Genomic DNA, 42,423 nt, shown 5'->3' on the forward strand with positions numbered 1-42,423 from the left:
CTCCGCGACAATCAGAGTTCAAAAAACTCTTGCGCGCGACAATTAACGCGGCAATCATCACCTCGCCGCGACACCGACTCGCCATCCTGATTGTCGTGCGCTTCCCACCCAGATTGTCGCGCTATACGGCAGGGGCGTAGAGTGACATGGGCGTCGTAAAGCTACAGTTCGCACCGCGCACTGCGGCCGTCGAGCCTGATACTCCCGATGTCCTCGCACACGCGATCGCGAAGCTGAGGCAATGTGGGGGCGATGCCATCAACGTTCTGCGCTTGACGGATGAGCTGCCCGAAGTCGTGTTGCCGTTCCTAGCGTGGGCGGCTTCATGACGGCAGGATGATCTTCCCCCGAAAAAATGGACAGGGTTAAGCTGCTTTTAGCTCCATCTCGATCGGGCTGATATAGCCGATGGCGGAGTGACGACGCTTTCGATTGTAGAAGCCCTCGATGTAAGCAAAGATATCACGTCTGGCTTCCTCACGTGTTTCATAATGCTGCTGATGGACGAGTTCTGTTTTGAGCGTGTGGAAGAAACTCTCCATCGGTGCGTTATCGTAACAATCGGCCTTGCGGCTCATCGAGGCCCGAAAACCGGCGGACTGCATCATCTTGCGATACTCCGCCGAAGCATATTGAACGCCACGATCTGAATGGTGGATCAAGCCGGCGCCAGGCCGCTGTGTCGCAATGGCCATCGCTAGGGCCGCCATCGGCAGTTCGGCGCGGAAATGATCTGCCATCGCCCAGCCGACGATTTTGCGGCTGTAGAGATCCATCAGCGTGGCCAGATAGAGCCAACCCTGCTCGGTCTCGACGTAAGTGATGTCGGCGAGCCAGATCTGGTTCGGAGCAGTGGCGATGAAGTTGCGCTCGAGAAGATTCGGGGCGATCGGGAAATCGTGACGGCTGTCGGTGGTCCGCACCCGTCGTGGCTTCGCCATGATGGCCCTGATGCCATGGCGGCGCATCAATCGCTCGATGCGACCGCGGCTGGCCCCGCGGCCATGAGCCCTCAACTCGGCATGGACGCGCGGGCTGCCATAGCGGCCATTGGTGTCGCGGTGAACCCGCCTGATGTCGTCGACGAGTTCACGATTGGCTGCGGATCGCTGGCTCTCCGGGCGCGAGCGCCAGGCATAATAGCCGGCCGGCGAGACACCGAGCACACCGCACATGATCATCACCGGATAGTCGGCGCGGCGATCTTCGATGAAGCGGAATCTCATTTCGGAACTCCAGCAAAGATCGCAATGGACTTTTTTAAAATATCACGCTCCATGCGCAGCCGCTCGTTCTCCCGCTGCAAACGCGCGATCTCCGCCGCGTGGTCCGCCGACGGCAGCGTCGCCTGCGTTGTGGGGCGCCGCGTCGCCGCCGTCGGCTCCAGCCGGGCCCCTCGCTGCTCCACCCGACCGCCGCAGCACGGAATCGCGCAGGCCAAGCTCCCTGGCAACAGATCCGATCGAGCGCCCGCTCGACACTACGAGATCAACCGCTTGCCGCTTGTAGTCATCCGTAAACGACCGACGTTGACGTCCTTCCATCCGACACCTCCTGGCTCTTCGAGCCTACTACAGGTGTCCATCAATTCGGAGGAGGTTCAGGACATTCCGGCTCGCGCCATTCGGGTCGTGATGAAATGCTGCGGCGAGCCGATGCTTGAGAGGGCGCTTGGCCTTCAGAGGTTGCGGCAGCTGAAGCGGAGATATGGGGAGATCAGCGCACAGTTCGCGGCGCTCTGATCGTTTCTGCATGCCCACCAATCCCGGTAGGCGATTGCTTGGCGGCGCCTTGCTAGAATCCACTACCGGGATTTGCGGCACGTGATAGGGACAGCGCCTTCCATGCTTGCTCCATTCCAGGTGGAATGCGCCGAGTCACGTTCGTCGCCAACCGTCCCGGAAGTGCGGATGCGGCAGGCAGCGCCCCCTATCCAAGACCCCCTGGTCGATATGGGCGCCGAGTCGCATCCGCGCTGCTTTCCACAGACATCGATTTATCAATGGGCGTAGTCTTCAACCCCTTACCGACCGAGGGTCGCGAGGTGGTTCAGTCTGTGTAAGGAATGTCACCTTACAAAACGCCCCTAAAATCAGTGGCTTAAAGCGGATTTGGCGTTGACAGAAACGGCGCGGTTGTGCATTGTATAGTTGCGCAGTCGATAGATTGCGCGGGGCCTAAGAACCCCATTAAAGGCGCCCACAGCGCCGAGCTTCGAACGGCGCTTTTTTGTGTCCGGCTTTCCGTTCGACGTTCCGCTATGGCGGGAGGGCCGCGCTAAGGCTGGAAACACCACGAATAAGCGCGCCTGTGCTCTACAGGTTCTTAGCCTCCCGCCGCCAGCGGAGGCTTCCATCAGTCTCTGCGGGGTTTCACTAAGAAGCCTGTAGGGGAACTAAAATGGAAGTCATTCGCAACGTCTCGAACTCGAAGATCGCCGAGACTGATCGCCCAAGCGCCTGGCGACGACCAGTCCTGGTAGTTGTGCCACGGGCTTTCCGGACGATACTTTCCGCCGTCAGCTTCAGGCGCTTGAGGCTGGCCATGTTGAAGTTAGCGGCGCGTGGTAGGGGACAGCGCTTTTTCTCTAAGCGGGCGCCGCGTCACGTTGCCGCTAACTTCTACCATAGGTCCAAATGGACGGTGATCATCAGCGTGACAAACCTTCGCCCGCAGAGCTGAGACGTTCGGAGCGGATACTACGCGCCGATCAGATCGCGCCTCGGGGCCCCACTAAGGCCGACGCGGGCCGCCTATTGTGGTTGCTCCAAGGACGCGTTCGACACGTGGATTGACCTTGCCCCCATATGTGGAACGGCCCGCGTGGCAAGAGCTTTTTCAGTCGATTTCACATATTCGGTGCGGTCATATGTCCGGCCTTTGCGCGCGGCACATGGCCGCTGGCCTCGATGAGATCCGCGGAACGAGGGGCTAAATCAAGTTTACGCGTTTGAGCGCATTGGGGGCAGTAGCTTCACTCGTTTCGGGATGTCGTCCCATGGGTTCATCGGCTGTTGTTGCACCTTGCCCTCTGCCGGCCTGCGCCGGTCAGATCGCTTTGGCGGTCACTGCGTCCATCAGACGGCGGCGGCAGTCAGCGGGTCGGGACGTCGGTACGTCCCGCCCTTGTTCAGAAGCGCCCAGATGATCCGCGCCGTCTTGTTGGCCTGCGCGACCGCGGCAACCTTGAAGGGCCGTCTGGCGAGAAGCGCCTTCAGCCACGGCCGCGCCCGAGCGTCGTTTCGGACAACCCGCAAGACGGCCGTCGCCCCGACAACGAGCAGAGAGCGGAGTTCCGGATTTCCCATCTTCGATATTCCTCCCAGTCGCTCTTTGCCTCCGCTTGAATGAGGCCGCGGCGTCAATCCGAGCCAGGCGGCAAAGTGGCGAGCCGACTTGAACCCGCCGGGATCCGGCACGAGCGCCTTGATGGTCGCCGCCGTGATGGCGCCGACGCCAGGTATCGTGGTCAACCGACGCATGTCCTCGTCGTGCTTGGTCTCCACAACAATCGCGCGCTCGAGCCTCTCGATTTGGTCGGCTGAAGCTTCAATCTGGTCGACAATAGCCCTCAGCGCGAAGCGCGCTGCTGCGGGCAGGCGAGCATCTGTCTCATCCCGTACGATTGCGATCAGCGCCTCAACCTTTGCAAGGCCAGCGGTGGCGATGATGCCCAATTCAGCCAGATGCGCGCGCAACGCGTTGACCGCCTGCGTTCGCTGCCGCACTAGAAGAGCGCGGGTCTTCAGCACCATCGCGGCAGCCTGTTGCTCGGCCGTCTTGATCGGGACCAAGCGCATGGTCTTGCGGGTCACCGCTTCGCTGATGGCCTCCGCGTCCGCCGCATCCGTTTTGCCTCGCTTGACGAAGGGTTTAACATAAGCCGGGGGAATGAGCCGCACCTCATGACCGAGAGCTGCGATCTCGCGCGCCCAATAGTGGGCGCTACCGCAGGCTTCCATCCCCACCAGGCATGGTGGCACTTTCTCGAAGAAGCGCAGAACCTCGCTGCGCCGCAATTTCCTGTTGAACACGGGCGAGCCCTCCGCATCCGCGCCGTGAACCTGGAAAACGTGCTTGGCCAAATCTAACCCGATGGTGCTAACCTGTTTCACGGAACGGTCCCTCCTTTGTGGCGTTCGAACAACGACCACGTTCTAGCACTTTGATGCAGTTGGAGCGGGCCGTTCCACCACATCAAGTTTTATCCAGTCCTGAGTTCGCCCCGGCTGTTGGATTTAGCCGAATGGGCGGTGGTAGCGACGGGAGCTGGTGCGGAGCCATCGGCATAGCGCAGCGCCAGATCCCGTCGCGGGTTGCAGGTGAAGGCAAACTCCGATGGTGTTTTCCATCCGAGTTGCGAGTGAGGTCGCGTATCGTTGTAGTCGGCCCGCCAATGTCCGAGTTCGACGCGGGCCTGGGCCAGCGACGTGAACAGCGTCTCGTTCAACAATTCGTCTCGGAGACGGCCATTGATGGGGAAGACGGCCCCGCTCCCTCGGCGCCGCGATATACTGGCGATGTACGGACCCGCTAACAGGAGCTATTCCCTATGAAAGTCGCGACAATTGGATTGGACATTTCGAAGCACGTGTTTCACATCCATGCAGTTGACAGCCAAGGCCAAGTGACCAGTCGCCAGCGCCTCCGGCGAGGCGAGATCATGTCGTTCTTCTCCTCGCTCGCACCTTGCTTGGTCGGCATCGAGGCTTGCGCGACCGCTCTCACTGGGCGCGGGAGATTCGGCAGTTTGGACACGATGTAAGATTGATTCCGCCGGCCTATGTCAAACCCTACGTACGAAGAGGAGCCAAGAATGACGCTGCTGACGCGGCCGCGATCTGCGAAGCCGTCACCCGTCCAAATATGCGGTTCGTTCCAATCAAGAGCGTCGAGAACCAAGGGTTCTTGATGCTTCATCGTGCAAGAGGCTTGCTGGTCCGCCAGCGAACCATGACAGCCTGCGCCATTCGGGCTCACTTTGCTGAGTTCGGAATCATCCTCGGGCAAGGCCGGCAACGGGTGGATGGTCTGGTGGACTTGTTGGATGACGAGGGGTTGACGCTGCCGTCCCATGCCCGCATCGCACTGGCCGTTCTTATGAACCAACTGAAGGAATTGGACCGGCAGGTCGAGGCCATCGAGCGCGAGCTAGCTCAGATCCAGCGAGTAAATCCGATGGCGAAGTTGCTGTCCTCGATTCCCGGGATCGGTCCCATAACGGCCACGGCTCTCGCCGCGACCGTACCGGACGCGACCATGTTCCGCTCCGGGCGGGAGTTCGCGGCCTGGCTTGGCCTGACGCCTAAGCAGAATTCCACTGGCGGGAAGGATCGGCTCGGCCGGATTACGAAACAGGGCGATTCCTATCTCAGGCACTTGCTTGTCATCGGAGCACGTAACGTCGTTCGGTACCCAAAGGCACGCTCCCGGGTTGGAGGCGGCTGGATCGAAGCCCTGCTTGAACGGCGTCGGCCCATGGTCGTCGCCGTCGCCGTTGCCAACAAGTTGGCCCGGATCGTCTGGGCGATGATGACGACCGGAGAATTCTATCGGTCAAAGCTCGCGGCCTGACTTTCCGCGTATGTTGGCCACCTTATGGTGTGTAGGGCAAATGACAGCATGATGGACACCGGCGGAGCTGGGGATCGAGCAAGCCCGAAGAGCTTTAAGCGCAACAAGCGCGACCCGTTGATGAGGCCTCGATCCGCGATCTCCATCAGGGCCAGCGGCCATGGCATCGGTCGCACTAACAGGCCGTATACATGAACGCACCCGACCGATATCCAAAATGCTGTAAAAACCTCTTGCACCCGCGGGGCCGTCTATACATGAAGCTTTCGATGAAGGCATTCTGCGTCGGCTTGCCGGGCGCGATGTAATGCCAGGCGACGCGGCTCTGATCGGCCCATGTCAGGATGGCGTTGCTGGTCAATTCGGTGCCGTTGTCGCTGACCACCATTTTGGGCTTGCCGCGCTCGATGATCAGCCGGTCCAGCTCCCGCGCCACCCGGGAGCCCGACAGCGAGGTGTCGGCCACCAACGCCAGGCATTCGCGCGTGCACTCGTCGACCACGGTCAGGATGCGGAAGCGGCGGCCATCGGTGAGCTGGTCCGAGACGAAGTCGAGCGACCAGCGGTCATTCGGCACTATCGGCACCACCATCGGCGCCCTGGTCCCGAGCGCCCGCTTGCGGCCACCACGGCGACGGACCGCGAGCCTCTCTTCCCGGTAGAGCCGGAACAGTTTCTTGTGGTTGACCAGATAGCCCTCCCGCCTGAGCAGAACATGCAGGCGCCGATAGCCGAAGCGACGGCGCACCTCGGCAATCGCTCTCATGCGTTGGCGTAGGGCCGCGTCATCCGCCCGGGTCGTCCGATATCTGATGGTCATGCGGCAACAGCCGATGGCTTTACACGCCCGCCGTTCGCTCATCTCGTGGGCCTCCATGAGATGGGCGACAGCTTTCCGCTTCCCCGCGGGCGTCACCACTTCTTTCCCAGGAGATCCTTTAACGCAGCATTGTCCAGCATGGCGTCGGCCAAAAGCCGCTTCAGACGCGTGTTCTCATCCTCCAGCGTCCTCAGCCGCTTGGCCTCCGATACCTCCATCCCGCCAAACTTGGCTTTCCATTTGTAGATGCTGGCATCGCTGACGCCGTGCTTCCGGCACAGATCGGCAACCGACACGCCAGCTTCGTGCTCCTTCAAAATCCCGATGATCTGCTTCTGTATTCGGTCTGCTTCTGTCAATCCCTTAAGAGCGCGTGCCGCGGGTACCTTGCTTCTGTTCGTGGTCGGCAAAGCCGCCACACGATGGGATTCGGTTGAATGGTCGGTTCAAGCTCTTCGGCGTAGTCACCCGACCTGGAGGGCGGACGCCACGACAGATCATACGAACTCGACCATCCCCACGCCCCGCGACGGGCGTCTCTCGGGATGACGATGGCGTCCTTACGCCACCGCCGTCCATCGGAATTCGGTTCCATCAACCCACATTCGGTGAAGGACGACAGCCATCTTTCTGGCCAGCGCGACCTTCGCACGCTTGCTTCCTTGCCGGTGGGCAACACGCACCGCCCAGGCCTTCATCGGAGACCATCGGGTTGATGGCCTGAGAACGACGTTGGCAGCTTCGAACAGGGCTGTGCGCGTCTCTCCATCTCCGACTTTTGTGATCCGTCCCACCCGATCAACCTCGCCAGATTGGTATCGCCGGGGCGTCAACCCGAGATAGGCGCCGACAGATTGGGAATGCAGGAATCGCCTGGGATCGTCCACAGTGGAGCGGAAGGTCAACGCAGAGACCGGGCCGATCCCTGGCATCGTCATCAAGAGCCGACAAGCCGGGTCACTGCGCACGGCCTTCAGAACCAGACGATGCAGTCGGGCGTACTCCCGCATCAGCGCTTCGCGTCCGGCAAGCAGTGGATTCATGATCGCCTCCAGCAAGGCGTCATCGCCGACCAACTCACGAACTCGCGTCGCGAACAGAGTCCGCGAGACGATTCCGACTTTGAGACCGAGCGGACGCAGAAGTCCGCGGATGACTTGCTCTGTGGCAGCGATGGAGCGGACGATATGCTTGCGAGCCGCGGCCAGCGTCCGCGCCCTTTGGCTGCCGATGCTCTTGACGTGAACAGGCTTGAACCATCCCGTTCTCACCACCTGCGCGATCCCACGGGCGTCATTCCGATCGGTCTTCACCGGCATGGCCGAAAGCGCCGCCTTAACTTGGCGGGCTTCCAAACTGACGGCCGGCAGCCCCAGTTCGATTAGATTTGCGGTCAGCCATTCTGACGTCGGTCCTGCCTCAAGGCCCACCCGTTCAACTTGACCAGCCCATGGTTCGAGGTACTGCACAATCGATGGCGCGTCCGCCAACGTCGTTCCCTCCCGGATAAGCTTTCCGGTCTCGTCCACCGCACATACCGCAACGGAATTCAGCGAAACATCGAGGCCGACGTAGATCATGACGCTTCTCCTTCGGATAGAGTTGGTCCATGATCGTCAGTCAAAACGTGCCGCGCAGCAAATAGGTCAGGCGATCGGGACCGAATACCCCATCTCTTCCGTAAAGCGGCTGCGCTTCATGCTCTGGTCCTCATATGGCCAGAGCGAACTTCAATCTGGATTAAGTCCAGGGGGCAAGGTCAAGATTAACGTGCGGGCCGGTGAGACACCCAGGTAACGAGATCGTCGACTTGAATGCGCCCACCCCGCGCGTTAGCGACGCTACGAGGCGGCCACCAACTCCGGTAGTTGAGACGACCGCGTCAGGTTTGCAAAGATCATCCGGACCAACGATCATAGAGGCGATGCCGGAGAAAGGCTTTATGGCTGGCGTTCAATACTTCGTCACGCGCTACAGGGGCCAATGGGCGGTTTCGCTCAAGGATGTGTACTCCGGCCCCTATGCCACTGAGCAAGAGGCCATCGGTGTCGCAGTGAAGAACGCCCACGAGCAGGGGCAGGCAGGAAACGACGCGCAGGTTCTGGTCCAAAGCCACGACAATAGATTCAGAAGCGAGTGGGTATATGGGCGCGACTCGTACCCACCAGGTTAAACCGGGCCAACGGAATGCACATTTTCGAGCGGCACATCACAGCCCTACGGTCGCAAGCGCTTGAGGTGCTTGCAGCCAATCAGGCCCGCGCGGCCGATCAGTCTTTGAGCCTGGCAGATCGCCAAGTCGCGACATCTTATGCAGAGGAGGCTCAGGCAGTGTTGGGCATACTCGATAGTGTGAAGCCCAATCTTAGGCCGAAGGACGCGCGGCGGATCGCTGCACGCATACGCGATCTTCTAGAGGGTGAGGGGTGAGTGCCACCCGACCCTCTCGGGGCTAAAGGTCACAGGCTTTGTTTGTGATATGGCTGGCCACCGAGTTGGCGGCGCGAGACGCTCGTTTCCCTCCCCGGGAAATCCCAGTGGCAAGACCACGGTTTAACCAATAGCAGCGGCAAGGTGCGAGACGGATGCAGACAGGATACATCTCCCGATGAGCCGTTGTCCTTCGCCTGCAGATTCCGATCGGCTATGCGTTGGGGTACGCCAGCTATTCCAGCACGTCTCCGATCCCGGCGTTTACCTCGTGGCTACCGAACCTCTTGATCGTCGCTCTGTATTCCACCTTGGAGGTTCGATGGCGCTCCCGGTGGATTCAATGAACGCTCGCCAGGCCGTCGGCCCGATCGTGCGATCAGGCGTCGTTCGCCTCGACCATCACAAGCGAGGCTTCATGGAGCTCGATCAGGTGGCTGCGCTATTGAGACCCTCAACCCACTATCGGTATATAGATAATTTTGCTACTTTTGCTAGAACTCTTGGTTGTCTTTTTAAACGCTTGGCCCCCCGTGATCGAGCGCATAGAGCCATCCATCTTATGGGGTGATGACGATATCGTTGCAGATTTAGACACTGGATCGGAGCTGCCCTTCATCTAACGAACGATAAGGTGCTATCTATGAAAGTGCCGGACCTGTTGCACACGCCGGCGCCCGGGGCAGACCAATTCTCTTTCCGCATAGAGCAGTGTGGTCGTGGAGACGCGACTTGCATACTCCTTCATGGCTTCGGCGAAGGTGGCTATGTATGGTACGACTTTGCACCTCGCTTGCCGAAAAAATACCGTGCCATAATCATCGATTTCAGGGGGCACGGAGATTCCGATGAAGATCCAACAGGAAATTATGGCGTTGGCCCCTATTCCACAGACGTTCTCGATCTTATTCAGAAATACAAACTTGGTAATGTTTCTCTTGTAGGGCATTCCCTTGGTGCGGCCGTGGCGCTTCAAGTTGCTGCAGCCGTCCCTCACCTTGTAACAGACTTGGTTCTTGTAGATTTCTCTTTGAGCACCGAACCGGACGTTTGCGAAAATATTCTCTCGCAGTTCCACGAGCAATGCGATGGCTACAACTCGCTCGCCGAGTACGCCGCCTGGATATCGGCCAAGCGACCGCTGACTCATCCACGAATGCTTCGTCACATCGTAGACAACGCTCTGCGCGAGACCGCCGATGGAAGATTTGTACTCAAAGTCGATCAGAGGATTCAGCAACTAATAAGCACAGGATCGGCGCGAACGGATGATGTTCGGGCTATTTTTTCTAAGATCTTATGCCGAACATTATTGATAAGAGGCCGAGGATCTGCGGTCCTTTGCAAAAAAGAAGCACTAGATATCATACGCTTGTTGAAAAATGGCCAGCTGTGCGAAGTTTCTCGTGCCGGCCACGCGGTGATGGTCGAAGATCCAGACGAATTTGCCGATGCGGTCAACCGGTTTCTTCTCGGACCGCGCTCCTCACGCAGTGAGTTGTGACCGGTTGGGAGTTGTTGGCCCCGAGATCCCTGCCCGTAGAGCCCCGCGGTCACGCCGTCGAGTCTGCCTGCCGCCCTTCACGCGGGAGGCCTATCCGATGTCAGGATGCTGGAGATAGCTTGCGATGATCAGGCGCTGAATCTCCGAGGTTCCTTCGTAGATGCGCAGCGATCGGATCTGCCGATAGAGACGTTCGGGCACGGCATCCTTCACGATTCCCGCGGCGCCGAAGATCTGTACTGCATCATCGATGATCCGCTGTGCATGTTCAGTCGCAAACAGTTTCGCGATGCTGGAGTGCTTTCCAAAGCCACGGATCTGCTGGTCAATTTCCCACGCCGCCTGGGCGATGAGCAATGCGTTGGCGGTCAGCGCCACCTCGCTGTCGGCGAGCTTCGATTTAGTCAATTGCATGTCCCAGACCGTGCCGGTCGAGAGGCGTCTAGAGCGAGCCCATTTTAGCGCTGCGCTCCGCGCCCGGCGGGCGAAACCGGTCGCGGCAGCGCCAACCGTCATCCGATACTGCTCAAGGATTTCGCCCGCGATTTGGAAGCCGAGTCCCGGCTTTCCGATCATTTGGGCCGCCGGCACGATGCACTCGTCAAAGCTCAGGCTGCCAAAGGAGCGCCGCGCCATCGCCTCAATCGTCTCCGCGACACGCATCCCAGGCGATTGAGCGCGCACGAAAAACAAGCTGAGCCCCAGTGGCCCCGACTGGTCAGCCGTTCGGGCCAGGACAATCGCGAAATCGGCAATGTCGGCGTTGGAAATCCAGGTTTTCGTCCCGTTCAGGGCATAGGACTCGCAACGACGTTCGGCACGCAGCGAAACGTTGGCAATGTCCGAGCCGACGTCGGGTTCGGATAAGGCCAGACACCCGATCGACCGCCCTGCCAGTATGTCCGGGAGCAGAGTCGCGCGCTGTTCCGTAGAACCGTACCGGACCAGCGGCGCAGCGGCCAGGGCCTGAATCGAGAAGGCGAAATCGCACAAATCATGGATGAACGAGAAGCCCTCGCGAATCAAGCAGATACTGCGGAAATCAGGGGCCGCATCGGCGCCGCCGACGGCCGCGTACCAGCCGGTTCGCCCGAACAGGGCCGTTAGATGACGGCCCATCTCGGCGGGCGAGCGACCTTCGATCTCGCCAAGTTCTGGCGAGATCTCGTCAGCCCAGCTTTCAATTCGCCTCGCGAGTTGCCGATGCCGTTCCTCGTAGAGCGGCAGTCTAAGAACCGAGGTGTCGAATATTTTCACGGCGGCCCCTTCGACCCGGTGTTGCAAAACTCTCCCGAAGGCAAAGCGGTGGCCTCGTGGCGGCACCGCCCGCCAGGATCCGGTCATCCGCTGGCACCGGCTCGCCGAACGGTCAGAGCGTCAAAGCACAATGATCGCCGATCGCATCATCGTCGATCATGACAGAGTGGGGCGATTCCAGCGTCCCACCTTCCATGAAATAGGAAAACGCAGCATAGCCATTCCAAATGCGGCGCCATTCGGCGGCGACTGCAGCGGTGCCGTATCGCCGCTCCGTTTCGTCGAGATGCGCCTGGATGATCGTCACCGCTTGCCGTGAATGTCCGGCGGAGAGGTTGTCGATGGAGAGGTGCACATCCTCGTAAATGTGGTCGAAGCCCCAGTGCTTCAGCTTTTGGATCTCATGCAGCCGCACCTCGCCGAGGCCAAACATTTCGACGCCCAGATTGTAGCCGAGAATCTCAGGGTGAAAGCGGTTCGGAAATAGGCCGAGTGACAGCTGGTTCAATGGAAAAGTATAGAAGTTGTCGGGGATTTCGTCCTGATCGATGAACGCTTCGTCACGGATATGCGGCAGGTCGATCTCCAGGCTCCTCAGGACCCCATAGATCAGCGTGATGTGGTTCTTCTGAATATCACCCAAGCCCATCTCATCGGCATAGATGCTGAACAAAGTCGCATCTGCGGCTCGCTCGAAGCGGCCCGTGCCGCTGCTTCGAAATGCCCAGCAGCCATCGATCAGGTTGCCCAGCGCAAAGTATTTCTGACCGAACACAACTTCGTCACGAGGCGGAATGTCGTTGAGTGGCGCATAGGGTTCGACGAGCTTGTGCCAATAGATCGACTCGACCCGAGCTTCCAGGGCCTCGGGGGAATACTCGAAAAAGCGAGCGTCTGTATATCGCCCCGTGGCCTCGTTGTTGAAAAGGACCTCCGCCCGAGCCAACCCCACGCGTGCGCGCTCCAGCGCAACCGATAATGTGTTCGCGAAATTTTCTATATTGACCAGCCGGTAGAACAGCGTCCTGTCATCGAGATCTGGGGCAGATTCGAACACAGTGTCGCGGGGTGGGCGATTCCGGATGCTGGCGAGCCACAATCGCGTGACCGATTCGTCATGCCCTTCCGGTACCAGGATTATCGGCTCGTCGATCGTTTGAGCCGCTCGCTGGAACCACGATTTGAGGACGCACGCTTCCTGTTCGGAAAATATGCCGAACATCGGCCCGCCGAATTTGATGGCGTCGACGAAGCGGCAACTTCCTTTCGCATCGGCTCGCAGATAGCTGGAGCGCTTGAAATCCCGCAGGAAGACGGCGAGATCCAAACTGGTTTCAGCAAAACTCTCGGAGAGCAGCTTTCCGCCGATCCGGACGCGCCCATGCTGTTTCCCGGCAAACGGCGCGTGGCGCCGGATGATCTCGGCGACCTGCAGATCAAGGGAGCGGTCCGTCGATTGCCCGGCCAGTTCCGCCAGCATCGTCACCTGTCGCCTTTCGAGGCCGACAAAGACACGCATCGCATCGACGAGGCGGCGGGACAAGGCTTCACCCGCCGGGTCATCTTGCAGCCCGTCGACATAGGTGTCGAGGGCCTCCCATGCCGTTTCGGGTGACACGAAGGGGGCTAGCCCCGCCACGCGGTCATCGATCCCCAGGGCGTGGTAGGCAGCGTGGATTCCGACCAACTCGGGGAGGTAGGTCGCCGGGTAGCGAGACAGCGACAGCAAGAAAGCGGCCTGCAGTGACGTCATCGGCTCCGTCGCGGCCGCGCGGAAGAAGCCCGCATCGGAGATCGACGGCAGGAAAATGCCGGCCTCTTCGAGGGACCGACGGCGCAAAGCGACACATGACCGGGCTGGGCAGCCCTCGCCAAGAAGCAGCCATCTTTGGCCGAACAGGATGTTGACGATGGCGGCAGGCTGGGTCGCGGGTTGCGACACGGTGTCGAGCCAGCAATCGCCGAGTAACGACAGCGCAGCCCGCCCACGAAGAAGAGAGTGTTTCGCAGCCGTTCCTAAGGCGACCACGCCGTCGAGCGCCGCCGTGGTGGCGATACGGTGCTCTTCGAGCCAGTGCCACAGCCGTTCCCGATCTACGCGGCCGCCGCGGAGGACGGGCGCCTGCGCCATTGCTTCCAGCGCTCCATCGTCCCACTCCGCGACACTCAGCGTGGCATCCAGAATCTGCTTGGCGACCAGTAGCATCGCCTCACTTTCGCAATCTTTCAACAGGAGTGCGGCGATCTCGGCCGGCTCCGCGGCCAATGCGGCATCGGCCAACGGTCGAGCCGCCGGATCGAAATGGAACAGACCGATCATGCCACCAAGGAAGCGATGTATGGCGGCGCCTTGAACATCATTCAAGGCCGCATCCGATTTGGATGATATACCGGTTGATGGTAGGCCTTTCATTTCACAACCTCGCTATGGTGACTCCTATAACACCAACCGGCGGATCGACGCGGCATGGAAAACCAGAAATTGTATCTTCACGGCTGTCACTATTTCCTCGGGGAAGAAGAGCGGCGTGTGACGGAGATTCCCGGTCTGGCCACGTGGCTCGCGCGAAACCAAATGATCGACGACCCGGGTTTGTGGGGCTGGGATCGTTTTCGCGTTACGGCCAGGCCGACGGTCGAGCTGCTGGCCGAAACGGCGCGCCGGAGCTTGGCGGATTTTGGCGCCCGTCAGCCATCGGTCGATGCAGTCATCCTGTGCGCAACGCACTTTCCGACCGATGTCGACCGACATGCCGATTTCATCGGCCGGCTGCTCGAGACTCTGGGCCTGCACCAAGCCATACCGTACGGCGTTACCCTGAATCGCTGCGCGACCCTCACATCCGCTGTTGGCCTGGCCGAGACGCTGGTCCGCAGCGGGCGGCACCAGGCGATCCTGGTGGCGGCCGGAGATACAATCGGCGCGCATGATGAAAGGCTGCGCCCTTTCGCGGTGTTCAGCGATGGAGCGGCAAGCTGCATCGTCAGCGCCGGACAAAGTGGCGAATTCCAACTGCTTGGCACAGCCGCGGCGGTTGATGCCCGAATGATGAGGCCAAACGCCGAAATCTCGGCCGACCTGACGCGGCGGGCGAATGCCGAACTGTTCGCGCTGGCGGAGGTTGGCCTCCGCGACATCAAGCGCCTCGCGCACAACAATCTGTGGAAGCCGATCGTGATCATGAAGGAGCAGCAGGCTGGCTTCCGCCGCGACCAGCTCCATCTCGACAATATTCCACGTATCGGCCACGTCTTCTCCTGCGATCCACTGATCAATATGATCGACTTGGCGGCAAGCGGTTCGGTGGCGTCGGGCGAGCTGCTGGCACTGGGATCGAGCGTATCCGGTGCCCGCTTCGGTGCATTGCTGCGCAAGAGTTGAATTTGGGCCTGGGCCGGCTGAAACGGCGGGGTGACGGGCCATCTCACACGGCCAGACAGAATTTTTCGGTTCGAGCCAGCGCGGGATTGCCGCGCCGGATATGGAGTATGCCATCCTTTGGCAACATGACCACGGCGCCGACGGTCTTCTCGCGGCATATATTGCCGGTGTCGGGCACGCAGATCGGCTCCTGGCATAAAAGGGCCATGTAGTCCTCCGGGCCTCCGTGACTGCCCGGACGATCAAGCTGCGCGACACACGCTTCCAGCCGGCGCACCGAGGAATTGCGCGAGAATGGGTTCATCTGGTCCATTGCGACAAAGTCTTCCGACAGGAAATGATTGGTGTGCACAAGAGTGGTACCGGCTCGGACGGAAAGCTTCCCGTCGCAGAGTTCGACGGTAACGCTGCGGTGTGCATCGCATAGCAGGAGCGAACGCGAACTGGCGAGCCGCACCCTCGACAACCAATCCAGGCATGAATCGATATCGCTGCTGCTGTCGAGCAAATGGCGGATAGCAAGATAGGGTGGGATGCCGGGGCGCCATGTACCGCCGAGCACAAGGTTGAGCCCGATCGCCAAACCCTCGCTGTTGAGGCCGAGATACCCGAGCAGTCCCGTGAAACTCAGCAGCAAGACCCGCCGCGGACTCGACCGATGAGCAATCCGGAGAATGACTATCTGGTCGTCCAGATTGCCATTGAGGTCGATCGTCTGGGCAAGCACGGGGCCGTCTTCGCCACGCCGGCACAGTGTCGTGCAGTCGCCTGCCGTATGAAACCGCGAATAGCCCATCACCTCGCGGCGTATCTGCAGCAACATCGCTTCGTCCGGCGCGATCTCGGCGCCTTCGGCCAAGCCCTCGATTTCTTCGGCAAGCGACGGCATCGCCGCGGCGATCTCGCGGCGATAGGCCGCAATCTCCGGCTCCAGTGTCGTGAGGCTGATCTGCCGCGGCAAGACGCGATTGAGCCGCGCCAGATCGTCATCGAGAAAGGTGCGGATCTGCTGCCGGAGCGCCACTCCATGGGCGCGTCCGAGCTCGCGCGGCAGGCCCTCGAGGCACAGCGGCTTCACTGCCCCGCACCAACCAGTTCGCTGGCTGCCCTGGTCAGTTTCGCTTCTTTGAGCAGGCCGGACCGAACGATCGGCCATTCGTGGCGCAGGATGCTGTAATAGATCGCATCGCGGCGACGCCCGTCCGGCATGTAGTTGAAGCTCCGCAGCACCCGCTCCTCGGTCGCACCGATATTCTGCAAGCCCTTGCGCGCCTGGAGATTGAGCACGTCAGTCTTGAACTCGACGCGTTCGCAGTCCAGCCGTTCGAAGGCGTACTGCAGCAGCAGAAATTTCGCCCAACGATTGAGCCGCTTCCCTCGATAGGCGCGGCCGAGCCACGACCAGCCAATTTCGAGGCGCCGGTCGGCCTCAGCCAAATTGCCGTAGGCCATGCTGCCGGCCATCGAGCCCGTCGCCTTGTCGATGACGGCAAAGACGACCCGGCGGGTGGCAGCGGTGTCTTCGACCGCTTGCTGGATGAAGCGGTCAAGATCTACGTCCGCATCGATCCGCTGCACGAAATAACGCCAGATATCGGCATCGAAAGCGATTTCGGCGAGCGACGCACGATCGGTGAAAGCGATTGGCCGCAGCCGCGCATAATCGTTTTCAAGCCGCACCTCGGCGAGGTCCTTCCAAGCCATGTCAAGCCTCCTGGCGGCCGGCAGTTGCGAACAGGGTGACAACATCGCGCGGGGTCCTGAGGCTGGCGATGTCCTTGTCGGTAAAGCTGAAAACGGGGATGCCCGTCTCCTCGCAGAGCGACGTCATGAGCAGCACCAGATTGAGCGACGTCAGCCCGTATCCATCGGAAAGATTTGCATCGAGGGCGATCCGATCGACGTCGACATCAAGTAGTTCTGCGAGATTTCTTTTGACGGTGGACTGAAGATTGCTCATATCAAGCCCCTTGACGCTTGGGTGATTTCATTCGCAAATCGAGCCAGAATGGCCCTGCGCTTTGGTTTGTATTGCGAGGTCAGCAGCCCGTTTTCGATGCTAAACGGCTCGTCCACGATGAGGAACGTGCCGATCCGCTCATCCGGCCGGCTCGTGTCGTTGAGATCGGCAATATGACGCTTGATGACGTCGCGCGCCGCCTCGCCGTGCGGCGCGCAAAGGATCGCCGAAAGGCGATCCTCTCCTGAACCGAGAACGATGCAGTTCTCGACCTCGGGACAGGTCCGAAGCTTTTCCTCGATCGGCCGGACCAGGACGTTGCGCCCATTGGTGAGCACGACGATATCGTCGGCTCGGCCCAGAATGTAGAGAAACCCGTCCTCGTCGAAGCGGCCGAGATCGCCGGTGCGCACCGAGCCGTCCGGCTGGAAGATGCGCTCCGAGTCACCAGGCGCGCAGAACAGGTAGCTCGTATTCACCGGGAAAGCGCTGTGCACGACGACAATGCCCTCTTCATCGATCGAGACACGTTTGCCGTCGATCGGTTTGCCGACGCTGCCGCGTCGATGGGCACCTGGCGCATTCTTGGTGACGATGCAGGTCTCGTTCATGCCATAGCCTTCAAAGATCGGCGTGCCGCAATCCTCGAAGAAGCGCAACATGTCCGGGCTGGCCGGCGCAGAGCCGGTCCAGAGATAACGGATCCGAGATCCCATGGCCTCGACTGCGGCGCGGCGGAGCGCCGCCGGATCGTCGCTCTCGACCCGCGCTGCGATCGCTTTGCGCAGCGTCTCGAAGAAGGCGGGAACACCCATCACGACCGTCGGCGCCTCGCGCGACAGCGCGTAGTACGCCAATTCGTAAGTCGACAGCACGACATCATGCCCGTAGACGAGCGCGGAATAGACCCAATAGCGCTGCTGCAGCAGCGACAGCGGCAAGAAAACAAAAATCTTGTCTTCAGACGAATGATTGAACAGCGCCTGTGTCGCAGTAATCGAGCTGTCGATGCTGCCGACCGTGGCCGCCAAGCCCTTAGGCTCACCAGTGCTCCCAGACGTGAATTTGATCGTCGTCACGTCACTAGGCGCAAAGGCGACGGGAGGGAGGTCGAGATCCTCCGGCAGCGCTTCCAGCGTGGCAAGCAGGTTGTCCATCGGCAGAATGCAAGATGCGTCCGACGCTTCATCGCTGAAGACGATGCGCAGCGCGTATCGCTCGGCGAGTGCGGCCGCCGCCGGGAATTTCCCCGCCTCGAAAGCGGCGGTGACTGCCTTAAGCTTCAGCGCGGCCAAGTCGAGCAGCAGCCATTCGAGCCGGTTCCTGGCCACGATGCCGATCCGATCCCCGGCGGAAATACCAAGGCGCTGGAGATAGACAGCCATCTTCCGAGCAAGCCGGTCGAGTTCGGATAGCGACAGTACGGTTCGCCCGCCCGGGCCATAGATGGCGATCGACTTTGCGGCCGAGGGCCGACCATTCGCGACCCGGTTGATGATCTGTTCCATGTCACGAGGTCTTCACGTGCGATTGCGCTTGGTCGAGGTGGCTTGCCATCTTACGCGGCGTGTCGAGGCGCGGCAGTTTGGCGATCGGCACGGAGATACCGAATTCCTTGCGTATGCGGGCGAGGAGCCGGACACCCGACAGCGACGTGCCGCCCAGTTGGTAGAATCCACTGACTGGATCAATCGCGTCACAACGCAATATATCGGACCAGATCTGGATGATCTTCGCTTCGAGTTCGGTTGGCGGGGCCGGAGCGGCTTCAGTGGCCGTGTCCGGCGCGTCCGGCATCGCAGTCTGGGCAAGGAAGGCTCGGTCGACCTTGCCGTTTCCGGTCAACGCCAAGCGCTCTAGCCAAACAAATTGGCGCGGCACCATGTACTCGGGCAGTGCCGCTTCGAGCGCTGCAGTCAAAGTGCATTCGGCTACCGTGGTCCCGTCGCCGGTTTCGACGAGACAGGCGACGAGGCGCGGACCGTCTCGCGTGCTGCGGCCAACCACGGCGGCGGCGGCGATACCCGGCTGATTGATCAGCACGGCTTCGATCTCCGCCGGGTCGATGCGATAGCCATTGAGCTTGATCTGGAAATCGACCCGGCCAAGGATTTCGATGTTTCCGTCCGGACGATAGCGGGCGCTGTCGCCCGTACGATAGAGCCGTTCGCGCAGCGGCTCGTGGTCAAAGAAGGCGGCGGCGGTCAGGGCCGGATTACCCAAATAGCCGTTAGCGAGCCCCTCGCCGGCGGCATGGAGTTCGCCCGGCACCCAGTCGGGACATTCGCGGCGCTGCGCATCGAGGATATAGGCACGGTTATTGGCGTTCGGCTTGCCGTACGGTATCGGTCCGTCGATCGAGCCGGGGTGGTCGATCGGGTAAAGAATGTTCCATACCGTCGTCTCCGTCGGGCCGCCCAGGCTGACTATCCGAACATCTGGCTGGAGTGCCGCGATCCGCCCCGGCAGCGTCGCCGGAATGCGGTCTCCGCTCATGAGCGCGAAGCGCAGCGTCTGTGGCAGCGCCCGGCCGGACGCAACGGCCTCATCTACCAGCAAACCAACGATCGCCGGCACCGAATTCCACACTGTGACGCCGGCCCGCGCGGCCAGGTCGAGCCAATGTCCCGGATCCGCCGCGCGCGCCGCGTCGGGGATGACCAGCGCAGCACCGACCGAGAGCGCACCGAATATGTCGAAAACGGACAGGTCGAAGCTGCAGCTGCTGACCGCGAAGAAGCGGTCCTTGGCACAAATCTCGAAGCGCTTTGTCGTATCGGCGACCAGATTGATCAGGTTGCGCCGAGTGACCATCACGCCCTTCGGCACGCCGGTCGAGCCGGAGGTATAAAGAACATAGGCAAGATCGCCTTGTGCCGAATCGACCGGAGCGAGATCCTCGGGCCGCGTATCCGCTTCCGTGTGCTGAGCTCGCTCCTGGAAGGCGCCATCGACGGTCAAGCTCACCGTGCCCTCGCAGACTTGCATCGCGGTATCCTGCACCAGCGAGCACCGTATTGGCCCGTTCGACAGCAGAGCCTCGAGCCGCGCCGCTGGAAGCCCCGCCTCAATCGGCACATAGGCGGCGCCGGCGAGGCCTACACCGAGGATCGCGACGATCTGCTCCCACCCTTTGTGCATCACGACGCCGACCAGGTCGTCGCGGCCGATGCGGTTGCCTTTGAGCCAGCGCGCTACCGCGCATGCACCGGCACGCAATTCGCCATAGCTCAGGCGCCTCGTGCCGCAATCGATCGCCAGGGCGTCTGGTGCTGCGGCGGCATGCTGCAGAAAGCGGTCATAGGGCTGCCCGGGAGGAATTGCGACGGCCGTGTCGTTGGCTGCCCGGCGTTGAGCGAACTGGTCCTGCGGCAGGAGCCCCTGATCGATGCGGCACCACGCCGCGTCACCGGCGGCGAGCGCGACGAGAAGCCGCTCATAGCCCTCGGTCAGAGCGGTGACCAGCCCTGCCGGAAACAGCGCGTCCACCGAATCCATCTGGATAACGAGAGCGCCGTCACTCTCCAGTGCGAAGGCATTGAGCCAAACTTGCGGTGTCTGGCTTACCGAATAGACTTCGCGCCCCCAGGCGGCGATCGCCGAACCGTCCGGCACAGCTCCGAGTGTGCTATTGAAGGTGAACGGCATAGGCACTGCCTGACCGGTGCAGGCACGCTGGCCGATTTCCCGCATGACGTCGAGACCGGAGAATTGACGATGATCCAGTCCCTCGCGCAGGCGGGTCTGGATTGCGACGGCGCGCTCTGCGAAATCGGCTCGGACATCGATCTCGATCGGCAGCAGCATGCAATCGGTGAAATTGCCGATGACGCGGTCGATATCGGGATGGATCGGTAGGCGGTTCGCCAGGGTGATGTTGAGCGTAAAGCGCTCGCCGGCGCCCCAAAGCGACAAGACCTCTGCATAGGCGGCAACAAGCACGGCATTCGGTGTCAGCGTGCGGCGGACCGCCTGCGCCTTGAGCGCGGACCAGCGCTCCGGCTCGATACGGAATCCATGACGAACCGAGACCGGCGCGCTTATTGCCGCCGGGTTGCCGCACAACGGCAGCTGCGGATGGGGCGGAATCTTTTCCAGCTGGCTTAGCCAGTAATTGCGCGCACGCATATATTCCGGTGCGGCGTGCGACGCCGCGAGCGCGCGAACGTAGTCGAAAAACGATACTTGCAAGGCGTCACGCAAGCCCGGCCGGTCCGTCGCGACATAGGCCCGGCGCCAATCCTCGAAGAACAGGAATGCGCTGCTGCCATCAATGACGAGCCCGTCATGACTGACATGAAGGATCATATTGGCTTCGCCCAGGATTGTCAGCCGTACTTCGATGAGCGGCGAGCGGTTGGCCGGCAACACCTGCTGGGCCATTTCAGCCCGCGTACGATCCCGCATTGCTTGCTGGTCGGCACCCTTCAGGCCGCGCAGATCCGCCACAGCGATCCGCACCGGCTGACACTCGGCGGCACTATCTTCGACCTGCGCCGCATCGTCGGCGAAGCGGGTGCGCAGCATGCCGTGCCGCTCGACGACCTCGGCCAGGGCCGCTTCGAGCCGAGCGGCATCAAACACGCCTTCAATCTCGCGGTAGACATGGGAGGACACGCCACCCATCGAGAAGTGATCCTGGCGACCATAGTAATAGCTTGCCTGCATCGGTGTCAGAGCGATGCACCCGCCGTCGTCCCTCGCCACGGCCCGCAAATGCTCGATCAGCTCGGATTTGGCGCTGCGGATCAGTCCAATCAGCGCCGGGTCAATCGCTGATCGAGGCCCCTCGAGGCGCAGGTTCGAGCCGTTGCGCAACAAGACGAGGCCGCGCTCAGCGACAACTCTCAGAATGCTCTCGGCACTCATATTACGATTCCTTCTTGCTGACAGGCGGCGCGCCGCGCGATCGCCAGAGCGAAGAGTGTGTCGACCGTCTCTGCCTTCAGAATATCGCCGACAGAAAGCTCGATGCCCCAGTTGGTCTGCAGCTTGTATTGCAACGTCATCGCGCCGAGCGAGGTGAGGCCAAGATCACCCGGCGCCTGTGACCGGATTGGTGCATCAGGGGCGAGGTGCAGGATCGCTCGGAGAGTCGCTTCAAATTCCGTCCGTATGACCGCTTCCGGATCGGATGGCGGCAGGTCTTGTATCTCGATTTGTATCTGAGGCTGCCTCAGCATGACCGGGCGCTCCTAACGAGTTGTCCGGCGTCGTCAGACGATGCCGCTCCGGGAACAGCGAAGAAACACGCCGTGGCAAGCGCAATTTTGGTGCCGGGCCGCAGCAGCATCACCCGATCCGACCAATGCGACGTGGCGTCATCGGTGCCGATCGCCTCGGCCAGCTTGCCGGCGAAGCGCGGCATCACCGGGGTGGCGCATTGAGCGAGCAACCGGACTGTTGCCAGCTCGAGCGCGATAACGGTGCGCCACTCGTCATAGGCGTCGGAATTGCCGGACAGGCACTGGTGCGTCGTCGTGAAATGGATCACGTCATCAACCAATCCATTGAGCTCGCGCATCACGCCATTGAGCGAAAAGCCGTCAGCGCCATAATGTACCGCGATCGCGTCGAGCCTCGTCTGCAACCGCGCGAGGAAAGCGCTCTGTATGGGTGACCAGACGCCCGCATCCGGAGCATGGCCGCCGAAGTGCGAGGCGATACGACCGCCCAGCCCGTTCAGCCAGGTTTGCCATCGCCCGATCAATGTCCCAGAGATGACGGCCTGGCAGCTCTTCAGCTCGAAATTGGTTCGCTCCGTTTCGCCGCGCGTCAGGGCGAGATAATAGCGCACTGCATCGACCGTCTCCGGCGACAGAATATCCTTGCCCCAAATCGCATGCCGCCGGCTGGTCGAAAACTTCTTGGCATCGAGCAGGTAGAACTCGTTGACGTTATATTCGATGTCGCAAGACCAATCCGGATAAGCGAGAGCGTATAGCACCGGATACAGGATCGTGTGGTAAAAGCTGTTGTCGTAACCGAAGAAGTGGACGATCTTCCAGTTGCGCTGCGGCGCGTCCGCCGACCACTCTTGGCCGTAGCGGCGGCCAAGCTCAGCAATGCCATGCAGGAATCCATAAGCCATTTCTGGCCAGACCCAGATGACTTGGCGTCCTTCGACCGGTTCTACCGGCGGCACTCCCCACTCGGCTGGGTGGGTGACGGGCAAATGGATTTCCCCCCGCGCAAAGACGCGCCGGGCGAGATCCTGGAGCCGCGGCGAAACCTTACCGGTCCGGTGATGAGCCATCACGGTGTCGCGGAAATCATGCAGCGGCAGAGAGTAGCGTTCAGCCGTCCCGCGCGCTGGTGCCGCCACGGAAAGCTTGGATTTGGCGTTGACAATATCGACGCAGAGATTGGGCTCGCCGCATTCCTCGCAGATGTTACCGCCGGTCGGCGCCGAGCAACTCGGGCACAGTCCGCCGATATCGACCTCATAGAGATACGTCTGGGTCGCTCCATCGAAGAGCGCCCGATCCTTCCGCCGCTGCACCGCGCCGGAGCCGACCAGACGCGAAAAGAAATTTTGCAGCCCTCCCCGGTAGGTCGGGTCCGTTCCGGTAACGGTGAATTGGTCGACCATGATGTCCATGAGAGAAAGCGTCGCGCGAATCTCCGCGGCATAGTGTGCGGCGACGCGCAGAGGTTCGGTGTTTTCCTCGTTGGCGCGGGCGACCACGTAGCTTTGGAAATCGTCGCTGCCGGTGAGGTGATAGGCTGCGACCCCGTTCATGCGTTGGAAGCGGACGAAGACGTCGGCGCCGAGATAGGGGCCGGAGAGATGTCCCAGATGAAGATCGCCGTTTGGTGTGGGCGGCGTCGAAAAGACGAAGACAGGCCGACCGGCAAAGCGTTCCTTGCCGGTATTCTTGGCCGCTTCGGCCGCGCGGACTGGATCGCGGCCATACAGATCCAAGAATTCCAGCGGCACGCTACCCGGATTTCGCAGCGTGTGCGTTTCAAAGGGCTCGAATACCGCCACCGAGCCCGGACCGACGCCATGGATGACGTTGTCGACGACCACTTCGCCCTTGCCCTTGAGTATGACGAATGCCTCGGCTTCGTCATGCTGGTGCGGTGTTGTCTCGCCCCCCGGTAAGACACGCCCGAAACTTGCGGCACCGCCTGGGCCGGCAAGCCCACCAACCGGCGCCATCTCGATGCCGAACGCAGCAGAGTAGGCGCTTTCGTCCAAGGTTATGATTTTCATAGCGTGCGTTCCTTGGGCCAAGTGATCAGTTGTCGAGCAGCCGCAACGTCTCGGCAGCGATGGCCGGTGCGAGACGGTAGCCGGATCCGTTTGCAGCGCCGGCGAAAATGATCCGGCCGCTTGCGCCGACCGTGGCGACAATTGGTTCCCGACTCGGGCTATACGCGTCGCAGAACACACGGCCGGACCGCAATTTCTCGACCAGCTCCGGTGCGTAACGTCGAAGCACCTTCTGCGCCTCATCGAGATTCTGTCGATTCACACCAGGCTGCGGCGCGTCCGGATCGACATCCCAATCGAGGCACGTATAACTAAAAAGCCAATGGCCACGATACTGCAGCGGCAGCAGGAAAGCATCCTCCTCCGGGAACACGACTGCAGCGTCTGCCTTGTCCGCCGGAGCATCCAGATGGAGGGCGATGATTTTCTTGATCCGGATGCCGAGCGGCGCGACCAGCGCACGCCATGCCGGTGCATTCACCCACGGGCCCGGCGCCAGGATCAATCGGTCCGCCCTCAACGTCTCGCCGGTCGAGAGCACCAGTACGGCGGCGCCTGTCTCCTCCTGGATACTTGCGACGGCGACGCCCTCAAGCAGCGAGATCATGGACCGGAAATCACGGACAAGGCGACCTGCCAGGGTCGCGACATCGGTGTAGTGGCAACCTGGGACCGACCAGACAGAAGCGCCGACCGGTTGGCCCATCGCCGCCCGTCGACAGGCTGGCGATGTTTCGATCGGCCCCGCCTTGATGAAATTGCGCCATGCCGCCTCCGCAGCTGTGCCGAAGGCAACCGCATGCATTGCTACTGGATAGATCGGCAGGCTGGGATCGCGGGCTGCGAGCGCTTGATAGTAGCGCTCGCTCATTTCGGTCATGGCGCGTACGCGCTCCGTCCGGCCAACCGGAAAATGCAGCCCAGCAGAACGCCGTGATGCGCCTGAGCCGACCAAGTCCCGGTCGATCGCGATGATCTCCGCGCCAGGTCGCTCGGCCAAGATCTGTCGAACGATGACGGAACCGATAATCCCCGCGCCCGCAACGACGACCCGTTCGCGCATGGCCGCCCCCTCACACCGCACGGTGCTGGCGCTCGGACCAAGCATTGATCGGCTGCCAGGTCATAAAGGACCGCTTCTGGGCTGCGCGCGTGCAGCCTGCCCCGCTCAGCACCGCCTCAATCACGCATTGGCTGCGCCAAGCGATCAGGCTGAGATTGGGCTCAGCCAACCCGCGTTGCCGCCGCGCGGCGTTCAGCATGAAGATGCGTCGATTGGTCGGACCGTCCCAGACCGCCGCAAAATTGGCGTCGATGCGAACCTCAACGTCTTCGTATTCAAGGCGCGACACGAGCGGATCGAGAAATGGCATGCGGGCGCCGCGGAAGCCGGTCGCCCATATGACGGTGTCGGCGTAGACAGGCTCCTCTTCCGATTTGGTCGCATCGTGGGTCACGGCCAGCCCCCATTGCCGCCCGTCGTGCCATACCTGCTCGACCGTTCGGCCCGGCATCAGCACGGACACATTGTCGCAATCCTCGATAAAGCGGAGCACGTAAAGCCGCTGATAGATTTCCCGGAGTGTCTTTTCCGAGATGCCATCGCTCGCCAGAACATTCCGTTCGAGGAACGCTCTCTTGAAATCGGCATCCTGACCGAAAAAGTACTCGGAAAAGCTCGGCATGAAATAGTCGTTGACGAAAGGAGAATCGTCCAATGGCAGGAAATTCTCGCGGCGCGATATCCAGATTACCTGCTTCGGCAGCAGGTCGCGCTCGCTGGTGATGACGTCGAGAAACGCTTCGGCGCCGGACTGACCACCTCCGACGATAGCGACGCGCTTAGCCTTGAGCGACTTAGCCTTGGCGCCATATTCGCTGACATGGAATTGCGTTGGGCCGATATGGCACCGGGCGAAGCTGGGAATATGGGCCTCTGTGCCGACGCCGACGGCAATGTTCTCGGCTCGGATACAGCGCCTCTCCGTTTCTACGACAAAGTGCCCGTCGAATCGGATCTGCGTGACCTCTTCACCGAAATGGACGTTCTCGTTCGAATCGCTCGCCCATTTCAGATAGTTCCGGAACTCACGCCGCGGCACCGATTCGAATCGAGCGTTGAGAAAGTGATGAATCTTACCCTCAGCATGCAGGTAAGAAATAAACGAGAAAGGATTTGTCGGGTCTGAGAGCGTTACCAAATCCTTGAACAGCGAGACTTGCAGCGTCGCACCAGGGAAATACATCCCGTCATGCCACGCGAATTCCGGCTTTCGATCGAAGAAGGCGCTGAGCACGCCCTTATACGGATAGAGAAGCGAGGCAAGACTTAAGTTCGACGGTCCGACGCCGATCCCGACACACTGATAGATCATGGCACTCTCTCGATGATAAGAGCCAAATCCCGTTATGAACTTGTGGTTTGACGAATAGCGCGCACCGGTCGGATGCAACCGCGGCCGGTGATCCGAACACTTCGTGGTTGCCGTCGATATCAATGGCTGTCGACGCCCTCGCAATATCAATGGGAAATTCCAATGTCTTCCTCCCTCGATGTATTTCGCTAGGTACGCAAGCCTCAACGGGGCAATCTACCGACGTGCCCGCAACACCGCACAAATTCAAAAATCGGCGTCTAAGATTTCCACGAACTTGATACTACTCTTAGTTTCTTCGTCTAACAATATCCTACTTTCAGTTGTTATGAAAGTATCCGATGATCGGAATCGTAATTTGGCGCTGAACGTTTTACGGGAGAGCTGACATGTTTGATGACAGGCAAATGAAAGTCGTAATCAATCATGGAGAGCAGTATTCGATTTGGCCGGTTGACCGGGACAATCCGCTTGGCTGGCGGGATGCGGGTAAGGTTGGCTCGAAGGAGGAGTGCCTTGCCTATGTCGAGCAAGTCTGGACTGACATGCGCCCGCTGAGCCTCAGGCAGCACATGGCGCAGCTGACGGATCAGGAAGCTTCGGCTGATAAGAAGCACTGAGAGAAATCTTCGTGCAGGCCTTATGGCGTAGTCTGTGACCAATCAATAACCGATTGATCGGGTCCTTATTTTTGTAGTTTTGAAGCAATCATCGCCGCAAGAAAGCGGGGATCGCGCGCGGTCTCATGGGCGAAGGCGAAACCAAGACGACGCCTGGCTTCCGACCTTTCGAATGGGATGCGCAAATTTCATTCACGGTAGCGCGTAGAATGTGGTAATACAATCTCTGGGTGAACGGCGAGATTGTTATCCCGGCGAGGAACAATGTTTGGACTCGCTCGGAGATCGCTGAACACCCGGAAGACCGCGCATCTTTGACACGCTGGTAACAACCCGAAGTGCGCGGGAGATCAAGGAGAGAGCCTCTCCGGGAGCATATTGTTTTTAGTGTTCTGGCCGGGTCGATGCTCAGAGCAGAAAGGCAAGCGCGCTTTGGTTCGATCATCGCCCATCCTTGGCGAGGCTTCGGCAGCGGCCGAGCCAACCGATATCATCCGTCCGGCGATTTGGTGCTCGGGCGGGATGACGGATTTGCTAGCGCCACGCCCTTTGAGGATTTCGACGATCTCGACATCGACCTGCCGACAGTTGATATCCGCTTTCAGCAGAGAGCGTCGGCAAGAACAGAACATTCCGAACAAGCTTGCCACCACCAGCACGCCACCATCGCGATCTTATCGGTGGAACGGATCATGGCGTGCATCGGAAAGCCAAAAGATAGCAAACGATTCCAAGGACTCGAGATCCTTTTTTGGATCGACGCTAAGGACCGACATGGGTCCACCGGTGTTTTAGGCACAACTAGGAGACAGCGCGTGGCGCTACCGTAATTGACCCAATCCAACCGAACGTAGGGAGGCTTCTATGACGCAGACAAACCAAGACCAATCAAACGAGCCACTGTACAGGCAGCTGCAGTTGATCCACGAAAGATATTTCCGGGATGTGGCTGATGCCTGGGCGGACTCACAAAGCCGGTGTCGCAGCATCCAGACCGAATTCGAACGCGGGGTCGAAAAGGCCTATCAGAGCCAACAGCCAGAGCAGTTCCGCGCCGCGCAAGAGGAATATCAACAGAAGGTACAATCGCTTTACAGCAATCCGACCCTGCCGCAGCAATACGCCGAGGCGTATGACAGGTACAAGGCCGCATTGAAACAACTGATCGCCGAGAGCGACATCAACGACCTGGGTTTTACGGATGTGAGAAATCTGGGCCAAAGCCTGCTTTCCGTTTCAGCGACGGCGATGAGCTTGGTGGGGCCGACTTCTTCTAGTGCGCCTGCTGCCAGCGATCCCTTCACACCCCCGGGCGGGGCACCTAGAGCAGCCGCTTGATGCACCGCCAGGGCGGATGACGTTGTGGGTACCTCGGCATGTCGCAAGAGAGTGCTGTTTTCACTGGGACGCTTGGCCTCTTGGCGGCCTTCATCGCCGCCGAGCGGTTGTCGCGTTCCCAGCGACTAGGCGTCATCGCACCATCGGGGGCGTACGCGCGCTTCGAGTCCTTGGTGCGGCAAATTTCGCTCCGCCGAGACCCAAGGGCTGAGGTGGGACAGATGGAGCACCTCGCCTCATTGGAAAACGCTGCCGGCGCGGAAGTATGGCACTTCGCGTCGAGTGGTGAATCCGTTTCCGGATCATTGCGCGAAACCTTTCAGCTTGCCCCCATCGGTGCGCTGAATGTGGTTATGACACCTTATTGCGGTGGCCAGCGTTGGCGCTGGATTCTGCCGCGAGGCGGGTCGGTCGTCTATAGCAATCCGGCGACGTTCGATTTCCCCGTGACGAGGACGTTCCGAACGACGCTCACGCTTGATATCGCCCCTCCCGACGACATCGCACAAGAAGGGATCCTTCATTTCCTGTCCACCCTATTCGACCTCAAGACGGAAGTCGATGAACGGGCTGATGATCTATTCGAATACCGAGGGCTCCGGTGCCTGATCGCGCCGACGGCCCGGGTCAATGTACTGAGAACTGAGCAAGCAGCAGCAATCATAATGGCGATTGTTGATCGGACCGAGGGCGGTAACTACGTCGTCGCGGGGGCGGAGAGCCTGTCGGCGGAGGATTTTCTCGAGCGGGTAGGTAACATTTACGGCGTAAGCCTACTGCCATTGGACGGCAAGGCACTGTTCTCTCAGCGGCTAACTGCCATCGACGCGCTGTTCGATCGACGGTTGATGAATTTCGCCGAACACCTGGGTCAGCCAGACTGCGAAGTGATCGAACATGCCTACAACGCCGCAGGTATGAGGTCTGTTCAACCTGGCCTGGATCCGGCCGAGTTCGATGATTTAGTGGAATTGGCGCATCAGGCGCAGTTGTCCGAACATAGCGCATTCGTTTCTCACGCATCGAAGCTGCCGGACATCCGAACGACGCATCGTGGCGGCCGAAAGCTTTCTTATAGTTCTACCAGCAGCGATGGCGAGGCGGTTGTGCTGCTCAATGCCCTGGGCCAGGGACCGAAGCCATGGTCTCGGCTGATAGCTCATCTGCGCCCGCGGTTTCGGGTACTGAGTTGGGATCCGCGCGGGCTCGATGAGTCAGAATCTCAGCTCTCGCTTCTCGATCATGTTGCCGATCTAGCGTCGATCATCGAGCGGGAGTCGGTGACTCGCGTCCATTTGGTCGGATGGTGCACTGGCCCTAAAATCGCGGCAGAATTCGCTCTACGTCACCCTGATCGGTTGCTCTCCATGACTTTCCTGAATATGCAGGTGAAGTGTCTCGAGAGCTCGCTCGATTTTGATACGCCGTATGAAACTGATTTTCAGGCCCTTTTCAACGAGCTTGAGCAAAGTCCGTCGACGGCCTCGTCGATAGCGGCTTCTCTCACGTCACGTGCGAGTGAGGCCGGCCCAGACCTGATGATAGAGACAGAAACCGAGGAGTCGGAGGCCGTTCTCCGCGCCATGAACCGTGACCTGAGAATGCCGGTTCTACGGCCGTTTCGCGACGCGAACACAACGATCAGATTTGCGCATCAGATGATCGACTTTTGGCACTACGATGTTAGCCAGGTCGCGGGCCAAATCGACGTTCCGATCTTGCTTTTCGCGTCGGAGTACGACCGTATCGCAGCGCCCAAAGCTTCGGAATGGGCGCGCGGGTTATTTCCCCGGGCTCGTCTGCTGCAGGCTCCGGGAGCGACGCATTACTTTCTCTATGATCGAGCTGACGTCGTGGCACGCATGATTGAATGGTTTGCCTCCGGTGATGGAGTGCCCGAACGTAGCGATGGACAGATGCTTTCGCTCGATCCGACATATGTGAGCAACTCAGCTGACACGGCCGGGTTGCTCCGGGCCGGTGAGTGAGCCGGGAAGACAAAGATCGGGTGCCTCGCCGGGCGGCGATGTCCCCAAATGACAGCGGCACGGGCTAGGTTCAGACGTCGGGATTTCCCGCAAAAGTGGAGGTGCAATGTTGTCCACGATCTCTCAGGCACCAGATCAATCGCACGGCTCCGCGTCCCAGTTCGTCAAGGATGGCGAGCGGCGTGCTCGTCCTTTGTCCTTTGCGCAATCCCGGTTGTGGATTCTCGACCGATTGCAACCGGGCAATCCCGCGTACAACATTGCGACGTCGGTCCCGCTGTATGGTCGGGTTGACGTAACGGTTCTCGAACGAACCATAAATGAAATCGTGCGACGGCACGAAGCCTTGAGGACGACATTCGAGGTGGTCGACGGACAACCCGCACAGGTCGTCAAGGCTTCCTTGAAGCTCAAGCTCGCCATCGTGGATCTGCGTTCGCGTTCCGGGGTGGCCCGGGAGGAGGATGTGAGCCGCTTCGTCTATGCGGAAAGCCGACGGCCGTTCGATCTTAGAACAGGCCCATTGCTATATGCTTCGCTGGTGCACCTTAATTCCAACCAGAGCTTTCTGATGCTGGTGATGCATCACATCGTCTCCGATGGTTGGTCGATGTCGGTGCTCAATCGGGAATTGACGACGATATATATGGCATTTTTGCGCAGGAGCCCCTCTCCATTGCCGGAACTAACGGTTCAATACCCGGACTTCGCGGTATGGCAGGCAGAGTGGTTCCGCGGCGAGCTTCTGCAAAAGCAGCTCGGTTACTGGCGCAAGCAGCTCAGCGGCCTGCGGCCTGTGCTCAATCTTCCCACCGATCGTCGCAGACCGCCCGTGCAGACCAGTAACGGGTCGGTCCGCGTCTTCACGCTGGACCAGAAACTGTGCGAAGCACTCAAGACGCTCGGCAACGCCAGCCGCGCCTCGCTGTTCATGACTCTGCTCGCCGCGCTCAAGGTGTTGCTCCACCGTTTGAGTGGTGAAACCGACATCGCCGTCGGATCGCCTATCGCCAACCGGACCCGTTCGGAGCTTGAAGGATTGATCGGCTTCTTTGTCAACACGTTGGTGTTGCGGACCGATCTCTCGGGCGATCCAACCTTTGTCGAGTTGCTTGTGCGCGAGCGTGACGTGGCGCTGGAAGCCTATGGCAATCAGGACATGCCGTTCGAGAAGTTGGTAGACGAACTTCAGCTCGACCGAGACTTGAGCCGCAATCCATTTTTCCAGATTCTGTTCGGGGTCCAAAACATCGGAACGCTAGACCGCAGCGCGGCTCCTATCCAGCCGTTGGGATCCCAGATTCAGGCTGGCTCGGTCGGCAACGGTACTGCCAAGTTCGATTTGACGATGTCGGTGCTTGATACCGGAGCCGGTGCACGAGGAGCTCTTGAATTTAACACCGACCTTTTCGACGAATCGACCGCCGAGATCATGATCGGGCGCTATATAGCGTTGCTGCACAGAATTGTGGAGAATCCTCACGAAACGCTGTCGCGCCTCTCCGTATGGATGCCCGACGAGGTCATCAAGACCGCGGATTCGGCCAACGCCCCGGAAACAGCGGCGGTGCCGACGGAAGTCCTGGGAGCGCGCATCGCCGCCCATGCGGCACGCTCACCGACAGCCCTTGCCACCATCGATCCCAGTGGTACGTGCACCTATTTCGAGCTGAACCAACGGGCGAACCGGATCGCGCGTACATCTTTCCTCCGGAAACTGAGCGCCGGCAGCACCGTCGCGATCGCTTCTAGGCCCGGATCGGGAGGGCTCGCGGTCATCTTGGGGATCTTGAAGGCGGGTCTGGTCTGGGCTCCGATCGATCCTGCCGACATCTTGGCATCAGGCGGAATCCCGCTGAACTCCAATCGGGCAGAGCGCATCCTGACGGCGCTTCGGCCGGCATTGGTGGTCGTAGACGAAGCTACCGAGCCGTGCTTCCGACAATTCGGAGTAGAGACGGTCCGGCTTGACGAAGTTTGGGCAGATTCGGCGACCCAACCGGACGATGAACTCACAACCTGCGTAACGCCCGACTCGCCCGCCGTGATGCTTGTCCAGGTTGACGGCACAGCCAAAATGACCACTGTGCGCCTCAGCCATCGGATGCTTAGCCGCGCCGGATGTGACCGTTTCCTTTGCCTTTCGCCGGAGGATCGCGTTGCGCATCTTTCCAATATCGGCTCCGACTGCGCGCGGTACGAAATCTTCGGTGCGCTGGCCGCCGGGGCGGCAATCGTATTTGTGCCGCCCGAATTGTCGTTTCGCTCGCGGCGCTTTGCAACACTGCTGCATGAGGCCTCCGTTACCGTCATGTCTCTCGCTCTGGCGGATTTGGAGCGGTTAGCCCGGGAATTTCCGCGGTCCTTGCGGAGCGTTCGGCTGGTGCTTTCTGCCGAGCGCGGGTTGGATTGGGGCCAACTTCAGGAAGCGCTCACGCCTGAGCTAATCGGACGGATTCATATGGTGTCGGGCGATCCGGCCGCGGGTGGCTTTTATTTGATACAACCACTGGCGCTGCTCAAGCCGGATGCCGCGGTCATTCCACTTGGAATTCCAGCTGCCGGCGTCCGAATCGACCTTCTAGGACGCGACCTCGAGCCCGTGCCGGGGCGAGTGCCTGGAGACATCTATGTACAAAATCCCGATTTGCCCCACCCCGAGCCAGGCTATCGGACGAGTGACTTCGCTCGGCTCGAGGACGGGCAGTTTGTCCTGCATGGGCATATGGACGATGCTCTGCTAACGGGAAATTCGAAGATCAGCTTTGTCGAGATCGAGGCTGCTCTTTGCGACCATCCGGCAGTGGAGGCAGCGGCCGTTGCGGCAAGAACCCGCCAGGGGTTGCATGACCGGGGGTTGGTCGCATTTCTAAAGCTGTCTCGGGATGTTCCCGTATCGGAGCTACAGAGCTTCTTGGCTGCGCGGATACCGGCGCGGCTGATACCCTCGACGTTCGAACTTAAGCGAAAGATTCCCTATAACGGCAAAGGCGGCATCGACCGGCGTGCGTTGGCAGAAATCGTCGCGCGCCTCGACGCCCCAATATCCGGCGTCGAAGAATATCTCGCGCCGCGCGACAATTTGGAAATTCACCTGACGCAGATCTGGATGGGCGTCCTCCACACGGACGTGGTCGGAATCCGCGACAATTTCTTTCGGCTTGGCGGCCATTCTTTGATCGCCACACAGATCATCGCGCGGATTAGCGATACTTTGCAGATCGAAGTACCACTCCAGCGCTTATTCGAAGCGCCGACGATCGAGCAACTGGCGGCAATTATCAAGCCGCTCGTTGGCTCAGATCCTCGGCCCCAAGTCTCCACGATCGCTCGAGTTCCTAGGGATCGGCCGATCCCGCTATCATTTGCGCAGCAGCGCCTATGGTTCTTGGATCAGTTCGATCCGGGGAGCGCCGTTTACAACATCGCGATGCCGGTGCGCTTCGCAGCGGTCGACGTGGCAGTGCTCGAAGGCGCCCTCAATGACCTCATTGTGCGCCACGAAACGCTGCGCACAACTTTTGACACGGTCGCGGACGAGCCAGTGCAAGTGATCGCTCCGTCTCTCAAAATCAAGATGCCCGTTCATGATCTTCGCAACATGCCCGAGGAGACCAGAAAACTCGAGTCACAACGTCTGACTACGCAGCAGATGCGGATGCCGTTCGACCTCAAGCACGGACCGGTCTTGCGGGCTGAACTCATACGTCTGCACAATAATGACAATCGATTCCTTCTAACCATCCACCACATAGCCGCGGATGGTTGGTCGATGGACATCATATCCCGAGAGCTTGTCGCATTTTACGAAGCCCGGCTTAGCCGGAGGTCTCCATCGTTGCCCGACCTTCCGATCCAGTATGCGGACTTCGCCTGCTGGCAGCGTCGATACTTGTCCGGCCCGGTGCTGCAGCGCGATGTCAACTACTGGAAAAACAAACTCGAAGGTGTACCTCCGCTGCTCGACTTGCCGGCGGACAGACCACGGCCGGCGATGCAAACCTTCACCGGAGGCTTGTACCCGTTCACCATACCCCCATCGCTCCTGAAGAGCGTCAAGAACTTCTCCGAGCAGGAGCAAGTAACCCTTTTTTCGACATTGCTGTCAGCGTTTTATGTTCTTCTCTATCGCTATACTGGCCGCGAAGACTTGGTGGTGGGGTCTCCGATTGCCAACCGGGTACGCCCCGAACTCGAAGGGTTGATTGGTTTTATGGCCAATACACTCGTGCTCCGCACCCAATTTTCGGCAAATTCCACTTTCCGCGCGCTCGTTTCCGAGGTGCGCGATGTGACGATGGAAGCCTTCGCGCACCAGGGTATTCCTTTCGAGAAGCTGGTCGAGGAGATCCAACCGGAGAGAAACCTCTCTTACAATCCGCTCTTCCAGGTCATGATTGCCTTGCAGAACACCGGCCGCCCCATGGAAACCGGCGGCGTGCTCGATGAGGATACGTCGACACTGAGCGCCGGTGTGGCCAAATTCGACCTGACCATGTTCCTGTCGGAAACGGCGAGCGACCTTTGTGCCGGAATCGAATACAATTCCGATCTATTCGACCTGTCGTCGGTTGTGCGCATTGCGGGACATTATGGTGCCTTGCTCGCCGCGGCGATGGACGAGCCGGACCGTCCGATATGGTCGCTGCCAATGCTTCTGCCGACCGAGACAACAGCTCTGGCGGACTGGAACGACACCGAGGACCCGATTCAACCGGAAATGTGCCATGTGCTGTTCGAGAGGCAGGCTGAGCTCTTGCCGGATACAGTTGCGCTTGTCGCAGGGAAGGAAAAAACCACCTACAAGGAACTCAACTGTCGCGCCAATGCTCTGGCGCACCGCCTGATTGGGCTTGGCGTCGGACCGGGCTCTCGCGTCGCTATTTGCGTCGATCGTGGTGTGGATATGATCGTCGCCCTTATCGCAACGCTAAAGGCTGGGGCGGCTTACGTTCCGATCGACCCTTCCTATCCGAAAGAGCGCATCGCCTTTATGGCGGCAGACGCGCGCGTCGCACTGGTGCTGACGCAGAGTGCGCGACGCAGTGAATTGTCGGGAGCGACTGGCGCGCTCCTAGCCATCGATGACCCTGAACCCGCTATGTTCCCTCACGACAATCCAGCCGTGCCCGTTTCTGCCGGCAGTCTCGCTTATGTCATCTATACATCCGGGTCGACGGGCAAGCCGAAAGGCGTAGCAATGCCGCATGGTCCACTCGCATCGCTGATCCGCTGGCAAATCGCCCGATCCGCGCTGCCGACGGCAGCGCCAACCTTACAATTCGCCTCCTTGAGTTTCGACGTCTCGTTTCAGGAAATATTCTCGACGTTGGACGCCGGCGGAACGCTCGTACTCATAACAGAGGAGCAGCGCAGGGACCCGCCCGCTCTATGGAAATTGCTGTATCAGGAAAATGTGCGTCGGCTCTTCCTTCCTTACGTCGCGCTCCAGCAACTGGCAGAGCACGCTCGACATGCCGCCGATCTTCCGCATTCGTTGACAGAGATTATAACGGCCGGCGAACAACTGCAGATCACACCGCAGATAGCTGCAATGATGACTCGGCTCGGCGCGGATCTGTATAATCAGTACGGACCTACCGAGTCTCATGTCGTTACCGAACTCAGGCTGGCCGGGGCGGCAAGCGACTGGCCGGCGCGCCCGTCGATTGGCCGGGTGATCCCCAATGTGGTGATCCAGATCCTTGACTCGCATGGACAGCTTTGCCCGATCGGTATTCCGGGCGAGCTTTGCATTGGCGGTTCTGCACTGGCGCACGGCTATCTGGAACGGCGCGCCCTGACGGCCGAGCGCTTCGTCCCGGATGGGCAAAGCACGAGAGGGGGACGATTGTATCGGACAGGCGACCGCGCGCGATTTTTGTCGAACGGAGAGCTTGAGTACCTCGGACGGGCGGACCAACAGGTCAAGATTCGTGGTTTTCGCGTTGAACTCGGCGAGATTGAAGTTGCTCTACGGACGCACCCGTCGGTCCGCGAAGCCGTTGTGGTTGCGCGCGAAAGTCGCGGGGAGCTTCGTCTGTTCGGCTACATTCAGGCCGATCCGGAATCGCCCGCGTCAACCGAGGACCTCCGGGCGCATCTTCGAGCCATATTGCCCGAACAAATGATTCCGGCGACCTATGTCGTTGTGGGATCACTGCCGCTTACGCCGAGTGGCAAGCTTAGCCGAAGCAACCTGCCCGACCCGCAAGGGGAAGCGTCCCATTCCGTCACCGGCGCAGTCCCGAGGACGCCCGTGGAAATTGCGCTGGCGCGCATGTGGAGTGAGATCCTTCAGGTGCCGAGCGTTGGCATTAAAGATAATTTCTTTGAGCTCGGGGGGCATTCATTGTTGGCCACTCGCGTCATTTCTCGGATCAGGGATGAGTTTGGGGCCGAACTGCCCGTCCGCCTTATGTTCGATAATCCCACGGTCCAAGCGCTGGCACTGGCGACCGTCGAATCCATGCTGGAGAAACGGGGGGACGATCAAATCGATCGCCTGCTCGCGGAGCTTGAGCAAATGCCAGAGGAGGCCGCCCACAGCCTCACTTGAAGATCGCCGTCCCGCGAACCGGGCCCGCCTGCAAGATTTGCTTCTAACACTCCTGTATCCAAACCAGGCAATTGAACGAGGAGAATCCGGTGAACAGGCAAGAGAACCAGGACGGCCAATTCCAGGTCGTCGTCAACGGCGAGGAACAGTATTCAATCTGGCCGCTCGGGCGCGAAGTGCCGTCCGGCTGGCAGCTCGCCCCGAAAACGGGCAGCAAGGAGGAATGTCTGACCTACGTTGAGCAAGTTTGGGGCGATATGCGGCCCGCAAGCCTCCGCGGCGAACGCTCGCCAGAGCGATGATTTCTGCGAGCCCTGGTCGCCGTCCGTCGGTCGCCCACGCAAGCCATCAACGTCGTTGCCAGCTAATTCCACTGGAATTGCCTACGGTTCGGATAGGAACGCACGCGAAAATTCGCTTGATTTTCTGGTCGCGGGAGACCGCTACCGCCTTTCTCCACACGAACCAAACCTACTTCGCCCGAGGCAGTTTGTGGGTGCCTCAACCGGGCTCATCCCGCGAGCTGTTCGGGGAAACCGCGCCCTCGTTACCGGTCGGAACCCAGGGCTTAACCGGCCAAAAATGGGCATCCTCGCATGCCGCCGCGCAATCTTCCGCCGGACTCTGGGTCTAGCAGCACAATGCCCTTCGAAACGCGAAAGGAGGCTTGGTGATCCCCGTTCGCTCGGCCATCACTTTACCCGCAATTGCTCCTGATGCGCCTTCGCCAGGTCGTGCATGCTGTTGAACCGGAAGTCGACGTGCGGCATCTGGTCAGGATTCATGGTGGCCCCGAAGCCCTGCTGGGCGTGACGACGATAGATCCAGCACGACTTCAAGCCGTGCTCGTTTGCCGGCTTATGGTCGTGGAACATGCTCTCGGCCGTGTGCAGGATCTTCTCCTTCCTAACGCCGATCTCGCCCAGCTTTTCGATCATGTAGTCGAAGTTTCGGGGCGATGGCTTGTAGGATCCGATGTCCTCGGCGGTGTAGATCGCATCGAACTCCGCCTGGAGCCTGCGGTTGCTCGCCTGGAACGTCACGTTGTCCACATTGGAAAGGATGACGAGCTTGAAATACTTCTTCAGATACTGGAGCGCGCCCGGGGAGTCCTCGAACGCCGGCCAATTTCCGACGGACTGGCCATACTCGACGCAATCTTCGTGTGTCGCGTGCACGCCCCATTCCTCGGCGAGGCGCTTGTAGACGATCGGCAGCAGATCCCGATATCGCTTCGCCGGGGTGTACTTCTGCTGGCTTGATTCATGGCGCGCATGCGCTTCCAGAATCTGGTCGCGTGTGAGCGGACGCTTCACCCTATCCGTAAGGCTCTTCAGAGCCTCGACCATCCCGCTCTCCCAATCGATCAAGGTGCCGTAGCAGTCGAAGGTCAGCGCGTCGAAATCGGTGAGCAACATGTCGATGTCTCCTCTTTGCTTGTACCAGTATGGGTGGCACGGATGGCAGGGTCGCCGCGTCGACGCGGTCGGGTCCGCAGAACCGATCGGATTTCGGCTTCGGGACGGCACCATCTGCCGCTATCCCCGACATCATCCACATCCTCGACGAAATCCCGAAGACGATCTCCAAAAAGCCGATCGAGCGCGCCTGCATCGAGTAGCTGCGTGGGTGCTGGGCGGCTAGACTGAAGCCCGAGTCTACGCTCTTGACCAATCAGGTTTCAGGTGTGGCCTCCGCCGATGACCAACTTCACGAGCAAGCCACGCCCGCATATCAGGGAACGAGCAAGCGGCTCCCTGGCCGTCTCGTGATCCCGCTGGATGACAATAACCACGCGCGGCTATCGTGGCCTCGAACTTTCACTTTCACTTCACGACGAAGCCGTGAGCATAGGGATCGCGATCGTCGATGAAGATCGTGTTGATGCCGGTCATGCGGGCCCAGCCGGCAATCGAGGGGACGATCGAATCCCGGTTGGCGACCTTGACGGCGGCCTCGACTCGTCCCTTGAATAGCGAGCCGATGATCGATTCATGCACGAACTCGTCGCCGACCTTCAGCTTGCCTTTGGCAGCGAGCTGCGCCATCCGCGCCGAGCTGCCGGTACCGCATGGCGACCGGTCGATGGCCTTTTCGCCGTAGAAGACGGCGTTACGCCCATGCGCCTCCGGCTTCGTCGGCTTGCCCGTCCACTGAATATGGCTGAGGCCCTTGATCTCCGGATGCTCGGGGTGGACGAAGAAGTCGTACTTCCGGTTGAGCGCTGCGCGTAGGCGCGGCGACCAGCCCACCAGTTCCCCCGCCGTATGATCGGCCATGTCGCGGAAGTTTCTTTGCGGCTCGACGATGGCATAGAAATTGCCGCCATAGGCGACGTCGACGACGACTTCGCCGAGACCATCGACCTCAGCCGTCAATCCCTCAGCGTAGAGAAAGCCCGGAACGTTGGTGAGGCGCACCTCCTCGACAAAGCGGCCTTCCTGGCGGTAGGTGATATCGACCTTGCCGGCCGGCGCGTCGATCGAGAGCTTTCCGGGTTCGCGCGGTGTGATGAGGCCATTCTCGATGCCCATCGTGACAGTTCCGATAGTGCCGTCACCGCACATCGGCAGACAGCCGGATGTCTCGATGAACAGCACCGCAAGATCACAATCGGGGCGCGTCGGCGGATAGAGGATCGAGCCAGACATCATGTCGTGACCACGCGGTTCGAACATCAGGCCGGTGCGGATCCAGTCATAGACGCGCAGAAAGTGGGCGCGCTTTTCAAGCATGCTCGCGCCGTCCAGACGCGGCCCCCCACCGGAGACCAGACGAACCGGGTTGCCGCAGGTATGCCCGTCGATGCAGGAGAAGGTATGGGTGGCCATGGTCAGAATCTCCGAAGCGAGAAAGGAGAAAGGTCGATGGCGGGCATTCGCCCCGCGACCAGGTCGGCGACAGCCGAGCGGTGCCCGGCCGACTGCGTCAGGCCGAGATGGCCGGGACCGAAAGCGTAGATGATGCGCGGTGTCGCTCGAGAGCGACCGATCACCGGGAGGCTGTCGGGCATGGACGGACGAAATCCCATCCATTCGACGCCGCCGCCGGTCTTCAAACCCGGAAGGAAGGCGCTGGCCTTGGTGAGCATGGCGCGGGAGCGCGCGAAGTTCGGTGGCAGCGAAAGGCCACCAAGCTCGACTGCGCCACCAACGCGGATGCCGGTGGAGAGGCGCGTGACGACGAAGCCGTGCCCGCCGAATGTAATCTGCCTGCGCAGGTCGAAAGCATCGATCGGAAGTGTCGTGTTATATCCTCGCTCGGTCTCAAGCGGGAGCGTTCGCTCATGGTGTGGGCGATCTTATGCGAGAAGGCCCCTGCCGCCACGATCACGTGATCGGCGCGGCGCGCGACGCCGGCTAACACCTCGACACCGTTATCGAGCGGGTGCAGAGCAGACACCTCGGCGCGTTCAATGATGCCGCCATCGGCAGTGAAGCGCTCGGCAAGAGCTAACGTGTAAAGCTTCGGATCGGAGATCGAGTACCAGCCCGAAGTGAACGTGCCGCGGGTAAAGCGCGGGGCAATGCCGGGCTGGATGTCCGCCATCTCCGCTGCCGTCATGTGCTGGAATGCAATTCCGTGATCGGCGCGCGCCTGCCACCCGGGCAGCGATGCGCGGAACTCGGACTCGCTCTCATAGACCTGCAAATTGCCTTCCTTGCGCAGCATGGCGAACGTGCCGGTCCGCTGCAGAAAGGGCTCGAGTTCGGCTTTTGACAAGTCCATCAGCGATCTCTGCGCCGCCGTCGATTGCGCCACACGATCCGGCGCGCAAGCGCGCCAGAAGCGGAGCATCCATGGCACGATCCGCAGCGCATAGGCTGGCGGGACCGACAGCGGCCCAAGGGGGTTGAGCAGCCATTTTGGCGCCTTGCGCAGAATGCCGGGCGAGGCGAGCGGCAAGATGTCCGTAAAGGCAAAGTCGTCCGCGTTGCCGGCGGATGCCCCCACAGCCGGACCTTCCCGGTCCAGCACGACGACCCGGCGCCCCTCGGCCTGTAGAGCCAGCGCAGCAGACAGGCCGACGGCGCCTGCGCCGATCACGATCGTGTCGCGAACTGCCGTGCTGGACATCGTCTGCTCACTCAGCTCCCGCTGAACGGCTTTTCGTATTTGTCGTCAGGCCGCTTGCTTTTGCGAGGCGCCGAGCTCTTTCGACCACTGAGCATACCAGGTATCGAACAGTTTCAGCTGAGCCTCGACATAGCCGCGCTGGCTGTCGGTCAGCGCATCGGCCTCGTTGAAGTGAAGCTTGTATCCGGGACTACCCTTCAGCACCATCAGATGGTTGAAGTATGGAAGCGTTCGTCATTGGGATGCGGCTGAGCTTGCGCGCCATGCTCTTCATCGAACTCTGTCCTCGGACCCCACGCTCCGAAGCCACGGTTTACGCGGTGACGAGGAGTAACATCGCGGAACCGCGCAGTAACAACCATGGTCGCGCCGTTCACCGATTTGCTGTTGCTTCGAACGGCCGGCTACAATGGAGAAGCAATGGAATTATTCTTGCCAGCGAAGACCTCGCCTGGCTTGTTGGTATTTCTGTTGGCATCGGCAGCAACCAACGCCAAGAATTACCCTGAATTCAAACAGTTATGGCATTGAGCGGTTGTCGGCCAGGCGAAAGCCTCCAAGCTGTCACGAGTCATGGGAATGCGGCCGAGCTTCGCTAGATGTCCCTCGAGCAGCGCCACGGCCTCGGCCGCCACGCGATGGATGTCCATGCCAATGATGCGCATCTCTCCCTCCATGGTCAGTGCGAAAGGGAGCTGCGGGCAACACGACAATTACGGATCCGCGCTCGCAGCGCATCCGGGCTAGTCGCAGGGGCGGCCAGATAACGACCTCGAACTCGCAGTTCATGTCAGTGCGACGGCCTGCCCGCACTTGCGTGCTCCCGGTGCCCCGAGGCCCGGATCGGTCTACGCTAATGGGCTAGATCGAGTCTGGAAACACGGGACACCGGCTACATCATGCCGGACAACGCGTTCATCGAGGCCTTCAACGGCCGCTTCCGGGCCGAATGCCTCAACGTCCACTGGTTCCTGTCTCTTGCGGACGCCCAGCAAAAAGTGGAGACTTGGCGCAGATACTACAATGAAGAACGGCCCCATGGCGCGATCGGCAATCGACCGCCGATTTTACTGCAAAACCACGTCGGCGCATCCAGCCCGCCAACGTGATCACGGCGAAAAACTCTAGCACTACTTTGGCAGATTTGGTTTGTGCTGTGGTTTTTCACGGATTCGTCTTCTGCAGTGCGGGCCTCGCTGCGATGGCGGCCGAAGAATGAGATCGACGATGGCGTGGCGTACGGCGGGCATGGTTGGTTGAGGCGGAGGCCCATTGATTCTTTTTTTTCCGTCCCGCATGTGCGAGGCGACGGTGCTGCAA

27 protein-coding genes and 8 pseudogenes are annotated in these 42,423 nt (G+C 60.3%); 13 read left to right on the forward strand and 22 right to left on the reverse strand.

Annotated elements, in window-relative coordinates:
* Positions 1-365: 365 nt before the first annotated feature.
* The 3 genes and pseudogenes from I6F09_RS35490 to I6F09_RS35500 all read right to left on the reverse strand — a co-directional run.
* Positions 366-1,544: pseudogene (locus I6F09_RS35490) on the reverse strand (IS3 family transposase).
* A gap of 1,533 nt (positions 1,545-3,077) precedes the next feature.
* A complete protein-coding gene (locus tag I6F09_RS35495; protein WP_225143600.1) occupies positions 3,078-4,115 on the reverse strand; it encodes an IS110 family transposase in 1,038 nt (345 codons plus the stop codon).
* Between the two features lie 89 nt (positions 4,116-4,204).
* Positions 4,205-4,474 (reverse strand): annotated as a pseudogene (locus I6F09_RS35500) (transposase); the annotation flags it as partial.
* 78 nt (positions 4,475-4,552) lie between these two features.
* On the opposite strand from I6F09_RS35500, the pseudogene I6F09_RS35505 reads away from it, so the two are divergent.
* Positions 4,553-5,574: pseudogene (locus I6F09_RS35505) on the forward strand (IS110 family transposase).
* Between the two features lie 259 nt (positions 5,575-5,833).
* On the opposite strand, the pseudogene I6F09_RS35510 reads toward I6F09_RS35505, so the two are convergent.
* Positions 5,834-6,753 (reverse strand): annotated as a pseudogene (locus I6F09_RS35510) (IS3 family transposase); the annotation flags it as partial.
* Between the two features lie 201 nt (positions 6,754-6,954).
* Positions 6,955-7,974 carry an IS110 family transposase gene (locus I6F09_RS35515; RefSeq protein WP_225145702.1) on the reverse strand — a complete coding sequence of 340 codons (1,020 nt, stop codon included), beginning with the start codon at positions 7,972-7,974 and terminating at the stop codon, positions 6,955-6,957.
* Between the two features lie 362 nt (positions 7,975-8,336).
* Here I6F09_RS35515 and I6F09_RS35520 point away from each other — a divergent pair, with 362 nt between their 5' ends.
* Together I6F09_RS35520 and I6F09_RS35525 are read left to right on the forward strand one after the other, a co-directional pair.
* On the forward strand, positions 8,337-8,567 hold the full coding sequence (locus tag I6F09_RS35520; RefSeq protein WP_225143602.1) for a DUF2188 domain-containing protein: 231 nt from the start codon (positions 8,337-8,339) through the stop codon (positions 8,565-8,567).
* Between the two features lie 900 nt (positions 8,568-9,467).
* Positions 9,468-10,328: an alpha/beta hydrolase gene (locus I6F09_RS35525; RefSeq protein ID WP_225143526.1), complete on the forward strand. Its 861-nt coding sequence runs from the start codon at positions 9,468-9,470 to the stop codon at positions 10,326-10,328.
* Between the two features lie 90 nt (positions 10,329-10,418).
* Here the strand turns inward: I6F09_RS35525 and I6F09_RS35530 are convergent, their stop codons facing one another.
* Together I6F09_RS35530 and I6F09_RS35535 are read right to left on the reverse strand one after the other, a co-directional pair.
* On the reverse strand, positions 10,419-11,672 hold the full coding sequence (locus I6F09_RS35530) for an acyl-CoA dehydrogenase family protein (protein WP_225143528.1): 1,254 nt from the start codon (positions 11,670-11,672) through the stop codon (positions 10,419-10,421).
* Positions 11,673-11,697: 25 nt separating this feature from the next.
* Positions 11,698-13,950 carry an iron-containing redox enzyme family protein gene (locus tag I6F09_RS35535; RefSeq protein ID WP_225145700.1) on the reverse strand — a complete coding sequence of 751 codons (2,253 nt, stop codon included), beginning with the start codon at positions 13,948-13,950 and terminating at the stop codon, positions 11,698-11,700.
* 102 nt (positions 13,951-14,052) lie between these two features.
* Between I6F09_RS35535 and I6F09_RS35540 the strand changes: the two genes are divergently transcribed.
* The gene (locus I6F09_RS35540; RefSeq protein ID WP_225143531.1) at positions 14,053-14,967 is read left to right on the forward strand and encodes a hypothetical protein; all 915 of its coding nucleotides are present in this window, start codon (positions 14,053-14,055) and stop codon (positions 14,965-14,967) included.
* Positions 14,968-15,010: 43 nt separating this feature from the next.
* On the opposite strand, the gene I6F09_RS35545 is transcribed toward I6F09_RS35540, so the two are convergent.
* The 9 genes from I6F09_RS35545 to I6F09_RS35585 are packed head-to-tail and all read right to left on the reverse strand — an operon-like array spanning position 15,011 to position 26,521.
* Entirely contained in the window at positions 15,011-16,045 is a 1,035-nt protein-coding gene (locus tag I6F09_RS35545) for a C45 family peptidase (RefSeq protein ID WP_225143532.1), read from the reverse strand.
* On the reverse strand, positions 16,042-16,671 hold the full coding sequence (locus I6F09_RS35550) for a GNAT family protein (protein ID WP_225145698.1): 630 nt from the start codon (positions 16,669-16,671) through the stop codon (positions 16,042-16,044). Before I6F09_RS35550 ends, I6F09_RS35545 begins: the two co-directional genes overlap by 4 nt.
* 1 nt (position 16,672) lies before the next feature.
* A complete protein-coding gene (locus tag I6F09_RS35555) occupies positions 16,673-16,927 on the reverse strand; it encodes an acyl carrier protein (RefSeq protein ID WP_225143534.1) in 255 nt (84 codons plus the stop codon).
* Complete coding sequence (locus I6F09_RS35560) at positions 16,924-18,435, reverse strand: AMP-binding protein (RefSeq protein WP_225143535.1); 1,512 nt, start codon at positions 18,433-18,435, stop codon at positions 16,924-16,926. The genes I6F09_RS35555 and I6F09_RS35560 overlap by 4 nt, the downstream gene beginning before the upstream one ends.
* A 1-nt stretch (position 18,436) precedes the next feature.
* Positions 18,437-21,796: a non-ribosomal peptide synthetase gene (locus tag I6F09_RS35565; protein ID WP_225143536.1), complete on the reverse strand. Its 3,360-nt coding sequence runs from the start codon at positions 21,794-21,796 to the stop codon at positions 18,437-18,439.
* Complete coding sequence (locus tag I6F09_RS35570; protein ID WP_225143538.1) at positions 21,793-22,110, reverse strand: acyl carrier protein; 318 nt, start codon at positions 22,108-22,110, stop codon at positions 21,793-21,795. The genes I6F09_RS35565 and I6F09_RS35570 overlap by 4 nt, the downstream gene beginning before the upstream one ends.
* Positions 22,104-24,146: a class I tRNA ligase family protein gene (locus I6F09_RS35575; protein WP_225145697.1), complete on the reverse strand. Its 2,043-nt coding sequence runs from the start codon at positions 24,144-24,146 to the stop codon at positions 22,104-22,106. Before I6F09_RS35575 ends, I6F09_RS35570 begins: the two co-directional genes overlap by 7 nt.
* A 25-nt stretch (positions 24,147-24,171) precedes the next feature.
* Positions 24,172-25,209, reverse strand: a complete 1,038-nt coding sequence (locus I6F09_RS35580; protein WP_225143542.1) for an FAD-dependent oxidoreductase — start codon at positions 25,207-25,209, stop codon at positions 24,172-24,174.
* A gap of 10 nt (positions 25,210-25,219) precedes the next feature.
* The gene (locus I6F09_RS35585) at positions 25,220-26,521 is read right to left on the reverse strand and encodes a SidA/IucD/PvdA family monooxygenase (RefSeq protein WP_225190106.1); all 1,302 of its coding nucleotides are present in this window, start codon (positions 26,519-26,521) and stop codon (positions 25,220-25,222) included.
* A 389-nt stretch (positions 26,522-26,910) separates the two neighbouring features.
* Between I6F09_RS35585 and I6F09_RS35590 the strand changes: the two genes are divergently transcribed.
* From I6F09_RS35590 to I6F09_RS35615, 6 genes are all read left to right on the forward strand, one after another.
* The gene (locus I6F09_RS35590; RefSeq protein WP_225143554.1) at positions 26,911-27,141 is read left to right on the forward strand and encodes an MbtH family NRPS accessory protein; all 231 of its coding nucleotides are present in this window, start codon (positions 26,911-26,913) and stop codon (positions 27,139-27,141) included.
* 404 nt (positions 27,142-27,545) lie between these two features.
* On the forward strand, positions 27,546-27,971 hold the full coding sequence (locus I6F09_RS35595) for a hypothetical protein (protein ID WP_225143556.1): 426 nt from the start codon (positions 27,546-27,548) through the stop codon (positions 27,969-27,971).
* A 34-nt stretch (positions 27,972-28,005) separates the two neighbouring features.
* Positions 28,006-28,479 (forward strand): hypothetical protein, encoded by a 474-nt coding sequence (locus I6F09_RS35600; protein ID WP_225143558.1) that lies wholly within the window; start codon positions 28,006-28,008, stop codon positions 28,477-28,479.
* A 221-nt stretch (positions 28,480-28,700) separates the two neighbouring features.
* Positions 28,701-30,467 carry an alpha/beta hydrolase gene (locus tag I6F09_RS35605; RefSeq protein ID WP_225143560.1) on the forward strand — a complete coding sequence of 589 codons (1,767 nt, stop codon included), beginning with the start codon at positions 28,701-28,703 and terminating at the stop codon, positions 30,465-30,467.
* Positions 30,468-30,573: 106 nt separating this feature from the next.
* Positions 30,574-37,026 carry a non-ribosomal peptide synthetase gene (locus I6F09_RS35610; RefSeq protein WP_225173169.1) on the forward strand — a complete coding sequence of 2,151 codons (6,453 nt, stop codon included), beginning with the start codon at positions 30,574-30,576 and terminating at the stop codon, positions 37,024-37,026.
* A gap of 89 nt (positions 37,027-37,115) precedes the next feature.
* Positions 37,116-37,328, forward strand: coding sequence for an MbtH family NRPS accessory protein (locus I6F09_RS35615; protein WP_225143574.1), 213 nt, complete (start codon positions 37,116-37,118; stop codon positions 37,326-37,328).
* Between the two features lie 390 nt (positions 37,329-37,718).
* Here I6F09_RS35615 and I6F09_RS35620 read toward each other — a convergent pair whose 3' ends face one another.
* The gene (locus tag I6F09_RS35620; protein WP_225143577.1) at positions 37,719-38,444 is read right to left on the reverse strand and encodes a haloacid dehalogenase type II; all 726 of its coding nucleotides are present in this window, start codon (positions 38,442-38,444) and stop codon (positions 37,719-37,721) included.
* A gap of 29 nt (positions 38,445-38,473) precedes the next feature.
* Between I6F09_RS35620 and I6F09_RS35625 the strand changes: the two genes are divergently transcribed.
* Positions 38,474-38,647: a hypothetical protein gene (locus I6F09_RS35625; RefSeq protein ID WP_225190107.1), complete on the forward strand. Its 174-nt coding sequence runs from the start codon at positions 38,474-38,476 to the stop codon at positions 38,645-38,647.
* A gap of 205 nt (positions 38,648-38,852) precedes the next feature.
* On the opposite strand, the gene I6F09_RS35630 is transcribed toward I6F09_RS35625, so the two are convergent.
* The 3 genes and pseudogenes from I6F09_RS35630 to I6F09_RS35640 all read right to left on the reverse strand — a co-directional run.
* Entirely contained in the window at positions 38,853-39,857 is a 1,005-nt protein-coding gene (locus tag I6F09_RS35630) for a 4-hydroxyproline epimerase (protein ID WP_225143581.1), read from the reverse strand.
* 2 nt (positions 39,858-39,859) lie between these two features.
* A pseudogene (locus I6F09_RS35635) lies at positions 39,860-41,103 on the reverse strand (FAD-dependent oxidoreductase).
* 45 nt (positions 41,104-41,148) lie between these two features.
* Positions 41,149-41,325, reverse strand: a pseudogene (locus I6F09_RS35640) (dihydrodipicolinate synthase family protein); the annotation flags it as partial.
* Here I6F09_RS35640 and I6F09_RS35645 point away from each other — a divergent pair.
* The gene (locus tag I6F09_RS35645) at positions 41,325-41,612 is read left to right on the forward strand and encodes a hypothetical protein (protein WP_225143583.1); all 288 of its coding nucleotides are present in this window, start codon (positions 41,325-41,327) and stop codon (positions 41,610-41,612) included. The pseudogene I6F09_RS35640 and the gene I6F09_RS35645 overlap by 1 nt on opposite strands.
* Here I6F09_RS35645 and I6F09_RS35650 read toward each other — a convergent pair.
* Positions 41,604-41,768 carry a hypothetical protein gene (locus tag I6F09_RS35650; RefSeq protein ID WP_225143604.1) on the reverse strand — a complete coding sequence of 55 codons (165 nt, stop codon included), beginning with the start codon at positions 41,766-41,768 and terminating at the stop codon, positions 41,604-41,606. The genes I6F09_RS35645 and I6F09_RS35650 overlap by 9 nt on opposite strands.
* Positions 41,769-42,008: 240 nt before the next feature.
* Between I6F09_RS35650 and I6F09_RS35655 the strand changes: the two are divergent.
* Positions 42,009-42,212: pseudogene (locus I6F09_RS35655) on the forward strand (transposase); the annotation flags it as partial.
* Positions 42,213-42,267: 55 nt separating this feature from the next.
* Here I6F09_RS35655 and I6F09_RS35660 read toward each other — a convergent pair.
* Positions 42,268-42,423, reverse strand: a pseudogene (locus tag I6F09_RS35660) (IS701 family transposase); the annotation flags it as partial.

This window comes from Bradyrhizobium sp. IC3195, from assembly GCF_020193585.1.
Taxonomy (GTDB): Bacteria; Pseudomonadota; Alphaproteobacteria; order Rhizobiales; family Xanthobacteraceae; genus Bradyrhizobium; species Bradyrhizobium yuanmingense.

Excerpts from the sequence above, each read along its gene's own strand:
- I6F09_RS35590 (WP_225143554.1), top strand. The coding sequence starts at position 26,911 with ATGTTTGATGACAGGCAAATGAAAGTCGTAATCAATCATGGAGAGCAG.
- I6F09_RS35560 (WP_225143535.1), bottom strand. The coding sequence starts at position 18,435 with ATGGAACAGATCATCAACCGGGTCGCGAATGGTCGGCCCTCGGCCGCA.
- I6F09_RS35630 (WP_225143581.1), bottom strand. The coding sequence starts at position 39,857 with ATGGCCACCCATACCTTCTCCTGCATCGACGGGCATACCTGCGGCAAC.
- I6F09_RS35580 (WP_225143542.1), bottom strand. The coding sequence starts at position 25,209 with ATGCGCGAACGGGTCGTCGTTGCGGGCGCGGGGATTATCGGTTCCGTC.
- I6F09_RS35625 (WP_225190107.1), top strand. The coding sequence starts at position 38,474 with ATGGGTGGCACGGATGGCAGGGTCGCCGCGTCGACGCGGTCGGGTCCG.
- I6F09_RS35645 (WP_225143583.1), top strand. The coding sequence starts at position 41,325 with ATGGAAGCGTTCGTCATTGGGATGCGGCTGAGCTTGCGCGCCATGCTC.
- I6F09_RS35620 (WP_225143577.1), bottom strand. The coding sequence starts at position 38,444 with ATGTTGCTCACCGATTTCGACGCGCTGACCTTCGACTGCTACGGCACC.
- I6F09_RS35565 (WP_225143536.1), bottom strand. The coding sequence starts at position 21,796 with ATGAGTGCCGAGAGCATTCTGAGAGTTGTCGCTGAGCGCGGCCTCGTC.
- I6F09_RS35610 (WP_225173169.1), top strand. The coding sequence starts at position 30,574 with ATGTTGTCCACGATCTCTCAGGCACCAGATCAATCGCACGGCTCCGCG.
- I6F09_RS35650 (WP_225143604.1), bottom strand. The coding sequence starts at position 41,768 with ATGCGCATCATTGGCATGGACATCCATCGCGTGGCGGCCGAGGCCGTG.
- I6F09_RS35550 (WP_225145698.1), bottom strand. The coding sequence starts at position 16,671 with ATGGCTTGGAAGGACCTCGCCGAGGTGCGGCTTGAAAACGATTATGCG.
- I6F09_RS35515 (WP_225145702.1), bottom strand. The coding sequence starts at position 7,974 with ATGATCTACGTCGGCCTCGATGTTTCGCTGAATTCCGTTGCGGTATGT.
- I6F09_RS35595 (WP_225143556.1), top strand. The coding sequence starts at position 27,546 with ATGCTCAGAGCAGAAAGGCAAGCGCGCTTTGGTTCGATCATCGCCCAT.
- I6F09_RS35540 (WP_225143531.1), top strand. The coding sequence starts at position 14,053 with ATGGAAAACCAGAAATTGTATCTTCACGGCTGTCACTATTTCCTCGGG.
- I6F09_RS35600 (WP_225143558.1), top strand. The coding sequence starts at position 28,006 with ATGACGCAGACAAACCAAGACCAATCAAACGAGCCACTGTACAGGCAG.
- I6F09_RS35555 (WP_225143534.1), bottom strand. The coding sequence starts at position 16,927 with ATGAGCAATCTTCAGTCCACCGTCAAAAGAAATCTCGCAGAACTACTT.
- I6F09_RS35570 (WP_225143538.1), bottom strand. The coding sequence starts at position 22,110 with ATGCTGAGGCAGCCTCAGATACAAATCGAGATACAAGACCTGCCGCCA.
- I6F09_RS35530 (WP_225143528.1), bottom strand. The coding sequence starts at position 11,672 with ATGACCGGATCCTGGCGGGCGGTGCCGCCACGAGGCCACCGCTTTGCC.
- I6F09_RS35605 (WP_225143560.1), top strand. The coding sequence starts at position 28,701 with ATGGAGCACCTCGCCTCATTGGAAAACGCTGCCGGCGCGGAAGTATGG.
- I6F09_RS35575 (WP_225145697.1), bottom strand. The coding sequence starts at position 24,146 with ATGAAAATCATAACCTTGGACGAAAGCGCCTACTCTGCTGCGTTCGGC.
- I6F09_RS35525 (WP_225143526.1), top strand. The coding sequence starts at position 9,468 with ATGAAAGTGCCGGACCTGTTGCACACGCCGGCGCCCGGGGCAGACCAA.
- I6F09_RS35585 (WP_225190106.1), bottom strand. The coding sequence starts at position 26,521 with ATGATCTATCAGTGTGTCGGGATCGGCGTCGGACCGTCGAACTTAAGT.
- I6F09_RS35520 (WP_225143602.1), top strand. The coding sequence starts at position 8,337 with ATGGCTGGCGTTCAATACTTCGTCACGCGCTACAGGGGCCAATGGGCG.